Origin of the sequence: Paraburkholderia sp. RL17-381-BIF-C (assembly GCF_046026435.1) — a bacterium.
Classification (GTDB): domain Bacteria; phylum Pseudomonadota; class Gammaproteobacteria; order Burkholderiales; family Burkholderiaceae; genus Paraburkholderia.
Window position 1 is genome coordinate 1 of the sequence record NZ_JARESX010000017.1, and the last position, 56,681, is coordinate 56,681.

The 56,681-nt window shown below is 64.1% G+C and carries 52 protein-coding genes; 30 read left to right on the top strand and 22 right to left on the bottom strand.

Features of this window, described 5'->3' with window-relative positions; genetic code table 11:
- Window positions 1–306: 306 nt before the first annotated feature.
- Window positions 307–2,274, top strand: coding sequence for a propionate catabolism operon regulatory protein PrpR (gene prpR / locus P0D70_RS13105; protein WP_408184797.1), 1,968 nt, complete (start codon window positions 307–309; stop codon window positions 2,272–2,274).
- Here the strand turns inward: prpR and P0D70_RS13110 are convergent.
- The 11 genes from P0D70_RS13110 to P0D70_RS13160 all read right to left on the bottom strand — a co-directional run bounded on the left by P0D70_RS13110 (window position 2,231) and on the right by P0D70_RS13160 (window position 14,894).
- Window positions 2,231–2,689 carry a helix-turn-helix domain-containing protein gene (locus P0D70_RS13110; RefSeq protein ID WP_408184798.1) on the bottom strand — a complete coding sequence of 153 codons (459 nt, stop codon included), beginning with the start codon at window positions 2,687–2,689 and terminating at the stop codon, window positions 2,231–2,233. The genes prpR and P0D70_RS13110 overlap by 44 nt on opposite strands.
- Window positions 2,686–3,855, bottom strand: coding sequence for an NAD(P)/FAD-dependent oxidoreductase (locus P0D70_RS13115; RefSeq protein WP_408184799.1), 1,170 nt, complete (start codon window positions 3,853–3,855; stop codon window positions 2,686–2,688). The genes P0D70_RS13110 and P0D70_RS13115 overlap by 4 nt, the downstream gene beginning before the upstream one ends.
- Window positions 3,852–5,246, bottom strand: a complete 1,395-nt coding sequence (locus P0D70_RS13120) for an FAD/NAD(P)-dependent oxidoreductase (protein WP_408184800.1) — start codon at window positions 5,244–5,246, stop codon at window positions 3,852–3,854. Before P0D70_RS13120 ends, P0D70_RS13115 begins: the two co-directional genes overlap by 4 nt.
- Window positions 5,231–5,545: a (2Fe-2S)-binding protein gene (locus P0D70_RS13125; protein WP_091803062.1), complete on the bottom strand. Its 315-nt coding sequence runs from the start codon at window positions 5,543–5,545 to the stop codon at window positions 5,231–5,233. Before P0D70_RS13125 ends, P0D70_RS13120 begins: the two co-directional genes overlap by 16 nt.
- Window positions 5,542–7,386, bottom strand: a complete 1,845-nt coding sequence (locus P0D70_RS13130; RefSeq protein WP_408184801.1) for an ABC transporter ATP-binding protein — start codon at window positions 7,384–7,386, stop codon at window positions 5,542–5,544. The genes P0D70_RS13125 and P0D70_RS13130 overlap by 4 nt, the downstream gene beginning before the upstream one ends.
- On the bottom strand, window positions 7,386–8,336 hold the full coding sequence (locus tag P0D70_RS13135; RefSeq protein WP_091803068.1) for an ABC transporter permease: 951 nt from the start codon (window positions 8,334–8,336) through the stop codon (window positions 7,386–7,388). The genes P0D70_RS13130 and P0D70_RS13135 overlap by 1 nt, the downstream gene beginning before the upstream one ends.
- Window positions 8,333–9,286 (bottom strand): ABC transporter permease, encoded by a 954-nt coding sequence (locus tag P0D70_RS13140; protein ID WP_091803071.1) that lies wholly within the window; start codon window positions 9,284–9,286, stop codon window positions 8,333–8,335. The genes P0D70_RS13135 and P0D70_RS13140 overlap by 4 nt, the downstream gene beginning before the upstream one ends.
- 119 nt (window positions 9,287–9,405) lie before the next feature.
- The gene (locus P0D70_RS13145; protein WP_091803074.1) at window positions 9,406–11,022 is read right to left on the bottom strand and encodes an ABC transporter substrate-binding protein; all 1,617 of its coding nucleotides are present in this window, start codon (window positions 11,020–11,022) and stop codon (window positions 9,406–9,408) included.
- A gap of 79 nt (window positions 11,023–11,101) precedes the next feature.
- Entirely contained in the window at window positions 11,102–12,376 is a 1,275-nt protein-coding gene (locus tag P0D70_RS13150) for an NAD(P)/FAD-dependent oxidoreductase (protein WP_408184802.1), read from the bottom strand.
- 72 nt (window positions 12,377–12,448) lie between these two features.
- Window positions 12,449–13,117 (bottom strand): haloacid dehalogenase type II, encoded by a 669-nt coding sequence (locus tag P0D70_RS13155; RefSeq protein ID WP_091803081.1) that lies wholly within the window; start codon window positions 13,115–13,117, stop codon window positions 12,449–12,451.
- Between the two features lie 298 nt (window positions 13,118–13,415).
- Window positions 13,416–14,894, bottom strand: coding sequence for an aldehyde dehydrogenase family protein (locus P0D70_RS13160; protein ID WP_408184803.1), 1,479 nt, complete (start codon window positions 14,892–14,894; stop codon window positions 13,416–13,418).
- Between the two features lie 280 nt (window positions 14,895–15,174).
- Here P0D70_RS13160 and P0D70_RS13165 point away from each other — a divergent pair, with 280 nt between their 5' ends.
- The 5 genes from P0D70_RS13165 (at window position 15,175) to P0D70_RS13185 (ending at window position 19,649) form a co-directional block, all read left to right on the top strand.
- Window positions 15,175–16,047 carry a GNAT family N-acetyltransferase gene (locus P0D70_RS13165; protein WP_408184804.1) on the top strand — a complete coding sequence of 291 codons (873 nt, stop codon included), beginning with the start codon at window positions 15,175–15,177 and terminating at the stop codon, window positions 16,045–16,047.
- A gap of 5 nt (window positions 16,048–16,052) precedes the next feature.
- Window positions 16,053–16,979: a 2-hydroxyacid dehydrogenase gene (locus P0D70_RS13170; protein WP_408184805.1), complete on the top strand. Its 927-nt coding sequence runs from the start codon at window positions 16,053–16,055 to the stop codon at window positions 16,977–16,979.
- 183 nt (window positions 16,980–17,162) lie between these two features.
- The gene (locus P0D70_RS13175; protein ID WP_408184806.1) at window positions 17,163–18,560 is read left to right on the top strand and encodes an aspartate aminotransferase family protein; all 1,398 of its coding nucleotides are present in this window, start codon (window positions 17,163–17,165) and stop codon (window positions 18,558–18,560) included.
- A 51-nt stretch (window positions 18,561–18,611) separates the two neighbouring features.
- Complete coding sequence (locus P0D70_RS13180) at window positions 18,612–19,109, top strand: Lrp/AsnC family transcriptional regulator (RefSeq protein ID WP_011491802.1); 498 nt, start codon at window positions 18,612–18,614, stop codon at window positions 19,107–19,109.
- Window positions 19,110–19,250: 141 nt separating this feature from the next.
- Window positions 19,251–19,649, top strand: a complete 399-nt coding sequence (locus P0D70_RS13185) for a hypothetical protein (protein WP_408184807.1) — start codon at window positions 19,251–19,253, stop codon at window positions 19,647–19,649.
- A 36-nt stretch (window positions 19,650–19,685) separates the two neighbouring features.
- On the opposite strand, the gene P0D70_RS13190 is transcribed toward P0D70_RS13185, so the two are convergent.
- The gene (locus tag P0D70_RS13190) at window positions 19,686–20,627 is read right to left on the bottom strand and encodes a LysR substrate-binding domain-containing protein (RefSeq protein WP_408184808.1); all 942 of its coding nucleotides are present in this window, start codon (window positions 20,625–20,627) and stop codon (window positions 19,686–19,688) included.
- A 167-nt stretch (window positions 20,628–20,794) separates the two neighbouring features.
- Between P0D70_RS13190 and P0D70_RS13195 the strand changes: the two genes are divergently transcribed.
- The 6 genes from P0D70_RS13195 (at window position 20,795) to P0D70_RS13220 (ending at window position 26,848) form a co-directional block, all read left to right on the top strand.
- A complete protein-coding gene (locus P0D70_RS13195) occupies window positions 20,795–21,877 on the top strand; it encodes a tartrate dehydrogenase (RefSeq protein ID WP_408184809.1) in 1,083 nt (360 codons plus the stop codon).
- A gap of 43 nt (window positions 21,878–21,920) precedes the next feature.
- Window positions 21,921–22,910, top strand: coding sequence for a succinylglutamate desuccinylase/aspartoacylase domain-containing protein (locus P0D70_RS13200; protein WP_408184810.1), 990 nt, complete (start codon window positions 21,921–21,923; stop codon window positions 22,908–22,910).
- Window positions 22,911–22,943: 33 nt separating this feature from the next.
- Window positions 22,944–23,288: a cupin domain-containing protein gene (locus P0D70_RS13205; RefSeq protein ID WP_408184811.1), complete on the top strand. Its 345-nt coding sequence runs from the start codon at window positions 22,944–22,946 to the stop codon at window positions 23,286–23,288.
- Window positions 23,289–23,637: 349 nt separating this feature from the next.
- Window positions 23,638–24,855 carry a porin gene (locus P0D70_RS13210; protein ID WP_286162094.1) on the top strand — a complete coding sequence of 406 codons (1,218 nt, stop codon included), beginning with the start codon at window positions 23,638–23,640 and terminating at the stop codon, window positions 24,853–24,855.
- A gap of 76 nt (window positions 24,856–24,931) precedes the next feature.
- Entirely contained in the window at window positions 24,932–26,290 is a 1,359-nt protein-coding gene (locus P0D70_RS13215; RefSeq protein ID WP_408184812.1) for an MFS transporter, read from the top strand.
- Between the two features lie 231 nt (window positions 26,291–26,521).
- Window positions 26,522–26,848: a hypothetical protein gene (locus P0D70_RS13220; protein ID WP_408184813.1), complete on the top strand. Its 327-nt coding sequence runs from the start codon at window positions 26,522–26,524 to the stop codon at window positions 26,846–26,848.
- Window positions 26,849–26,870: 22 nt separating this feature from the next.
- Here P0D70_RS13220 and P0D70_RS13225 read toward each other — a convergent pair whose 3' ends face one another.
- The 6 genes from P0D70_RS13225 to P0D70_RS13250 all read right to left on the bottom strand — a co-directional run bounded on the left by P0D70_RS13225 (window position 26,871) and on the right by P0D70_RS13250 (window position 34,535).
- On the bottom strand, window positions 26,871–28,031 hold the full coding sequence (locus tag P0D70_RS13225; protein ID WP_408184814.1) for a glycoside hydrolase family 53 protein: 1,161 nt from the start codon (window positions 28,029–28,031) through the stop codon (window positions 26,871–26,873).
- Between the two features lie 126 nt (window positions 28,032–28,157).
- The gene (locus P0D70_RS13230; RefSeq protein ID WP_408184815.1) at window positions 28,158–30,122 is read right to left on the bottom strand and encodes a beta-galactosidase; all 1,965 of its coding nucleotides are present in this window, start codon (window positions 30,120–30,122) and stop codon (window positions 28,158–28,160) included.
- A 37-nt stretch (window positions 30,123–30,159) separates the two neighbouring features.
- Window positions 30,160–31,011, bottom strand: a complete 852-nt coding sequence (locus tag P0D70_RS13235) for a carbohydrate ABC transporter permease (protein ID WP_091803125.1) — start codon at window positions 31,009–31,011, stop codon at window positions 30,160–30,162.
- 20 nt (window positions 31,012–31,031) lie between these two features.
- On the bottom strand, window positions 31,032–31,937 hold the full coding sequence (locus tag P0D70_RS13240) for a carbohydrate ABC transporter permease (protein ID WP_408184816.1): 906 nt from the start codon (window positions 31,935–31,937) through the stop codon (window positions 31,032–31,034).
- 85 nt (window positions 31,938–32,022) lie between these two features.
- Window positions 32,023–33,276 (bottom strand): ABC transporter substrate-binding protein, encoded by a 1,254-nt coding sequence (locus tag P0D70_RS13245; protein WP_408184817.1) that lies wholly within the window; start codon window positions 33,274–33,276, stop codon window positions 32,023–32,025.
- A 119-nt stretch (window positions 33,277–33,395) separates the two neighbouring features.
- Window positions 33,396–34,535 carry an ABC transporter ATP-binding protein gene (locus P0D70_RS13250; RefSeq protein WP_408184818.1) on the bottom strand — a complete coding sequence of 380 codons (1,140 nt, stop codon included), beginning with the start codon at window positions 34,533–34,535 and terminating at the stop codon, window positions 33,396–33,398.
- A gap of 203 nt (window positions 34,536–34,738) precedes the next feature.
- Here P0D70_RS13250 and P0D70_RS13255 point away from each other — a divergent pair, with 203 nt between their 5' ends.
- The 3 genes from P0D70_RS13255 to P0D70_RS13265 are packed head-to-tail and all read left to right on the top strand — an operon-like array spanning window position 34,739 to window position 37,417.
- On the top strand, window positions 34,739–35,755 hold the full coding sequence (locus P0D70_RS13255; RefSeq protein ID WP_091803138.1) for a LacI family DNA-binding transcriptional regulator: 1,017 nt from the start codon (window positions 34,739–34,741) through the stop codon (window positions 35,753–35,755).
- Complete coding sequence (locus P0D70_RS13260; RefSeq protein ID WP_408184819.1) at window positions 35,752–35,970, top strand: hypothetical protein; 219 nt, start codon at window positions 35,752–35,754, stop codon at window positions 35,968–35,970. Before P0D70_RS13255 ends, P0D70_RS13260 begins: the two co-directional genes overlap by 4 nt.
- Window positions 35,945–37,417, top strand: a complete 1,473-nt coding sequence (locus P0D70_RS13265) for an NAD-dependent succinate-semialdehyde dehydrogenase (protein ID WP_091803140.1) — start codon at window positions 35,945–35,947, stop codon at window positions 37,415–37,417. The genes P0D70_RS13260 and P0D70_RS13265 overlap by 26 nt, the downstream gene beginning before the upstream one ends.
- 114 nt (window positions 37,418–37,531) lie before the next feature.
- On the opposite strand, the gene P0D70_RS13270 is transcribed toward P0D70_RS13265, so the two are convergent.
- On the bottom strand, window positions 37,532–38,257 hold the full coding sequence (locus P0D70_RS13270; RefSeq protein ID WP_408184820.1) for a haloacid dehalogenase type II: 726 nt from the start codon (window positions 38,255–38,257) through the stop codon (window positions 37,532–37,534).
- 313 nt (window positions 38,258–38,570) lie between these two features.
- On the opposite strand from P0D70_RS13270, the gene P0D70_RS13275 reads away from it, so the two are divergent.
- The 10 genes from P0D70_RS13275 (at window position 38,571) to P0D70_RS13320 (ending at window position 48,070) form a co-directional block, all read left to right on the top strand.
- Window positions 38,571–39,929 carry an MFS transporter gene (locus P0D70_RS13275; RefSeq protein ID WP_408184821.1) on the top strand — a complete coding sequence of 453 codons (1,359 nt, stop codon included), beginning with the start codon at window positions 38,571–38,573 and terminating at the stop codon, window positions 39,927–39,929.
- Between the two features lie 72 nt (window positions 39,930–40,001).
- Window positions 40,002–41,204: an acyl-CoA dehydrogenase family protein gene (locus P0D70_RS13280; RefSeq protein WP_408184873.1), complete on the top strand. Its 1,203-nt coding sequence runs from the start codon at window positions 40,002–40,004 to the stop codon at window positions 41,202–41,204.
- A 23-nt stretch (window positions 41,205–41,227) separates the two neighbouring features.
- On the top strand, window positions 41,228–41,779 hold the full coding sequence (hpaC, locus tag P0D70_RS13285) for a 4-hydroxyphenylacetate 3-monooxygenase, reductase component (protein ID WP_408184822.1): 552 nt from the start codon (window positions 41,228–41,230) through the stop codon (window positions 41,777–41,779).
- A gap of 2 nt (window positions 41,780–41,781) precedes the next feature.
- Window positions 41,782–42,489, top strand: a complete 708-nt coding sequence (locus tag P0D70_RS13290) for an EthD family reductase (RefSeq protein WP_408184823.1) — start codon at window positions 41,782–41,784, stop codon at window positions 42,487–42,489.
- A 30-nt stretch (window positions 42,490–42,519) separates the two neighbouring features.
- Window positions 42,520–43,494 (top strand): LysR family transcriptional regulator, encoded by a 975-nt coding sequence (locus P0D70_RS13295; RefSeq protein ID WP_408184824.1) that lies wholly within the window; start codon window positions 42,520–42,522, stop codon window positions 43,492–43,494.
- On the top strand, window positions 43,491–44,390 hold the full coding sequence (locus P0D70_RS13300; RefSeq protein WP_408184825.1) for a LysR family transcriptional regulator: 900 nt from the start codon (window positions 43,491–43,493) through the stop codon (window positions 44,388–44,390). The genes P0D70_RS13295 and P0D70_RS13300 overlap by 4 nt, the downstream gene beginning before the upstream one ends.
- Window positions 44,391–44,514: 124 nt before the next feature.
- Window positions 44,515–45,834: an MFS transporter gene (locus P0D70_RS13305; RefSeq protein ID WP_408184826.1), complete on the top strand. Its 1,320-nt coding sequence runs from the start codon at window positions 44,515–44,517 to the stop codon at window positions 45,832–45,834.
- A 99-nt stretch (window positions 45,835–45,933) separates the two neighbouring features.
- Window positions 45,934–46,995, top strand: a complete 1,062-nt coding sequence (locus P0D70_RS13310; protein ID WP_408184827.1) for an amidohydrolase family protein — start codon at window positions 45,934–45,936, stop codon at window positions 46,993–46,995.
- Window positions 46,992–47,660: an RraA family protein gene (locus tag P0D70_RS13315; RefSeq protein WP_408184828.1), complete on the top strand. Its 669-nt coding sequence runs from the start codon at window positions 46,992–46,994 to the stop codon at window positions 47,658–47,660. Before P0D70_RS13310 ends, P0D70_RS13315 begins: the two co-directional genes overlap by 4 nt.
- Window positions 47,661–47,671: 11 nt before the next feature.
- Window positions 47,672–48,070, top strand: coding sequence for a hypothetical protein (locus P0D70_RS13320; protein ID WP_091803177.1), 399 nt, complete (start codon window positions 47,672–47,674; stop codon window positions 48,068–48,070).
- 41 nt (window positions 48,071–48,111) lie between these two features.
- Here P0D70_RS13320 and P0D70_RS13325 read toward each other — a convergent pair whose 3' ends face one another.
- The 3 genes from P0D70_RS13325 to gcvA all read right to left on the bottom strand — a co-directional run bounded on the left by P0D70_RS13325 (window position 48,112) and on the right by gcvA (window position 50,702).
- A complete protein-coding gene (locus tag P0D70_RS13325; protein ID WP_408184829.1) occupies window positions 48,112–48,966 on the bottom strand; it encodes an AraC family transcriptional regulator in 855 nt (284 codons plus the stop codon).
- Window positions 48,967–48,992: 26 nt separating this feature from the next.
- Entirely contained in the window at window positions 48,993–49,706 is a 714-nt protein-coding gene (locus P0D70_RS13330; RefSeq protein WP_091808848.1) for an alanyl-tRNA editing protein, read from the bottom strand.
- Window positions 49,707–49,811: 105 nt separating this feature from the next.
- Complete coding sequence (gene gcvA, locus P0D70_RS13335) at window positions 49,812–50,702, bottom strand: transcriptional regulator GcvA (protein ID WP_408184830.1); 891 nt, start codon at window positions 50,700–50,702, stop codon at window positions 49,812–49,814.
- Window positions 50,703–50,833: 131 nt separating this feature from the next.
- Here gcvA and P0D70_RS13340 point away from each other — a divergent pair, with 131 nt between their 5' ends.
- The 5 genes from P0D70_RS13340 to P0D70_RS13360 all read left to right on the top strand — a co-directional run bounded on the left by P0D70_RS13340 (window position 50,834) and on the right by P0D70_RS13360 (window position 56,591).
- Window positions 50,834–51,679, top strand: a complete 846-nt coding sequence (locus tag P0D70_RS13340) for a transketolase (protein WP_408184831.1) — start codon at window positions 50,834–50,836, stop codon at window positions 51,677–51,679.
- The gene (locus P0D70_RS13345) at window positions 51,676–52,674 is read left to right on the top strand and encodes a transketolase family protein (RefSeq protein WP_408184832.1); all 999 of its coding nucleotides are present in this window, start codon (window positions 51,676–51,678) and stop codon (window positions 52,672–52,674) included. The genes P0D70_RS13340 and P0D70_RS13345 overlap by 4 nt, the downstream gene beginning before the upstream one ends.
- An 88-nt stretch (window positions 52,675–52,762) precedes the next feature.
- Window positions 52,763–53,527 carry an SDR family NAD(P)-dependent oxidoreductase gene (locus P0D70_RS13350; RefSeq protein WP_091803195.1) on the top strand — a complete coding sequence of 255 codons (765 nt, stop codon included), beginning with the start codon at window positions 52,763–52,765 and terminating at the stop codon, window positions 53,525–53,527.
- 156 nt (window positions 53,528–53,683) lie between these two features.
- The gene (locus P0D70_RS13355) at window positions 53,684–54,727 is read left to right on the top strand and encodes a TRAP transporter substrate-binding protein (RefSeq protein WP_408184833.1); all 1,044 of its coding nucleotides are present in this window, start codon (window positions 53,684–53,686) and stop codon (window positions 54,725–54,727) included.
- Between the two features lie 4 nt (window positions 54,728–54,731).
- Window positions 54,732–56,591, top strand: coding sequence for a TRAP transporter large permease (locus P0D70_RS13360; RefSeq protein WP_408184834.1), 1,860 nt, complete (start codon window positions 54,732–54,734; stop codon window positions 56,589–56,591).
- The last annotated feature ends 90 nt before the right edge of the window (window positions 56,592–56,681 follow it).

A 56,681-nucleotide genomic window follows, 5' to 3' on the forward strand; every position in this document is an offset into this window, starting at 1 on the left:
ATTGCCCGCCGTCACGCCGGACAGGGCGACGGATTTCTTCGGTTTGAACGCGCCTGTGTTCGGCGTACTGTTATCTGCTTCGCTCATGACTTCGTCTCCAGATGCATGGGGGATATGTTGGACCGCATCCCAAAACGCAAAGAACGGGCCAGCCACGCGCACGCGCGCTAAGTGTCTGATTTAAAAAAGGACTGCTGTCCGCGCCCGCCTCGATCCGATTTCAGAAATGAAACGTGGATTTCAGATTGGAAATGGATGCGCGCATAATGGGTGGACTTTCCTAGCACCGCCGCGAGCCGCCCTGCCTTGAGCACACCTCTTTTCGAACCCGCCCAGCGCCCCCGCATCTGGGCGCTCAGCATCAGCCGCCTGCGCGATCTGTTTTTCGATATCGCCGGCGAATACGTGGAGCGCGCGGACCTGCGCATCGTCTCGCACGGTTTCGAAGACGCCGTGCGCGAAGTCGAGGCCGCGGGCGCGGGTCGTCCTGATGTCGTGATTGCCGGCGGCTCGAACGGCGCGTATCTGAAGACGCGCGTGTCGGTGCCGGTCGTGCTGATCGGCCCGACCGGTTTCGACGTGATGCACGCGCTCGCGCGCGCGCGCCGCGACGGCGCGAAGGTCGCGCTCGTCACGCACGGCGACACACCCGACGAAGTGCGGCGTTTCACGGCCGCTTTCGCACTCGACATCACGTTCGCTTCCTATCAATCGGCGCAGGATGCGGAAAGCCTCGTGCTCGATCTGCGCGATCGCGGCATCGAGGTGGTGGTCGGCCCCGGACTCGTCACGGATCTCGCCGCGAATGCCGGCATGGGCGCGGTGTTTCTCTACTCGCGCGCTTCCGTGCGCGCGGCCTTCGACACCGCGCTCGAAGTCGCGCAGGCCACGCGCCGCGAAACGGTTCGACGTCAGCGGCTCGACAATCTGTTGCAGCATCTGCGCGACGGCGTCGTCGCGCTCGACGCGCAAGGCCGCGTCGAAGCAATGAACCAGCGCCTCGCGAGCGTGCTCGGCCTCGACGCGGCACACGCCGTTGGCCGCGTGCTGCTCGAACTCGCGCCAGATCTCGCGGGCAGTCTGCCGGACGCGGACGGCGACGGGTTCTGCACGGTGCGCGGCGTGAGCTATGTCGTGCATCGCGGGCCGCTGGCGAGCAGCGGCTCGGCGGCGGGCACCGTGCTGACGTTTCAGGAATCGCGCGCGGTCGAACGGCTCGACCGGACGCTGCGTTCGCGCCAGCGCGTGCAGCAGTTCAGCGCGCGTTACCGGCTCGACGATATCGTCGGCGCGTCCGAATCGATGGAACGGGTGCGTACGCTCGTCAAGCGCTATGCGCGCTCGGATGCCACCGTATTGATTCTCGGCGAAAGCGGCACGGGTAAGGAGATGGTCGCGCAGAGCATGCATCAGTTGAGCGCGCGGCGCGACTTCGCGTTCGTCGCGATCAATTGCGGCGCGTTTCCCGAGGCGCTGCTGGAAAGCGAGTTGTTCGGCTACGAAGAAGGCGCATTTACCGGCGCGCGCAAGGGCGGCAAGGCCGGGCTGATCGAAGTGGCGCACCGCGGCACGCTGTTTCTGGATGAAATCGGCGAGATGCCGCTGTCGCTGCAAAGCCGGCTGTTGCGCGTGCTCCAGGAACGCGAGGTCGTGCGGCTCGGCTCGACGGAGCCGACGCGGGTCGATATTCGCGTGGTCGCGGCGACGCATCGCGGCTTGACCGAGGGCATCGAAGCGGGCAGCTTTCGGGCCGACCTGTACTACCGCCTCAACATTCTCAGCATCGCATTGCCGCCGCTGCGCGAGCGGCCGACCGACCTGCTGCCGCTCGCCGCCCAACTGCTGCTGCAAGCCGTGGCGCGTGAACCGAGGCTCGCGGCGCGTGTGCCGGACGCGGCTGCCGCCGAACGCGTGCTCGCCCCACTCGACGAGCCGCTCAAGCGTTACGCGTGGCCCGGCAACGTGCGCGAACTGCAGAACGTGATTGAACGGATCGCCGTGGAACTCGCCGACGCGGCCCCTGAAGACACCAACGCAGACGCCACCGAATCCGCTTTCACCCGCGACATGTTGCGCACGCTCGCGCCGGAAATCGCCGAGCCTCACGCGCGCGCGAGGAAAGCCGCGCTATCGCTACGCGAACGCAGCCGTCACGTGGAAGCCGACGAAATCCGCGCCGCGCTCGCCGCGCACGAAGGCGATCGCGACGCCGTCTGCGAGGCGCTCGGCATCAGCAAGACGACGTTATGGCGGAAGCTGAACGCGGCGCAGTAGGCGTGGCGCCGGCGTTGCCCGCGCCGCCATGCCGCGCCGGCCGCACGGCGCTGATCGCCGCAGTGCCGGCGCTCGTGATCGCGTTGCTGCCGGCAGCGGCGCGCGCGATGAACATGCTGGGCGTCATGCCGCAGCATCGCTTGAAATGGCGGCCGAAATGGCTTTGGTCGAAGAAGCCGACTTCCGTCGCGACGACCGATCCCGGCACGCCTTCGAGCAACAGCGTCTGCGCGCGTTGAATCCGCAGGCCGCACAGATAGCGGTATGGAGACGATCCATATTGCTGCCGGAACACCGTGGCGAAGCGCGACACGCTGAGCGCGGAGAGCGCGGCGAGTTGGGCGAGCGTCACCGGTTCGTCGAAATGGGCTTCGATGAACGCGCGGGCCGCGTTGAGGCTGATGGACTGTTTCATGACGTCACGATAGTCGAGCGGGCCGCCGGTTGTTTCGCGAAACGCCGAATGGAAAACGGGTCGAGAGGAATCGCCGTGCTGCCCGTATCGACCAGTTCCGCGAGCGTCTCGCCGACGCCCGGACCGATCTGAAAGCCCGAGCCGCTGAAGCCGAACGCGTAGTAAAGGCCGTCGACCTGGCCGCTCCGACCGATCACCGGCTCGCTGTCGGGCAGATAGCTTTCCACGCCGCTCCAGACACGAATCACATGCAGCGGCGCCAACGCGGGCACGAGCCGGCGCATTTGCGCCAGTTGCCGCACGGTGTTGATGGGCAACACGGAGGCGCGGCGCGTCACGGCGTCGGCGGGACCAGCAGGACCGCCGCCGACGATGATGTTGCCGCGCGGAATCTGGCGGAAGTAGATGCTCTCTTCCTTGATCGACGTGAACACGCCCATCGACGATTTGAATACGTACGGCACCGGCTCGGTCACGCACATTTGCGGCCCCCGCGCGGTCAGCGGCACGGATTCGCCGAACTGTTCGGTCAGGCGGCTCGCCCACGCGCCGGCGCAGATCACCAGCTGCGCTGCCCAGTAGACGTCGCCACGCGCGCTTTCCACGCGAAACCGGCCACCATCCTTTTCCACGCGAACGATCTCCGTGTCCTCGATCACCTGTGCGCCGAGCCGCGCAGCCGCGCGACCGAACGCGGGCGCGGCGAGGCGCGGATTGGCATGGCCGTCGAGCGGCGAGATCGAGGCCGCCAGCACTTCGCGGCCGAGAAACGGAAAGCGCCTGAACATGGCGTCGCCATGCAGCACTTCGAGTTCGAGTCCGTAGGCGCGCGCGTCGATCGCATACTGATCGAAATTCTCGACATCCTTCTGGTGGTAGCACACGCGCGTGTGGCCCGAAGGCAGAAACTCGATGTCTTCGCCGAGCAGTTCCGCCGAGCGTTGCCACGTGCGCAGCGCGCGGTTGGCCATGGCCAGTTGCGGCAGCGCGCGGCCCTGCCGGCGAATGCCGCCGAAGTTCACGCCGCTTGCCTGCTGGCCGGTGAGTCCGCGTTCGAGCAGAATCACCGAGCGATTGCGCTGACGCAGGAAGAACGCCGTCGTCGTCCCCATGATGCCGCCGCCGATCACGATCACATCGGCTTCGTTGCGAGTCGTCGCGCTCATTGGCTCACCTCGCTGCTCGTTTCGTCGATCGCCTCTTCGGTCAGCGCCACGGGCAGCGGTTTGACCGGCGCCTGGCCGCGCAGCCGTCCCACTGACGACAGCGGCACGCACGCCGCCGCCGCGATGATCTCCGCGCCGGCGTGGCCACAATAACGCCCCTGGCAACGGCCCATGCCGACGCGCGAAAACGCCTTCGCGCGATTGGCTTCCTTCGCGCCGCTCGCGCGGACCACGCGGCGCAATTCGCCCGCGGTAATCGCTTCGCATCGGCAGACGATCGTCTCGTCCGGCAGCGACGCGGCGAACTTCGCCGGCCACGGGAAAGCTTCGCGCAAGCCCGCGGCAAACCGCGTGAAGCGCGCGAGTTCGGCGCGCAAGCGCTCCACGCCGTTGACCGGCATGCCGTGATCCTGCATCGCCGCGAGCGCCGCGAGACGGCCCGAGCGTTCCGCCGCGTCGGCACCGCGCACTCTCGCGCCGTCGCCCGCCAGGTAGACGCCCTTGATGCTGCTGCGGCCGTCGGCATCGATTTGCGGCAGCCACTGCTGGGCGTTGTCGTCGAACACGAAGCGGCAACCCGCGAGGTCCGCGAGTTGCGTCTCGGGCCGCAGGTGGTAGCCGAGCGCAACCGCATCGCATGCCAGTTCGAGGCGCTTGCCATTGGGTAGCGCGACCTCGACCGCGCTCACGCCGTCGCGCGGCGTGCCTTTGATTTCGAGCGGTTGCACGCCGCGATGAACCGGCACGCGCGCGTCGGCGAGCACGCGCGTCAACGCAATACCTTTTCTGAGCGCGGCGGGAATCGCCAGCAGACGCGGCAACGCGGCCACGCGCTGCATGAACGTCGAAGTGTCGAGCACCGCCGCCACCTGCGCGCCCGCCTTCACGTACTGCGCGGCCACGAGATACAGCAGCGGCCCGCTGCCCATCATCACGATGCGCGAGCCGATCGCGCAGCCCTGCGACTTCAGCGCGACCTGCGCGCCGCCGAGACTATAAGTGCCGGCGTGATGCCAGCCCTTGACGGGCATCAGCCGGTCCGTCGCGCCGCTGCAGACGATCAGCGCATCGAATACGAGCGTGCGGTAACGCGTGCCGCTCACCAGATGCACGGTGTTCGGCGAGATATTCCAGACCAGCGTTTCCGGCAGATAGTCGATCCTGCTTTTCAGCGCGTCGAAGCTCTGATGCAGCGACGCGGCACGCGCGGCCTCGGTGCCATAGAGCGTGTCATAGCTGCGCGAAAAGCCTTCCGGCTGACGCCGATAAATCTGTCCGCCGTCGCGCCGCGATTCGTCGATAACGACAGGCCGCAGCCCCGCTTCGACCAGCGCCTGCGCCGCGCGCACACCCGCCGGCCCGGCCCCGATGATCACTACACGCGGGGCCATACACCCTCCCCGGCATCCGCCAGTTTCGTGACGATCGACATGCCGGGCGTGGCCGGCGTGCTGCAAGCCCGCACGCGCTCGCCTTGCGCGGTCCACACCCAGCAGTCCTGGCAGGCGCCCATCAGGCAGAAGCCCGCGCGCCGGCCGTCGCCGAATTCGGAATCGCGCAACGTGCGCGTGCCGGTGAGCAATGCGACCATCAGCGTGTCGCCTTCGGCGGCTTCGCGCACCACGCCGTCCACGGTAATCGGAAAGGTCTTGCGGCCGGCTTCCGCGACGCGCACAAATCGTCCGCTCATGCCGGGGTCGCCTCCACGGACTGCAAACGGTTCAGTTCGGCGGCCGGATGGTGGCACAGAATCTCCGCGCCCGAGGGCAGCCGCTTCACCGAGGGCGGCGTCACGTTGCACTTGCCGTCGATACGCACCGGACAGCGCGCGCGAAACGAACACAGCTCGGCAATATCGGCGCTTTCGCCCATTGCCGGCAAAGCGGTGGCGACGATCTCGCGGCGCGCGTCGAGCCAGCCGGGTTTGAGCGCCGGCACCGAATCCACCAGCAAGCCCGTGTACGGGTGATACGGCGGCGCGGCGAGCACATCTCGCTGCCCCGCTTCCACGCGATGCCCGGCATACAGCACGATCACTTCGTCGCAGATGGCGCGGACCGTTGAAATATCGTGGCTGATGAACATGTACGACACGCCCAGTTCGCGTCGCAATTCGCCGAGCAGATCGAGGATCGCCGCGCCGACCACCGTGTCGAGCGCGGAAGTCACTTCGTCGCACAGAATCAACGCGGGATTGGCGGCGAGCGCGCGCGCCAGATTCACACGCTGCTTCTGGCCGCCCGAGAGCCCCGCCGGCGTGCGCGTGGCGATGGAGGCCGGCAGCTTCACCAGATCGAGCAGTTCCAGCATGCGCTTCTTCGCCGCCGAGCCACGCAGATGGTTATAGAACGCGAGCGGCCGGGCGAGGATGTCAGCGATCGAGTGGCTCGGGTTCAACGCCGTGTCGGCGTTCTGAAACACGATCTGGATCTGCCGGTATTGCTCCGGCGTGCGGCGCGAGAGCTGCGCCGGCAGCGACTCGCCGTTGAACAGCACCTCGCCGCGCGCCCGGTCGACCAGACCCGCCACCACGCGCGCGAGCGTCGTCTTGCCGGAGCCGGATTCGCCGATCACGCCGAGCGTGCTGCCGCGCGGAATCGACAGACTGACGTCGTCGAGCACGCGCACGGCGGGCGCGCCATACCGGTCGATGCGGCCATAACCCGCGGACAGTCCGCGAATCTCCAGCAGCGGCGGCACGTGCTTGCCCAGGGTCGGCGGCAATTCCAGCACCGCTTCCGGACGGCGCGTGGCGGCCAGCAACTGGCGCGTGTACGCATCCACGGGGGCGTCGAGCACTTGCGCGACCGCGCCGTTTTCCTTCACCGCGCCGCCGTTCAGGACGACGATGCGGTCCGCCATTTGCGCGACCACTGCCAGATCGTGCGATACGTAGACGGCCGTGGTGCCGAGTTCGCGAACCACTTTCTTGAAGGCCGCGAGCACTTCGATCTGCGTGGTGACGTCGAGCGCGGTGGTCGGCTCGTCGAACACGACGACGGCCGGGTCGGTGATCAACGCCATCGCCGCCATCAAACGTTGCAACTGCCCGCCGGACACCTGGTGCGGATAGCGCTCGCCGATCGTTTCCGGCGCGGGCAACGCGAGCGAGCGGAACAGGCCAATCGCTTTGGCGCACGCCGCCTCTTTGGTCATGAGGTGATGCAGCAGCGCCGGTTCGGTGACCTGATCCATGATCGTGCGCGCCGGATTGAAGCCGGCCGCCGCGCTTTGCGCGACATACGCGACGGTGCGCGCGCGCAACGCTCGGCGGCCTTTCGCGTCGAGCGACAACACGTCGACCTCGCCGATGCGCACCGACCCGCCGCTGATCGCACAGCCGGCTCGCGCATAGCCGAGCAGCGACAGCGCGATGGTGGTCTTGCCCGAGCCGGACTCGCCGATCAGCGCGAGCACTTCGCCCTTCTTCACCGAGAAATCGACACCCTTGACGATCTCCATCACCGGCCCCGGCGCCGCACCCGCGACGACTCTCAGGCCCCTCACTTCGATCATGTCCCGCTCAGCCATCACGCACCTCCGTGGCTACGGCCGCGACGCCGCAGGTTGTCGATCAGCAGATTCATGCCGATGGTCAGCGTCGCAATCGCGACGGCCGGCATCAGCACGGCGGGCGCGCCTTCCGACAGGCCGCCGATGTTCTCGCGCACGAGCGAACCCCAATCGGCGTTCGGCGGCTGCACGCCAAGGCCGAGGAAAGAGAGCCCGCTCAGCAGCAGCACGATGAACACGAAGCGCAGGCCGAAGTCGGCGAGCATCGGGTGAATCATGTTGGGCAGCACTTCGACCCGCGCGATATAGAAGATGCCTTCGCCGCGCGCTCTCGCCACCTGCACGTATTCGAGGCCCATCAGGTTCACCGCGAGCGAGCGCGAAATCCGGAACGCGCCGGGAATATAGGCCAGCGCGGCGACTGTGGTCAGCATCGGGATCGACGAGCCGAACGCGGCGATCACGACGAGCGCGAGCACCTTGCTCGGAATCGAAATCAGCGCGTCGAACAGACGGCTCAGGATTTCATCGACCCAGCGGCCCGACACCGCCGCGAGCAGGCCGAAGAACGTGCCGATCACGCTCGCGAGCACCGCCGCGGCGAGCGCCAGGCCGACCGTGTAGCGCGCGCCGTAGAGAATCCGGCTGAGCATGTCGCGGCCGAGATAGTCGGTGCCGAGCGGATACGCCGCGCTATAGCGGCCGAAAATTTCCGTCGAGGTCAGCGCGCCGCCTTTGTACGGTGCGACGAGCGGCCCGATGAACGCGACCAGCAGCCAGAACGCTACCATCAGCAGACCGATCAGACCGAGTACCGAGAAGCGGTGGACGAGGCGTTTGAGCACGCCCTGTTTCAGCGCAACCGCTTCCACGGGCGCGGGCTCGACGACCAGTTCGTCGCGGCGCACGTCGTACAGTTCCGTGCCCGCGTGGGGAATGTGGTGGGGATTGGTAGGTTGGCTCATCATCGACGCAGCCTCGGGTTGGATACGATTTGACACAGGTCGGCGATCAGCACGAGCGCCAGATACGCCGCGCAGAACACCATGACGCAGCCCTGCACGAGCGGCATGTCGCGGTTGGTCACGGCATCCACCATCAGGCTCGCGAGGCCCGGATAGTTGAAGATCGATTCGACGATCACCACGCCGCCGAACAGATACGACAGACTCAGCGCCACGGCGTTGGCGATCGGGCCGATGGTGTTCGGCAGCACGTGCCGCCACACCACGCGCACCGGCGAGGCGCCCTTGAGCAAGGCCATTTCCACGTACGACGAATTGAGCTGATCGAGCACCGCGGCGCGCGTCATGCGCGCCATCTGCGCGACCAGCACGCAGCACAGCGTCATCACCGGCATTGCGTAGATGCGCAGCAGCGCGCCGAACGAATGCACTTCCGACAGATACGACAGCGCCGGCAGCCAGCGCAGTTTGACGGCGAAGATCAGCACGGCGATCGTCGCGATCAGGAATTCCGGCACCGCGACGGTCGACAGTGTGAGCACGTTGAGCGTGCGGTCGAGCAGCGAGCCGCGGAACATCGCCGACGAAATGCCGATCAGGAGCGCCACGGGCACCGCGACCACTGCCGTCAGGCCGGCCAGCGCGAGCGAGTTGGGCAGCCGCGTCGCGATCAGCTGGCTGACCGGCAGATTGTTCGACAGCGAGGTGCCGAAGTTGCCGCTGACCACATGCAGAAGCCACACGCAGTAGCGTTGCAGCGCGGGCTGGTCGAGGCCGAATTGATGCCGCAAGGCGGCAACGGCTTCGGGGGTCGCCGCCTGGCCGAGCGCCTGCTGGGCCGCGTCGCCGGGAAGCAGCCCGGTGACGGCGAACACGACTGCCGACACCAGCAGCAGCGTGAGTAGCGCGAGGCCGAGGCGCGCGGCGATGAGACGTTGCGCATGTGCTTTCATCGAGAGTCGCCTCTTCAGTTGAAGCCGCGCGCCGCTCGAAACGCGGCGCGCGTGTTGCAGGGTGTGACTTTCCAGTTCGTCAGACCGGAAACCCTTCGTAACCGCCCTTCAGATCCGGCTCAGGCCTCGAGCCAGACATTTTCCGCGAACATGAAACCCATCAGGCCGGCGAGCGGAATCGAGCCGAGACCCTTGAGCTTGTCCGTGTACGCGTCGAGCGAACTCTGGAACAGCGGAATGCCGACACCACCCGTTTCATGCACCAGCACCTGCATGTCGCCGTAGATCTTCTTGCGCTTGGCGTCGTCCGGTTCGCCGCGTGCCTGAAGCAGCAGTTGGTCGAACTTCGGGCTTTTCCAGTTCGCTTCGTTCCACGGCGCGTCCGACTTGAAGAACTGCGTGAAGATCACGTCGGCGCTCGGGCGCGCATTCACATTGCCGAAACCCAGCGGATGCTTCATCCAGTGGTTCGACCAGTAGCCGTCGGCCGGCACGCGCGACACTTGCAGATTCAGACCGGCTTGCGGCGCGACCTGCTGCAGGAACATCGCCATTTCAACCGAGCCTTCGGCCGCCGGCGAAGCAAAAATCTGGATCGGCGCGCTGCCGACCTTCGCCTTCTGGAAATGGAACTTCGCCTTGTCCGGATCGAAGGTGCGCTGCGGCAAGCCGGCCAGGTAGTACTTGTTGGTCGGATCGATCGGCTGGTCGTTGCCGATCGTGCCGTAACCCTGGAAGATCGCGCGGCGCATCTGCTCGCGGTCTTGCAAATACATCATGCCACGCCGGAAATCGTCGTTGCCGGTAATGCCGCCTTCGTCGCGCACAACCAGGTCGGTGTACAGGCCGGTTTTCGTCTCCAGCACGGAGAAACCACCCGCGCCCTTGATCTGGGTGGTCGAACGCGGGCTCACCGCGTTGATCAGTTGCACGTCGCCCGAGAGCAGCGCGTTTACGCGCGCCGATTCGTCGCCAATGCCGATCAGTTCGATCTCGTCCAGGTGCGGCATGCCCGGCTTCCAGTACTTCTCGTTTCTCACGCCGACCGTGCGCACGCCCGGCGAGAATTCCTTGACCTTGAACGGGCCGGTGCCGATCGCCGTCTTGAAGTCCTTGGTGCCGTCCTTGATGATCTGGAAATGCGAGGTGGCGAGGATCACCGGAAGATCGGCGTTCGGGCCTTCCAGCGTGATCGTCACTTCGTTCGGGCCGGTGGCCTTCACTTCCTTGATCTGATCGGCCAGCGTCTTCGCTTTCGAGGCGGTGGCCGGATCCTTGTGGCGCATGATCGAATACACCACGTCGGCCGGCGCGAGCGCTTTGCCGTCGTGGAACTGCACACCATTGCGCAGCTTGACGACCCACACGGTGGCGTCTTTCGTATCGAGCGAGGTCGCCAGCGACATCTTCGCGCCGAGATGCGCATCGAGTTCGGTCAGACAGTTGTAGAACATGAAGCCGCGGACGTAGTCGGTGCCGAGCGCACCCTTCGCGGGGTCGAGCGTGTCGGCCGCGGAAGCGGATTGCGTCGCCACACGGATCTTGCCGCCCTGCTTCGGCTTGGCCTGCGCGAGCGCCGCGCCGCTGGCGGTCAACAAGCCGGCGCCGGTGACCGACATCATGCCGGCGGCGGCCATTGCGCGCAGCACGCCGCGCCGCGACGCGCCTTTGGCAGTCAATCGCTCCAACTCGCTTCCGAGTCCAAGAGCGCCATGTTGCGAGTTTTCCTTATTCATCGAACTTCTCCGCGAGGTGAGCAACGAGGTTAAGCAGGCGTGGCTGCGTGGTTTTGACTGCCAATCGAACAACAAACGATCAATAAAAAATGTCTTTGATGCGGTAGTACGTCCCCACGAGCGGCAGGAACCAGGGCTTGCCGGTGTGGCCGGGAATCGCGGGCCATTCGGACTCGCGCCACGGATTCTGGTCTTCGTGGCCGTCCATCACATCGGCCATGACCTGGCCCATGTGCGTGGACATCTGCGTGCCGTGGCCGCTGTAGCCCATCGAAAAATAAATGCCGTCGTGCTGGCCGGCATGCGGCAAACGATCGGCGCTCATGTCCACCAGACCGCCCCAGCAATAGTCGATGCGCGCCTGCGCGAGCATCGGGAACATCGCGGCGAGGCCTTCTTGCAGGATGCGACCGCTCTTCGCATCGGACGGCCTCTCGGACGCCGTGAAACGCGCGCGGCCGCCGAACAGAAGTCGCGAATCCGGCGTCACGCGAAAGTAGTTGTGCATCAAACGCGTGGTGGTGTACGCACGCCGGTTCGGAAACACTTGCGCCAGCAACGCCGGCGCCACAGGCTCCGTCACCACGATGAACGAACCGACCGGCGCGAGACGCCTGCGGTACCAGCCGAACGGACCGTGCCGCGACGGGCCGGTGGCGATCAGCACCTGCTTCGCGCGCACTTCGCCGCGCGCCGAGGTGATACGAAAGCCGCCGCCGTCTTTCGCGATGGCGGTGACCGCCGCGTTCTCGTACAGCTTCGCGCCGCGGCGCACCGCCGCCTCGGCGAGACCCACCGTGAACTTGCCCATGTGCATCTGGCCGCCGTGCCGTTGCAGCAGTCCGCCGTAAAAGCTGTCGGATTGAATTTCGCTGCGAATACGGCTGCGGTCGATCAGTTCGATATCCGTATCCACTTCGCGGCGAATGGCTTCGGCCGTCTTTTCCAGATGCGCAAGATGATGCGGCTTGGACGCCAGCTTCAGCTTGCCGGTCGCGATGTAATTGCAGTCGATGTTTTCCTCGCGGATCAGACGCTCGACCGTGTCGACCGCGTCCGAAAACGCGCGGTAGCAGGCGCTCGCGCGCTCCACACCGAGTTGCGCGACCAGCGCGACGAAGTCCTGCGCGACTCCGGTATTGACCTGGCCGCCGTTGCGCCCGGACGCGCCGCCGCCAATGCGACCCGCGTCGAGCACGGTCACCGTGGCGCCGCGCTTGCCCAACGCCTGCGCCGCCGACAGTCCGGTGAAGCCGCCGCCGATCACGACCACATCGGTCTGGCCGTCGACCGGACCCTCGCACGCCGACAGCAGTGGCGGCGCGGTGTCGAGCCAATAGGAATCGAGCTTCATCCGTGAGGTCCTTGAGATGGGCAATGAGCGAGGCGGTGGGCAGTGTCTGGCGGGCGCAAATGCAACCGGCGCTTACAGGCCGAGTTCCGAAGCCAGATGCGGAATGTCGTTGACCTCGTAGTACTGGTAGTACGGCGTCGACGGTTCGTGGCCGCGGTTGACGAAGACCTTGTGCTTGATGCCCAGGTCGTGCGCGGTCATCAGGTCGTAGCGCAGGCTCGACGACACGTGCAGCACGTCTTCCGGATTGCAGTTGAGCTGGTCGAACATGTATTCGAAACCTTGCATGCGCGGCTTGTACGACTGCGCCTGCTCGGCCGTGAAGACCTTGTAGAACGGCGCGCCGAGCTTGTCGACGTTGCTCTGGATCTGGTTGTTCGAAGCGTTCGAGAGAATCACCAGCTTGTACTTCTTCGCCAGACGGGCGACGCCTTCCGGCACGTCCGGATGCGGACCCCAGGTCGGCACGGCGTCATAGATGCTTTGCGCGCCCGCTTCGTTGAATTCGACGTTCATGCGCTTGCACGCGCGGCGCAGCGCGTTGACCACCACGTCGCGATAGGGTTTCCATGCGCCGAGCACTTCGTCGCGACGGTAGCCCGAGTAAAACGCGACGAGCTTTTCCAGGTCTTCGCCGTTCAGCAAATGACCGTACTGCTCGCGCGTCATGTCGGCCATGTGGAATTTGGTCAGCGTGCCGTAGCAGTCGAAGGTGATGTATTTCGGTTCGAATTCGATCATGGTGCAGTCCTATCGTGATGGTGAACTCGTGGTCGGAGTTCATTGGCGAAAACAGCAACTATCTTGCAGGGGATCTGAGCAAGTGCTTCGCACCCGCTCAGATCGACAAAAGCTAATTCCTGTAAAAGATTTAATCAGCGCAAAAACATAGATGTTCCTGATTAGGGCGCTGCCGGTGACACAAACCATGCGTTTTCGGGCCGCTGACAGCACAGAATGCGGCGATCAGGCTAAACCCTTGCCCCTACTGGGTTTGCGACCGGTGCGCGAAGCGGCCGGCGGGTGCTCAAAGGCGTCTTCAGGCCCGCAGGTCGATCAGTACGCTTTTGAAACGCAGGTTCGCCTCGTAGGCTTGGCGGCCCAGGTCCTTGCCGATGCCGGAGCGCTTGTAGCCGCCCGTGGGAATCATGAAGTCCGAGGTGCGGCCATAGCGGTTCACCCACACCGTGCCTGCTTCGAGCCCGCGCACGAAACGCAGCGCCCGGCCGAGGTCGGCGGTATGCACGCCGGCCGCGAGGCCGTACTCGGGATGCTGCGCGAGCGCGAGCGCTTCTTCTTCGGTATCGAAGGTTTGCAGCGTCAGCACCGGCCCGAAGACTTCTTCGCGCACCGCTTCGGAGTGCGCCGTGACGTCCGTGAGCAAGGTCGGGGCGTAGAACGCGCCATCAGCGCCGCCGTCGGCTCTCACGCCGCCGTAGCGCAGCGTCGCACCGGCTTCCAGCGTGCGTCCGACAATGCCTTCTATGCGCGCCGCCTGCGGCGCCGAAATGATCGGCGAGAGCGTCGTGCCCGCGGCCCATGTCGCGCCGGGCTTCAACTCGGCGAAGATCTTGCCGATGCGTTCGGCAAGCGGCTCAGCGAGGCTGCGCTCGACCAGCAGGCGCGAGCCCGCCACGCACACTTGCCCCGCGTTGCCCGTGATCGCGCCGGCAATACGGCGCGCCACATCGTCCAGACGCGGCGCGTCGGCGAATACGATTTGCGGGCTTTTGCCACCCAGTTCGAGCGTGACCGGCTTGGTGCCGCTGGTAGCGCACGCGGCCATGATCGACGCGCCGGTCCGCGTGGAACCCGTGAAAGTGACCTTGCTGATCTTCGGATGGCGCACCAGTTCGTCGCCGGTCACCCGGCCATCGCCCTGGATCACGTTGAAAATGCCGGCCGGCACGCCCGCCTGCACCGCCAGTTCGGCGAGCCGCAAGACCGAGAACGGCGTCATCTCCGAGGGCTTGAGCACCACCGCATTGCCGGCCGCCAGCGCCGGGGCGATCTTCCACGACGCCATGACCAGCGGGAAATTCCATGGCGCGATCGCGCCGATCACGCCGTAGGGTTCGGCGATCGTCATGCCGAGATGATCGTGATCGGTGGCCGCCACGTCGCCACCCAACTTGTCGGCGAACTCGGCGTAAAAGCGGATGCCCTCGGCGGTGAACGGCACGTCCCAGCCGATCGCCTGCGCAATCGGGCGCGTCGAGCCGAGCGCTTCCAGACGGCCGAGCGTCGGCGCGTCGGCTTCGACCAGCTCGGCGAAACGGCGCAGGATCTTCGCGCGTTCGCGCGGCGCCATGCGCGCCCAGCCACTGTGTTTGAAAGCCTGCCATGCGTTCTCGACGGCGCGGTCCACCATCGCGGCGTCGGCGAGCGGCACCGAGGCATACACCACGCCGTCCGATGGACGCGCCACCTCGATGCGATGCTCGCCCGCCTCGACATATTCACCGCCGATGTAGTGTCCGCTGCGAATCGCGACGTCGTCTGGATTGAAGCTGTCCATGAGAGAGGTGTCCTGTGTGACTGGCTGGTGGTCTCGCGCGGCGCGGTCCCTAGACCGTTGCCGCCATGACAAAATCGTAGAGCCGGCGGCGTGGCATATGTCGCCGACAAAAATCGCCGCGCAGCAGAACTCACCTGTAATGCGTGCCCGGACCTGGCGTTTTGCATCGAATTGCGCTGCGGTCCTTTCCGGGGGCCGCGATAAAAAGATCGTCCTAGTCACACCGCGCACCGGATGACACAGTGACGGCGTAAGCCTTCAGTCAATCAGGGAGCTCGGCGTGTCCGATTCGATTACCTATAGACGCTTCACCCTCGAGGACATCGCCGCTGCGCACGCGTTGACCGTCGAAGTCAAATGGCCGCATCGCGCGGACGACTGGCGATTCGTGGCGCAACTGGGCGTGGGCTTCGTCGCGGAAGACCCGAGCGGTGTGATCGGCACCGCCCTGTGCTGGAAATACGGAGCCGAGCATGGTTCGCTCGGCATGGTGATCGTGTCGCCGGCGCACCAGGGGCGCGGCATCGGCAGAAAGCTGATGGATCTGGTGCTGGAAGAACTGGGCGGGCGCGTCACCTTCCTGCACGCCACCCCCGCGGGCCAGCCACTGTATGAAAAGCTCGGCTTTCGCGCGACCGGCACGCTCGATCAGCATCAGGGCGCGGCGTTCCAGCCGCCGCTCGTGTCCTTGCCGCCTGGCGAACGGTTGCGTCCGCTCGGTTCGAGCGATACCGCGCGGCTGGTCGAACTGGCGTCGCGGGCCAGCGGCCTGGACCGCGGCGAAGTGTTGCCCGCACTGCTGGGCGCCGCCGACGGCATCGCGCTCGACCGCGACGGCGAACTGATCGGCTTCGCACTGTTTCGCCGCTTCGGGCGCGGCTTTGCGATCGGTCCGGTGGTCGCGCCCGCCTCGGAGGAATCGAGCCGTGCGAAGGCGCTCATCAGCCACTGGCTGGCGCTGAACGAAGGCGTGTTCGTGCGTATCGACACGCCGGGCGAAAGCGGTCTGACCGAATGGCTGGAACAGCTGGGGCTGCCGCGCGTGGACACGGTCGTCAAAATGATCCGCCCCGCCACGCCGGGCCAGGCCGCGAGCGGCGGACAGGATGCGCATTACCTGCAATACGGCATCATCAACCAGGCAATCTGCTGACCATCATGGCCTTCCTCTATAAAGCCGACCCGGCGCGCGGCGCCCAGTGGGCGAAACTCTTCGCGCAGAAAGCGCCGGACTTGCCGTTTCATATCTGGCCCGAACTCGGCGATCCGGCCGCGATCCGCTATCTCGCCGCCTGGCAGCCACCTGAAGACCCGACGCGCACCTTCCCTAACCTGGAAGTCGTGTTCTCGGTCGGCGCGGGTATCGATCAGTTCGATCTGTCCGGCGTGCCGGAGCATGTGCCCGTGGTGCGCATGATCGAACCGGGCATCGTGGAAGGCATGGTCGAATATGTCACACAGGCTGTGCTGACCATTCATCGCGATCTGTTCGACTACAACCTTCAGCAACAGCAGCAGGTCTGGCGCGAGCTGCCGCTCAAGCCCGCCAGTCAGCGCCGCGTCGGTGTGCTCGGGCTTGGCGTGCTCGGCACGGCCGTGCTGGAACGGCTGCGTCTGTTCGGTTTCGACTGTGCGGGATGGAGCCGTTCGGCTCGCGAGATCGAGGGCGTCCACTGTTATGCCGGTGAAGGCGCACTGGATGCGTTTCTCGCTCGCACCGACATCCTCATCTGCCTGCTGCCGCTCACGCCCGCCACGCGCGGGCTGCTCAATGCGGAATTGTTCGCGAAGCTGCCGCGCGGCGCCTCGCTGATTCAAACGGGGCGTGGTCCGCATCTGAATCAGCAGGATTTGCTCGCGGCGCTCGAAAGCGGTCAGTTGCACAACGCCATTCTCGACGTCACCGATCCCGAGCCGCTGCCCGCCAGTCATGTGTTGTGGACGCATCCACGCGTGCGTATCACGCCGCATATCGCGAGTGCGACGCGGCCCGACACCGCCGTCGACGTAGTGCTGGAGAACCTGCGCCGCCATCGCGCGGGCTTGCCTATGGTTGGCCAGATCGACCGCGCGCAAGGCTATTGAGGGCAGAACCGGACGAAACGCCCGCGCGACACGGCTTTTCAGCGTTCACAGCATAAAATGCTGAGGTCACGCATCAAAACGCGTCGTGCGCGCTTTTCAGGCAATTGTTTAGGTGAGCAGGCGATCGCCGCTGATCAGTAGTATGGGACGGTCAACAGCCCCTTCCCGCGACGAGAAACCATCATGCCGATTCAATCGCTCATCGAAGCCGACCGCAAGCATCTGATTCACCCGGTCATCAACTACCGCGCGCACGAAGCACGCGGCGTCACCGTCCTCGAGTCCGCCAGCGGCGCGTTTCTGCGCGACGCGGCCGGCAACGAACTGCTCGACGCGTTTTCCGGACTCTGGTGCGTGAACGTCGGCTACGGCCAGCAAAGCATTGTCGACGCCGCTACCGCGCAGATGCAAAAACTGCCCTACGCAACCGGCTATTTCCATTTCGGCTCGGAGCCGGCCATCGAACTCGCGCAAAAGCTGGTCGAGGTGTCGCCCGCTTCGCTGCAGCACGTCTACTTCACGCTCGGCGGTTCGGACGCGGTGGATTCGGCACTGCGCTTCATCACGCATTACTTCAACGCCACGGGGCGCGCGTCGAAGAAACACATCATCGCGCTGCAACGCGGCTACCACGGCTCGTCGACGACCGGCGCCGGCCTCACCGCCCTGCCCGCGTTCCACCGCAACTTCGATCTGCCGCTGCCGAACCAGCATCATCTGCCGTCGCCGTACGCGTACCGCAGCGATTTTGCCGACGACGCCGCGCTGATCGCCGCCTCGGTCGCCGCGCTCGAAGCGAAGGTGGCCGAACTCGGCGCCGACAACGTCGCCGCATTCTTCTGCGAGCCGATTCAGGGCTCGGGCGGCGTGATCGTGCCGCCGGTCGGCTGGCTCACGGCCATGCGTGAAAGCTGCCGTAAGCTGGGCATCCTGTTCGTCGCCGATGAAGTCATCACCGGCTTCGGCCGCACCGGTCCGCTGTTCGCCTGCCAGGGCGAAAACGTCGAGCCGGATCTGATGACGGTGGCCAAAGGCCTGACCGCGGGCTATGCGCCGATGGGCGCCGTGCTGATGTCGGACGAAATCTATCAGGGCATCGCCAACGGCGACGCCGAGGCGGTGGTCGGCCATGGCCATACGTATTCGGCGCATCCGGTGAGCGCGGCGATCGGCCTGGAAGTGCTGCGCCTCTATCACGAAGGCGGGCTGTTAGCGAACGGCGTGGCGCGCGCACCGCGTTTCGCGCGCGGCCTCGACGCGCTGCTTGCGCATCCGCTGGTGGGCGATTCGCGCCACCGTGGCCTGCTCGGCGCGCTCGAACTCGTCGCCGACAAGGACAGCAAGGCGGGCTTCGACCCGGCGCTCAAACTGTCTGAACGGATCGCTGCCGCCGCGTATGAAAACCGCCTGATTTTCCGGGCCTTCGGCGACAACATTCTCGGCTTCGCACCGGCGCTCTCGTACACCGAGGCCGAGTTTGATCTGATGTTCGAACGACTTGAAAAGACCCTCGACGACGTTCTCGCACAAGCCGATGTGCGCGCCGCGTTCAAGGTCAAAACCCATGCCAACGCATGCTAGAGTAGAGGGCCATCCCAGCCCCACACCGATCGCCGGAGCGATAACGTTACGATGAGCAGCGACTGCAAGCTAGACCGGATTGACCTGCGCATACTTTCCCAGTTGCAGAAGAAAGGCCGCATAACCAACGTCGAGCTTGCCGACGCGGTCGGCCTTTCGCCCAGTCCTTGCCTGATCCGGGTCAAGCGTCTGGAGAAAGCCGGCTACATCATCGGCTACGGTGCGCAGATCCAGCTCGAAAAGCTCGGCGACGTGCAGATCGTGTTTACCGAAGTCACGCTCGCCGATCACCGGCGGGAAGACTTCATCAAGTTCGTGAATGCGATCCGCGACGTCGACGAGATCGTCGAGTGTCATCTTGCCAGCGGCGGCTACGACTACCTGCTGAAGTTCGTCACGCGCAGCGTGAGCCATTACCAGAGCATCGTGGAAGGGCTGCTGGAACGCGACATCGGGATCGAGAAGTACTTCAGCTACGTGATCATCAAGTCGCCGTTCGTGAAGAGCCACTACCCGCTCGAAACGCTGTTCTCGCAGAATCATCACTAGGCCGTCTCTGGAACCTTGCATGATTGGGATATGCGGCCCTGCGAAGCTGAGTCGAGGACTGCTGAACCGACGTCAGCGCGAATCCGCGCCATTCAGACAGGGGGCGCGATGATTCGACGCCTACTATTCGCAGCTATCGCCATGACGTTTGGTGCAGGCACCTCCGCCGCACAGACGAAGTCCCCTTCGGTCGGCGATTTCGTGGGCAAGTGGGTCGTCACCGACGTGGTGGACTATTCGGATATATCTGGCGGTATCCCCGAGGCAAAGCGGATTCTCGGCAAGACCATGACGATTACGCCGAAGTCGATTGCGTTCGACAAGGAAAGCTGCGTACCGCGTCCAGGCTTTACAGTTATCGACGTGGATACAGAGACAAAGTTGAACAGGCAATTCGGACTCACCGTCAACGAAACCGGCTTACCCGCGCGAACGACGTTGCTCCATAGCGAAAACTGCTTCGCAGTCTTCGGAATGAGCGACTACAAAATCGTGTTCGGATGGGACGGGATCATCGTGCGCGCAATACGCGAAAAGTAAGCGTAAAGATCCGATCGATTAGCAACGCGCGTCAGGTCACCCCATCTCCCCCCCGGCCGCCCCGTCGGCCGGCGGACTCCACTGCGCGAATTCCTCACTCAGAAAGTCGACGCAGACCCGCACCTTCGCCGACTGCGCGAGCCGTGCCGGATACACCGCCCACAGATTCGCCGGTTGCGTGACCTCGGGCAGCACCTGCTGCAACTGACCGCTTTCGAGCAGCGGCCGCACGTCCCACATGGAACGCAGCACGATGCCGCGCCCGGCCAGTGCCCACTCCACCGCCACTTCGCCGTGATTGGTCGACAATGGTCCCGTGACCTTGATCGAGACCGTCTCGCCACGCAACGTCAAACGCCAGAGCCCGAACGGATGGTCGCGCTCCTTGATCGCCAGACACGCATGCGAGGACAGCTCGGCAAGCTGGCGCGGCGCGCCATGCCGCGCAAGGTAGCCGGGCGACGCACATAGCACGCGATGATTCGACGCGAGCCGCCGCGCGATCAGATGCGGCGCGATCTCGTCGCCAATGCGCACATCCAGATCGAAGCCTTCGCCGCCCACATCGACGAGACGGTCGAACAGATCGAGCCGCACGCTCAATTGCGGATAGCGCTCGGAAAAGCGCGCGAGCGCGGGCGCGACGAAACGGCGGCCAAAGCCGAAGCTGCTGGAAATGCGCAGCTTGCCGCCGGGTATGCGGCGCGTGGTGGAGACGTCTTCCACCAATTGATCGACGTCGTCGAGAATCTTTTCGGCCCACGTGTAGACGCGCTCGCCCGCCTCGGTGATCGCCACCCGGCGCGTGGAACGGTGCAATAAACGCGTACCGAGCGTAGTCTCGAGCACGTTGATGCGTTTGCTGACGTACGCCGCGGACACCGACAGGGCCTCCGCCGCCGCGCTGAAACTGGACTTGCGCGCCACTTCGCAAAACACGCGCAAGTCGCCGAGATCGGGAGATGGGACGGCGCTCATAGGTCGATGGGTGGCAACGGAGTTTGTACACGAATCGTGCACAGTGGCTTAACTAAAGCGACTATTTTAGTCTCAAACAGCAGGAATAAAATAGCCGTTACCGAATCGTCCAGCTGCCCCAAACAGTCCCAAGCAGCCCCAAACAGTCCCAAGCGGAGGAGCACAACATGTCGAAGAAATATCGGATCGCAGTCATTCCCGGCGACGGCATCGGCGTCGAAGTCATGCCGGAAGCCATTCGCGTGCTGGAGGCGGTGAAAACGCGCTTCGGCATCGAGCTGGAGTATCAGCACATTGAATGGGCGAGCTGCGAGTACTACGCGAAGCACGGCAAGATGATGCCGGACGACTGGAAAGCGCAACTGCAATCGGCGGACGCGATTCTGTTCGGCGCGGTCGGCTGGCCCGACACGGTGCCCGACCATATTTCCTTGTGGGGCTCGCTCTTGAAGTTCCGCCGCGAATTCGACCAGTACATCAACCTGCGCCCCGCGCGCCTCTTTGCCGGCGTGCCTTCGCCGCTCGCGGGCCGCAAGGCGGGCGACATCGATTTCTGGATCGTGCGCGAGAACACCGAGGGCGAATATTCGTCGGTGGGCGGCGTGATGTTCGAAGGCACGGAGCGCGAATTCGTGCTGCAAGAGTCCGTTTTCACGCGGCACGGCAGCGAACGCGTGCTGAAGTTCGCGTTCGATCTCGCGCAACGTCGCAAGCGCAAGAAGATCACGGTGGCCACCAAAAGCAACGGCATCGCGATCAGCATGCCGTGGTGGGACAAAGTCGCGGCCGGCATTGCCGCGCAGTATCCGGACGTGACGTGGGACAAGCAGCATATCGACATTCTCTGCGCGCGCTTCGTGCTAAACCCGGATCGCTTCGACGTGGTGGTCGCCACCAATCTGTTCGGCGACATTCTGTCCGATCTCGGCCCCGCCTGCACCGGCACGATCGGTCTCGCGCCGTCGGGCAATCTGAATCCGGACCGCAAGTTTCCGTCGCTGTTCGAACCGGTGCACGGCTCGGCGCCGGACATCGCGGGCAAGAACATCGCCAATCCGATCGCGATGATCTGGTCGGCCGCGATGATGCTCGACTTCCTCGGCAACCACGCCGGCAAGGAGCGCGAGGCGCACGACGCGATTCTCGCCGCAATCGAGGCGACGCTGGTTGAAGGTCCGCATACCGGCGACCTCGGCGGCAAGGCGAACACCACCGAGGTCGGCCGGGCGATCGCGGCAAAGCTCGCCTGAGCTCGCCGGTCAACCCGCACACTCTCTGCAAGGACACACTCGCATGAGCACGGAAGCCTACCCTATCGAAGTCGAATTCCCCGATATTTCGGGCCACGAACAATCGGCATCCGGTATCGCCTATGTCCACACGTTCGACTCGGGTGCACCGGGTCCGCACGTGATGATCAACGCGCTCACACACGGCAACGAAGTGTGCGGCGCGATCGTCGTGGACGAATTATTGCGGTGCGCGCTGCGGCCACGCCGTGGACGCCTCACACTGGCGTTCGCGAACGTCGACGCATATCGGAGTTTCGATTCGGCGCAGCCGGACGCGGCCCGCTTCGTCGATCAGGATTTCAACCGCGTATGGACTGCCGCGGTGCTCGACGATACTTCGCGCACGTCCAGCGAACTGGAGCGTGCGCGCGCGATGCGGCCCGTGATCGACAGCGTCGATCTTCTACTCGATCTGCACTCCATGCACGAGAAGAGCAAGCCGCTGATCGTGGCGGGACCGCTGCAAAAAGGTATCGACCTCGCCGTGCGACTCGGCACGCCCGCCACCGTGATCTGCGACGAAGGCCATCCGGAAGGCCGCCGCATGCGCGATTACGAAGGCTTCGGCGACCCCGCCAGCCCAAAGAACGCGCTGCTGATCGAATGCGGACAGCATTGGGAACGCAATGCGGTTGCGGTCACGCGCGACACCACCGCGCGCTTTCTGCTGCTGGCCGGCGTGGTCGATGAAGCGGATCTGCCGGCTGGCTGGCTTGCGCCATTGCCGGGCGTGCAGCATATCGTCCGCGTGACGCAGCCGGTGGTGGCCACCAGCATGGATTTCCGTTTCGCGGCGGCGTATACGGGTCTCGAGATCTTTCCCGAGGCCGGTGCCGTGATCGGCTGGTCGAACGGCGAGGCCATCACCACGCCCTACGACGACTGCATGCTCGTCATGCCATCGCTGCGGCAACTGCGGCCGGGCGTGACCGTGGTGCGGCTGGGCAAGATCGAGCAGACCGTGACGAACACCCCAACCCATGGCCAATGAAACGGCCCATCCACACTCAAAGGCAACGTAGCGATGAAGGTACAGCAGCTCAAGCAAAGCGTGAATCTGCAGAATCTGGAGGACTGGGGCACGGCCGGGCTGCCCGGCACGACGCCGATCCAGGTGTCGGGCGTGCAACGCGTCATCAAGGGCAGCGAGGCCATCGACACCGGCATTTTCGAATGCACCGCCGGCACTTATCGCCGCTCGGTCAAGCAGGCCGAAGTGATGCACTTCATTGCCGGACGGGGACGCTTCACGCCCGATAACGAGGAAACCATCCACTTCGAGAGTGGCGACACGCTCTTCTTCGAAGCCAACACCGAAGGGCTGTGGGAAGTCGAGGAAACCATGCGCAAGGTTTACGTCATCTTCTGACCACCGTTTCACGCTGTTCACCGAGCGCCGCGCTGCACCATGCCGGCCCTGCGAGGGCCGCGCTCCCCCTTCTGCCAACACCCCGTCTCACCCCGGCGCGCCAAAGCGCGCCGCGGCCTGCCTCGTTCTTCGCGCTGTCCAGCGTCTTTTTCCAGTCGATGTGCATCTGCAACAGAGTGGGGTAATCCCGCGTTGACCCCTCGTCGTCATCTTACTTACAGTTCAGCCTTGTTCGCACAAAGAATCGCTGTTCTACATACGAACAGAACGGCGGAGAAAAATCAAAGGACGGCCGGGTCGCCAACCACGCTCAAGTCAGTCGAAGCAGGTCGAATTGGAGAATACCTTTATGAATCGCAATATCACTATGACCCGGATCGCATGCGCGATCGCCGCTCTCGCCAGCGCACCGGTTTTCGCGCAAAGCAGCGTCACGCTGTACGGTATCGTCGATGCCGGTATCGGCTATCAAAGCAGCGCAAGCTCGCTTGGCTCGAACGCCGGCGGCAAGTCCAAAGTGAACATGATCAACGGCGTATGGGCCGGCAGCCGCTTCGGTTTGAAGGGCGGCGAAGATCTCGGCGGCGGCACCAAGGCCATCTTCCAGTTGGAATCCGGCTTCAACTCGAGCACCGGCGCCCAGCAATACACGAATGCGATGTTCGGCCGCCAGGCATGGGTCGGCGTGACGAACCCGACCTACGGTACGCTGCAGGCCGGCCGCCAGTACACGGCTTACTACTCGCTGCTGTCGCCGTATAGCCCGACCACGTGGCTCACCGGCTACTACGGCGCGCACCCGGGCGACGTCGACGCGCTCGACACGATTTACCGCGCGAACAACTCGCTCGTCTATACGTCGCCGAAACTGTACGGCTTCACGTTCAGCGGTTCGTACGCCCTCGGCGGCGTGCCGGGCAGCCTGAACCGCGGCTCGACCTGGAGCGGCGCGGTGCAGTACATCAACGGCCCGGTTGGCGTCGCGGTGGGCTTCATGCGCATCAACAACTCGACGCTGGGCGGCGGTGCCTACGGCGCGGATTCCACCGTGTCGAACAACGGCGCGCAGCCGGGCGTATCGGCCGTGACCAACGGCTATCAAACAGCACAGGCGCAGCAGCGTTTTGCCGTGACCGGCGGCTATAACTTCGGCAATGGCTGGGACGTGTCCGCGGCTTACTCGAATGTGCAGTACATTCCGGGTATCAACTCGAGCTTCCGCGACACGGCGATCTTCAATACGGGCGGTGTCGTGCTGCACTGGAAGCCAACTGTTTCGTGGGACTTCGCGACCGGCTACAGCTACACTCGCGCTACCAAGGCGAACGGCATCACGAGTTCGGCGCAGTACCAGCAGGTCAACCTGTCCGAGTACTATTCGTTGTCGAAGCGCACCGGCCTTTATGCATTGCAGGCGTTCCAGCGCACCAATGGCAATACGCTGGGCACGGCCGGCTCGGGTCACATCATCAGCGCGACGGCAACCATCGGCGACGGCTTCCAGAGCGCGCCGTCGTCGTCGCGTAGCCAGTTCGCCGCAGGCGTGGGCATCGTGCATCGCTTCTAAAATCGGCGCACGATCTTAAAAAGAGGAAGGCTCGTTACGGCGGGCCTTTCCGTATTCCGCAGTCAGGAGACACATCATGAGCCGCAGCAACGCTGTGAACGTTCAGACCTTCCTCAACGAACATCCCTTTTCGCCGTTCCAGTGGCTCGTCTTCTTCATGTGCTTCATCATCGTCCTGCTGGACGGTTTTGACACGGCCGCGATCGGCTTCATTGCGCCTTCCCTGATCGCCGAATGGGGCATCACCAAGCCGGCGCTTGCGCCGGTGCTGAGTGCCGCGCTATTCGGCCTCGCCTGCGGCGCACTCGGCTCGGGACCGCTGTCCGACCGGCTCGGGCGACGCTCCATGCTGCTCGGCTCGGTGCTGCTGTTCGGCGTGGCGTGTCTCGCCTCGGCCTTCTCGAACAGCATCGGACAATTGACGACGCTGCGCTTCATCACCGGCGTGGGTCTGGGCGCGGCCATGCCGAACGCCGTCACGATGATGGGCGAATACTGCCCGGATCGCCGCCGCGCGACCGTGATCAATCTGATGTTCTGCGGCTTTCCGCTCGGCGCCGCGTTCGGCGGATTTCTCGCGGCGTGGATGATTCCGCATTTCGGCTGGCGCAGCGTGTTGCTGCTCGGCGGCATCACCCCGCTGCTGCTTCTGATCCTGCTGGCGCTCAAGATGCCGGAGTCGGTGCGCTACATGGTGGCCAATAGCCAGCCGGTCGAACGGATTCGCGCGGCGCTCTCGCGCATTTCGAGCGAAGCGGCGCAAGCGGGCACCTTCATCATGACCGAAACCGCGCCGCAAACCGGCGGCAAGGGCGTGGCGGTGGTGCTGTCGCGCTCGTACATCATCGGCTCGGTGATGCTGTGGATCACCTATTTCATGGGCCTCGTCATCTTCTACGCGTCGATCAACTGGATGCCGATCCTGCTGAAGGACGCCGGCCTCACGCCGCAACGCGCGACGCTGATTTCCGCGCTGTTCCCGCTCGGCGGCGTGGGCGCCGTGCTGTGCGGCGTGCTGATGGACCGCTTCAACGCGAACCGGATCATCGCGGCCTGCTATGCATTGACGGCCGTGAGCGTGTATTTCATCGGCCAGGCGGTGGGCAACGTGGGCGCGCTGGTGTTCGTCGTGTTCGTGGCCGGCGTGTTGATGAATACCGCGCAGTCGTCGATGCCGGCGCTCGCCGCCGCGTTCTACCCGACCGAAGGCCGTGGCACGGGCGTGGCGTGGATGCTCGGCATCGGGCGCTTCGGCGGCATTGCGGGCTCGTTTCTCGTGGCCGAACTGACGCGCCGCCACTTCACGTTCGCGGGCATCTTCGCCATGGTCGCGGTGGCGGGTCTGATTTCGTGCGTGGCGTTGCTGATCAAACAGGCGGCACGGCCGCATGTGTCGAACGTGAGCGCCTCGAAGACGGAGTCGTTCGGGCATTGAAGAGACGAAGCGTGCGCATCTCGAGGACGCCATCCGGCAACGGATGCGCCGCATGACCCGATGGCTGTTTGAAGCCGCCCTGCGAGGCGGCTTTTTCTATTGCGGCGTCGCGTGAAAAAACGCGGCGCGCCACTTCCCGATAAACTACGTGCCTGTTGGCAAGTTCGGTTGCCGCGGTGGCGCATGCCATCGCTCGGGCAACGTTGCTCACCTCACCACAGGGTTCAAGGAATGAAACGCGTAGTCGTTGCCGCGCTGTTCGCGGCGTGCCTCGCGCAACCGGCCGCTCAGGCCGTCGCGCAAACCGTCAGCGATCAGTGCTTTGCGATCGGCGATATCGCCGGCCAGGTCGCGTCGTGGCGCGCGCATAAAAAGACCAAGGCGCAAGCGCTCGACCAGGCGGCCAAATACTACAAGGACGCGGCTGACCGGCAAGCGGTCAGCGCCATCATCGAGAAGATCTACAGCCCGGACGCGCCGCGCATGACGCCGGACCAGGCCAGCATGGCGTTTACGTCGGACTGCGCGAACCGTCAGGCGCAGGCGCCCGCGAAGTAGCGCCCGCGCGCTCAACTAGCCACTAACGTTGGCGAAAGGCATCGAGCGACGTCAGCGCGTTGCCGTGGAAATCGAACAGCGTGTTGTTGTCCCACTGATCGCCGGCGCCGAGCTTCCATCCGACATTCGGCGTCGGAATCCATTCCGGCTCCCACCAGAACACGCCTTTGCCGTGGCCATCCGGTATCGCCTCGACAATGTCCGTCAACGCGCCGAGAAACTGCGCCTGGCCCGCCGGCGTCTGCGGATAGCTCGCCGTCCCGACGTTGGTCATCGCGTTCGGTTCGGAATCGCCGTCGCTGGCGGTCCATGGATAGGCCGTCTCGACCACCATCACGTCCTTGTCGTAGCGCGTTGCGAGATCGTTCGCGTTGTTCTGCAGATCGCTCAGCGAGCCTTGCCACTGCGGGTAGTAGGACAGGCCGATCACATCGAACGTAACGCCGCGCTGGGTCGCGCTGTCGAACCACCAGCGGCTCGTCGCGTTGTTACCGCCGCTGTCGATATGCAACATGACCTTGATGCGATCGTCAACGGATTTGACCGCGTCGTGCCCCGCTTTCAGCAATTGGGCGAGGTTGTCCCACTGATCGTACTTGCCGAGCGGCCACAGCATGCCGCCGGTGATCTCGTTGCCCACTTGCACCCACTCCGGGTGCACGCCGTCGCGCTTGAGCATCTTCAGCACATTCGACGTGTACTCCGACAGCAACGCGCAGGTCTGCGCGATATCCTTGCCGGCCCACGCGTGCGGCGGATACTGCTTGCCCGGATCGGCCCACCAGTCGCTGTAGTGGAAATCGATCAGCACGCGCATGCCGAGCGCGGCCGCGCGGCGCGCAAGCAGGCGCACATGGTCCGCATTGTTGTACCCGGCGGCGGGGCTCTGATCGGCCGGAAAGAAGTTCGGGTTGCCCGGATCGTTCCAGACCTTGATACGAATCGAATCGACGCCATGCCTTCTCAGCAGCAACAGACAGTCGTGCGGCACGCCGTGCTCATAGAACTTCGCGCCGTTCGCCTCCAGTTTGAGCAGCGTCGATACGTCGGCGCCTTTCGCAAAGCGACTGCCACGCCCCGAAGCCTGCAACTCCGCCGCGAGTGCCTGCGCGCCGAGCGTTGCGCCGACACCGGCTGCGGCCGCCGTCGACGCGAGCCAGCCGAGCATTTCTCTTCTGTTCATCTGTCATCCTCCATCTATTGATGGGCGGCTCTTCCGAAGGCCGCCTGGTCCCAGGTTGAAGCGCTTGAGTGTCACCCTCCGACTACACACACTGTTGGATCCGATTCCGTCGAACAGCCAATCAGATCATTCGCTCTTCCATGCGCACACGTCGCCTGTTTTCAGCAGTGCACTGCCGAGCACGAACGTCGCAGCAACCGGCGCCGGCGCATGCACGGGCTGCGCACCGAAGTTGAACGCGAAGGTCAGATCGCCGCGCCGCCGGATGCGCAAGCCTTCCGCCAGCCGTTGCGTTTCGATGCCGGCATCGCGCGCGGCCTGCTCCAATACCGTGCGATGCAACGCATGCGACAACCAGCCGGCCACGTAGCGAACCTTTCCGTGCGAGAGCACTGCGGGCCACATGTCGTCGAATTGCGCCTCGACCTGCGTATCGAGGTTGGCCCGCACGTGCTCGCGCCAATGCATCGCCACACCGTGCGTGCCACCAATCGACACCGCGGGTGCCAGCGTGGGCCGCAGCGTCTCGACTTCGAGCACCTGCATCGGCAGCACGCGTTGCAACGCGCCGGGCGGCAGCGTGGAGGGGATCGCGAAGCTGTCGGTTTTCGAGCCGCTGCGCGGGCCGAACACCCATTGCGCCTCGCTTCGCTCGATCTGATGCACGAGCGCCTCGTCGACCACGGCGATGCTCGGCACGACCACCATCGCATAAGCCGACAGATCCGCGCGGCTCGACACGATATCCACGTCGAGCCCGAGTTCGCGCAACGACTCGTAGTAGTCGAACGCCAGCGTCTGATAGTCGAAGGTCTTGCCATGACGCTGAATCTCGAACATCCATTGCGTCTCGTAGTCGAATACGACTGCAACAGCCGCACGCGCCGGTGCATCGAGTTCGGACAGTGCGGCGCTCGCGGCGATTTCCCGCGCCGCCTGCTGCACCTCGAGGCCACCCGGCGACAGTTCGTTGTTCGGCAGATTGAGCCCGGAATGCATCTGCTCCTGCGCATACGGACACTGACGCCAGCGGAAATACGACACCAGTTCCGCGCCGTGCGCGAACGCCTCGTAAGCCCACAGCCTGACCATGCCTTTCGCCGGCACCGGGTTCCACGGCGCCCAGTTGACCGGACCGGCCTGCTGCTCCATCACCCAGAAACGCCCGCTGCCGATTGCCCGATAGCGATCGTGGTCGAACGCGGACACGTCGGGGTGCGCGGTGCGTGCATAGAGCGCTTTCTGTTCGTCGGGCAGCGAGATCGATTCAGTGCGCGCGATCGGGTAGCTGTCCCATGCGGCGACATCGATCGCATTGTCTTTGGCGAAACGGTAGTGATCGAAGGTCGTGAAAAAACCCATGAAGTTGTGCAGCAGATCCGCAGCCGGCGCATGCTCGCGCAACACGTCGATCTGCTCGCGATGAAAACCCGCCACCTCGTCCGACATGAAGCGGCGGAAGTCGAGCAGATGAATCGGATTGGCGTCGGTGGGCGTAAGGTTCGGCAAGCCGATCGCCTCGAACGACGGATACTCCATGCTCCAGAATACGTTGCCCCATGCGTCGTTGAGCGCTTCGACGGTTTCGTAGCGCCGCCGCAGCCACGTCTGAAAGCGCGCGAGCGCGGCAGGCGAATAGCTGGGCACGGTTTCGTGACAGCCGAGTTCGTTATCGGTCTGCCACGCGACGATCGAGGCATGCCGCCCGTAGCGCTGAGCCATTGCCGTGACGATCCGCAAGCACTCGCGCCGATAGGTTTCGCTGGATATATCGTAGTGCCGGCGTGAACCGAAATTCCAGCGCGTGCCATCGGCGCGCACCGGCAGCACGTCGGGATACGCGTCGATCAGCCACTTCGGCGGCGAAGCGGTCGGCGTGCCGAGCACCAGTTTCAATCCCGCGGCCGCCAGTGTGTCGACGGCTTCGTCGAGCCATTCCCACACGAATTCGCCGGCGCGCGGCTCCATCCGGCTCCACGCGAATTCAGCGATCCGCACATGGGCGATGCCGAGTTCGGCCATACGTTTCGCGTCGTCGGCCCACATCGTGCGCGGCCATTGTTCCGGGTAATAACAGACACCAAGTTGCATGAGAGATTCTCGTTGTTAGATAACGTCGGACCGGCGCTCAGCCCTTGCTTGCACCGAAGGTCAAACCGGCTACGAAGTGCTTCTGCATCAGGAAGAACATCAGCACGGAAGGCAACGCGGCCAGCACCGAGCCCGCGGCGACCAGGTTCCACGCGGTCGTCCATTGGCCCTTGAGCGCAGCGACGCCCACCGTGATCGGCGCGGCGTCGTCGCCTTGCGTGAGACATAGCGCCCAGAAATAGTCGTTCCACACGAACGTGAACACCAGAATGCCGAGTGCGGCGAGCGCGGGCCGGATCAGCGGCAACACGATGCGCAGATAGATGGTCCATTCGCTCGCGCCTTCCACGCGCGCGGCCTCGATCATTTCGAATGGCAACTGTTTGATGAAATTTCGCAGAAACAGCGTGCAGAAGCCGGTCTGAAATGACACGTGGAAAATCACCAGCGCCCACACGCTATTGAACAGTCCGACCTTCAGCGCCATGTCGCGCACCGGGATCATCAGGATCTGGATCGGCACGAAATTGCCGGCGACGAATGCGAATAGCACAGCCGTATTGCCCGGAAACCGGTAGGTCGCCAACGCAAAGCCCGCCATCGACGCCAGCACGATCGCGCCGAGCACCGAAGGCACCGTGATCAGCACGCTGTTGGCAAAGTAATGCAGCATCGGCGTTTGCGTGAGCGCCGTGCCGTAGTTTTCTAGCAGCGCAAAGTGCTTCGGCCAGCCCCAATAGTCGCCTTGCGACAGCTCGTCGGATGAACGGATCGACGTGACGAGCACGGCCAGCATCGGCAGAAGCCATATCAACAGCGCAATGGGCAACGACACTTTGTAGAGCGTGCGATTGAGCGGTTTCCAGCGTTCGACGGGAAGCGGATACATGACGCGCAACTCCTTGGAGATCAGCGTTCTTCGCGCAGCATGCGGCGCAAATGGAACACGATGTAGACGAGCATGATGGCGAACAGCACGACGGCAATCGCCGCGGAATAGCCTTCGCGGTAGTACTTGATAGCCTGGTCGTACATGTAATAGGCGAGCACGGTGGAACTGTCGAACGGACCGCCGCCGCTCATCACCGCGATCAGGTCGAAGCTGCGCAATGCGCCGATCACCGTCAGCACCACGGCCATGAACGTGGCGGGCCGCAGTTGCGGCAGGATCACGTGCCATAGCAGCTTCACGCCTTTGGCGCCTTCCATGCGCGCCGCCTCGACCACTTCCGGATTGATACCCGTCAGGCCCGTCAGGTAGAGGACCATGCAGAACGGTGTTTGCGGCCATAACGCGGCGAACACGATGCCGAACGTCACCGTATGCGGATCGCCGAGCACGGGAATGCCGTGTCCGACGATCAGGCGCAGCAAGCCGAAGCCCGGATCGTAGAACCAGCTGAACACGAGACCGACCACCACGCCCGAGAGCACGAACGGCGCGAAGAACAGCGACTTCACGACGCGCATGCCACGGATATGCTGGTTCAGATACAACGCGAACAGCAGCCCGAGCGGCGGCGCCAGCAGAAACAGCGCGAGCCAGATAAGGTTGTTCTTGAGCGCTGTATAAAACGTGTCGGCATGAAACAGCTCGATATAGTTGTCGAAGCCGGCGAAGGTCTTCGGCGTCATGCCGTCCCAGTGATAAAAACTGAGCGAAATGCTGCTGATGATCGGATACACCACGCACAGGCAAAACAACGCACAACCCGGCAACAGGAAGAAGAACGCGGCGCGATGCTGATGACGGCGCGTGGTCGAGACGTGACGGTGCGAAGCCGCGGGTAAGCGGCGCGCTGCGGAATGAGACATGGATCGGGCCTCGTCGGAAAGCGAAGGCGATTCGAAGACGAGCGCCGGCCGTTGCTAGGCCGCCGGCGCTCCGTGACTGACTTCTTTACTTCTGATAGATGCGCTTACGGGTCGCTTCGAGGCGCACGAGCACGGCGTCGAGTTGCGACGGATCGCTGTAGAACTGCTGCATCGCTTTCATGCCTTCGTCGGCCATTTCCTTCTGCATGTCGCGATCGTAGAACTGCGCGATACCGCCCTTGGTGTTGGCGAGCGTCTGGAAGCCAACCTTCGAAATCGGATCGTCAGGCTCGGTCGCCAGACTGTTCGACGGCAGCGTTCCCCAGCCCTTCGCGAGATCGGCGTTGATCTGCGGCTGTTCCATGAAGGCGAGCAGCCTGCGCGCGTCGACCTTGTTTTTCGCCTTTGCGGGAATCAGCAGCACGTTGACCGGACCGTCCTCGGCCATCGGCACGTTCGCGTCGATCACGGGGAAGCGGAAGAAGCCGGTTTGCGGCTTGAGGTTCGCCGGAATGCTCGCGGAGAAGAACGTGCCCATCAGCATCATCGACGCCTTGCCGTTCACGAGAAACGGCGCGATCGAATCGAGGTCATAAGAGAGCGCATTGTCGATGAAGTAGTGATCGTCGATCAGCGTTTTCCACGCGGCGTAGACCTTTTTCACGCGTGCGTCGGTGTACGGAATTTCGCCGGCCATCAATTGCTGATGGAATGCGTTGCCGTTGATGCGCAGATCCAGATAGTCGAACCAGGCGGCAAGCGTCCAGCTGTCGCGAGCGGCCACCGCGATCGGCGCGACGCCGCTGGCCTTCAGCTTCTTGCAGGCATCGAGAAATTCATCCCACGTTTTCGGCTCGCTCTTGATGCCGGCCTTCTCGAACAGATCCTTGCGATAGAAGAAACCGTAGGCGTCGTAGCCGAGCGGCGCCGCGTACTGCTTGCCCTTATACGTCGACGCATCCTTCACCGACGCGTACTGCTGCGACCAGCCATTTTTGCTCCAGTCCGCCGACAGGTCTTCGAGCAGGCCGCGTTGCGCGTAATACGCCATGCGCTCGCCGTCGTGCCATGAAACGACGTCGGGCGGATCGGTGGCAAGCCAGCCGCTCATCTGCACCTTGTACGCTTCTTCGGTGATGTAGGTCACCTTCAGATCGACATCGGGATTGGCCTTCTTGAACTTGTCGAACGCGTCCTGCCATGTCGAGCGCTGATTACCGCGCGCCGATACGTTGACGTTGAGCGTGGCGGCGTCGACTGCGGCACAGCAGAGCGAACCGGCGACCAGTGCGGCTGCGATCGACACGTGTGCAAGACGGCGAAGGCGAAAAGCAATCATCTTGTGTCTCCTTGATACCTTGTTGGCCGGCAGCGCGGCTGCCGGCAATGTAACCCGCTCTGTGGCGGAATTCGGCTTTGATGAATCTGTTGATGCTTCAAACGCGCACGAACCAAAACTCAAGCGGCGGCGCGTTCGGGCTCGAACGCGCTTCGCCGCAGTGCAATCCCATCCGCGTCGAACAGATGACAGGCAGAAGGCGGAACGTGAATGGCAATACGCTCGCCCGACCCGATCGGCGTATCGCCCGCGGCCTTGGCGATGAGCGTGCCCGCCGCATGATCCGCATGGATATAGCTGTGCTCGCCGAGCCGTTCCGACAGCACCGTCGTGCACTGCACGGACTGCCCGGCGCCGTCGAGGCGCAGATGTTCCGGCCGCACGCCGAGCGTGACCGGCTGGCCGCGCTGCAAACGTTGACCGTCGACCTGTGCGGTCAAACGCTCGCCGCTTTGCGTCAGCGTGACCGTCACGTTGCCCGGCTCGATCGAATCGACCACGGCGTCAATAAAATTCATGCGCGGCGAACCGATGAAACCCGCCACGAAGCGCGACTTTGGATGGTGATACAACTCGAGCGGCGCGCCGCTTTGCGCAATGCTGCCGAAGCGCTCGGCGTCCGCGCCTGCATGCAGCAGCACGATCCGGTCGGCGAGCGTCATCGCTTCGACCTGGTCGTGGGTCACGTACACCACGCTCGCGTTGGCAAAGCGCTGATGCAAACGCGCGATTTCGACGCGCGTCTGGCCACGCAGCGCGGCGTCGAGATTCGACAGCGGCTCGTCGAACAGGAACACGCCGGGCTCCCGCACGATCGCGCGGCCGATCGCGACGCGCTGTCGCTGCCCGCCCGAAAGCGCTTTCGGATAGCGCTCCAGAAAGCTGTCCAGTTGCAGAATGCGCGCGGCTTCGCGCACCTTGCTGTCGATCACGTTCTTGGGTTGTTTCGCGAGCTTCAGACCGAATGCCATGTTGTCGAACACGGTCATGTGCGGAAACAGCGCGTAGCTCTGGAACACCATGGCGACGCCGCGCGCCGCTGCGGGTACGTCGTTCACCAGACGGCCGCCGATATGCAGTTCGCCTTCGCTCAGGTCTTCGAGCCCCGCGATCATTCTCAGCAGAGTCGACTTGCCGCAACCCGAAGGTCCCAGAAAGACGCAGAACTCGTGCTGCGCTATCTCCAGATTCACGCGCCGGATCACCGGCGGATGGTCACCGTACGACTTCTGCACGTTCGTCAAACGAATTGCCGCCATGCTGCCTCCGTGGATTTAACCGCTTAAATTTCTAGGAAAAATAAGTGACCAACCCTTGCACGGCAGGCATTTAATCGCTTAAATTCGAGTTCGAGGGAAAAAGTCATGGCGGGTGTCTCCTGGATGTTTTCCAGCAAGTTATCAACGTCGCCCACAGCTTGCAACATTTGAATCGCATTCCCTGAATATGGGATAAAGAAGTTATGGTCACTCTGTCCGAAGTTGCGAAGCGCGCTCACGTCACCGCCGCGACTGTCTCCAACGTGCTGCGCAACCGCGAGAAGGTGCGCCCCGAAACGGCTGAACGCGTGCTCAAGGCGATCGCCGATCTCGGCTACCGGCCCAACCTGAATGCACGCGCACTGGCCGAGGGCCGCTCGTCGACGCTCGCGTTGATGCTGTCGAATATCTCGAACCCGTTCTACCCCGAGTTCGTGCTGGCCGCCGAGCGTGCCGCGCGCAAAGCCGGCCACTTCCTGATGGTTTGCAATACTGACGATGACGCCGAGATCGGCCGCGCGTATCTGAACCAGATCGCGGGCACGCTGGCCGACGGCGTGCTAGTCATGAACACGGACATCACGATCAACGATCTGTGTGCGTCGGCTACGCACAGCGCGCCGATTTTGCTGGCCATGTGGGAACACCCGGAATCGCCTCCCGCGCTGCCTTGCATCGCCGTGGATTTTCATCTCGCGGGCGAGCTGGCCGCGCGGCATCTGCTCGAACTCGGCCACCGCGAAATCGGCCTTCTGATCGGCGACGGTTGCGGCGGCTTGCAGGATGCGCGCTCCAACGGGTTTCGCGCCGCGATGCGCGCCGCCGGTATCGAGACCGACGCGGCGGCGGTGCTGCAAATCCGCGACTCGATCGACGCGGGCTACGCCGCCTGCATGCAACTGATGGCAAACCGGCCGCATCTCACCGCGATTTTCGCGACCAACGACCTGCTCGCGATCGGTGCGGCACAGGCGCTGCTGACGCTGGGCCGAGCGGTGCCAAACGACGTTTCGGTGATCGGCATTACGGACATTCAACTGGCGCACCAGGTGCATCCCGCTTTGACGACGGTCGCGATTCAGACCGCGGCGATCGCGGAGTTGTCGGTCGAGAGTCTGATCCGGCTGATCCAGACGCCGGACCAGCAGCCGTCGATGCTGCTCGCCCCGCCGCCCACGCTGATCGTGCGCGCGTCGACCGGGCCGCGACGGCCGAAATGAATTTGCAAGCCATTCAGCAGAAAATGCTGTCACAGCACGAAAAAAAAGGCGTACAAACCGCCAACGCCCCGATTGGCAAATTGATCGATTGCGGCACAGGCGTAGCATCGATCCATCAATCGGCCCACGGTACGCGGCCGCGCCGCCGCGAGCCTCGCCGAATCAAGGGCAACCTGAAGGAGCAACCCGATGTCTCTCGCATTGACGCGCAGTGAACTGATTCGCCCGCAGAACCTGATCGACGGAAAATGGGCCGGTGCCGCCGACGGCGCCCGCTTTGCCGTCACCAACCCGGCCACCGGCGAAACGATCGTCGAAGTCGCGAACAGCGGCGCCGCGGACGCGCGCGCCGCCACCGACGCCGCAGCCCGCGCGTTCCCCGCCTGGCGCGATAAGCTGCCGCGCGAGCGCGCCGAGATTCTGCGCCGCTGGCACGCGCTGATCGTCGCCAATACCGACGACCTCGCGAAGCTGATGTCGATGGAACAGGGCAAGCCGCTCGCGGAAAGCCGCGGCGAAGTGGCTTACGGCGCGTCGTACGTGGCGTGGTTCGCCGACGAAGCGACCCGCATCTACGGCGATCTGATTCCGCAGCAGCAGCGCGGCAAGCGCATGAGCGCGGTGAAGGAACCGGTCGGCGTGGTCGCGGCCATCACGCCGTGGAATTTCCCGCTGGCCATGATCGCCCGCAAGATCGCGCCCGCGCTCGCGGCCGGTTGCACCGTGGTCGCCAAACCCGCCGAAGACACGCCGCTCACCGCGCTCGCTCTCGCCGCGCTCGCGCAGGAAGCCGGTCTGCCGGACGGTGTGTTGAACATGCTGTCGGCCTCGCGTGAACAGGGCATTGCCGCGGTTGCCGATTGGCTCGCCGACGCGCGCGTGCGCAAGATCACGTTCACCGGCTCCACGCCGGTCGGCAAGCATCTCGCGCGTGAATCCGCGGGCACGCTCAAGAAGCTCTCGCTGGAATTGGGCGGCAACGCGCCCTTTATCGTATTCGACGACGCCGATCTCGACGCCGCCGTCACCGGTCTGATGGCGGCGAAATTCCGCAATGGCGGCCAGACCTGCGTGTGTCCGAACCGCGTGTATGTGCAGGCCGGCGTCTATGCGCGCTTTGCCGAGCTGCTCGCGCGACGCGTCGCCGCCTTGAAGGTTGCGCCCGCAACGGACCCGGACGCGCAGATCGGCCCGATGATCAACGAGCGCGCAATCGAGAAGATCGCCCGTCACGTGGAAGACGCCGTCAAACACGGAGCGAAAGTGCTGACCGGCGGCAAGCGCCTGACGGAACTCGGCCCGAACTACTACGCGCCGACCGTGCTGACGGACGCGCGCGACGACATGCTGGTCTGCTGCGAAGAAACCTTCGGCCCGGTTGCCCCGCTCTTCAGTTTCGACGACGAAGCCGAAGCGATCCGCCTCGCCAACGACACGCCGTTCGGCCTCGCCGCCTACTTCTACACGCAGGACGTGCGGCGTATCAACCGCGTGGCCGCACAGCTCGAAGCGGGGGTGATCGGCATCAATGAAGGCGCAGTGTCGAGCGAAGCGGCGCCGTTTGGTGGCGTGAAGGAATCGGGCTATGGCCGCGAAGGGTCGAAGTACGGGCTCGACGATTACATGTCGATCAAGTACCTGTGCCAAGGCGGGCTTGATTGACGAGCCGCTATCCCGCTGGCAACTGAACGCCTGACCTGCACACTCTGCCGCCTCGGCGCAGCGCCTTACATTCCAAAGAGGCGCTGTACCGAAGCGGCAGTTTTCATTCAATCGCTATTTGGCCAGCAAAGCCCGCTGATGCGCTTTCACCAGATCACCCATGCTGTTGAAGCGGAAGTCGATCTCCGGCTGTGAGCCCGGATCCATCGTCGCACCGAAGCCCTGCTTTGCGTGCCGGCGATAAATCCAGCAGGACGAGAGACCGAATTCGTTCGCCGGTTTGTGGTCGTGGAACAGGCTTTCGGCCGTGTGCAAAATCTTTTCCTTCCTGATGCCTCGCTCGCCCAGCTTTTCCAGCATGTACTCGAAATTGCGCGGCGACGGCTTGTATGACCCAATATCCTCGGCCGTGAAAATCGCGTCGAATTCGACCTGTAGTTTCGCGTTGCTATAAGCAAAGCTTTCGTTATCGACGTTCGACAGAATCACCAGCTTGTAATGCTGCTTCAGGTATTGCAACGACGCAGCGGAATCGTCGAACGCGGGCCAGTTTTGGATCGACTTGCCGTACGCCACGCAGTCGGCGAGCGTGTACGGCACCTGCCACTCTTCCGCAAGACGCTTGTAGACGATCGGCAGTAGCTCCTGATAACGCCGCCCCGGCGTGTATCTCTGCTGCGACGATTCGTGCCGCGCGTGTGCTTCGAGCACCTGGTCGCGCGTGAGTGGCGGTTCCACACGCGCGAGAAGCGTCCGCAAGCCTTCGAAAATGCCGGTTTCCCAGTCGATCAACGTTCCATAGCAGTCGAACGTCAGCGTATCGAAATCGGTCAATTGCATGCCGGTTCTCTCCTTGTTTCGCCGAATGTGAACACAGTGTAGAGCGATGGCCGCGCTTCTCCAAATCTCAGTTCCCCGAACAAACCGCCAACCCGCTCTCGTTGGAACCCACACGCGCAAGTGCCTACAACGGCCGCGCGTGCAATAGCGTAACCGTCATGCACACGATTCATGACGGGCATTTTTGGCCCGAATTTGACCGCGCTTTTTCACGGTCCTATCGTTCGACATGCCTGCCGGATTCGTCTCGCCGCTCCTGCCGATCAAAAAGGCGTGAGCGCGCGACCCTTCACCTCGTGACCCTCCCACTGCCATGAATTCTGACGCGACAGCTGTTCTGACACCCCTGCCCGCCATCCGGCCCACCAGCAAGGTTCGTCGCGCGGTGACGACCGCCGTGCTCGGTCAGGTTCTCGAATGGTACGACTTCTTCCTCTATGGCACCGCCGCCGCGCTCGTATTCGGCAAGCTGTTCTTTCCCGTTGGCAGCGATCCGCTGACCGGCACGATCGCTGCGTTCGGCGGCTTTACGGTGGGCTTCATCGCGCGGCCCATCGGCGGCGTGCTGTGCGGCCATATCGGCGACCGCTACGGCCGCAAGACGGTCATGATGCTGACGCTGCTCGTCATGGGCACGGCCACCGTGTGCATGGGTCTTCTGCCGACCTATCAGCAGATCGGCCTCGCGGCGCCCGTCATGCTGGTGCTGTTGCGCATTTTGCAAGGCCTCGCCGCAGGCGGCGAATGGAGCGGCAGCATTCTGCTGATTCACGAAAGCGCGCCCGCCTCCCGGCGCGGCGCGCTCGCGGCCTGGAGCCCGTGCGGCGCAGCGTTCGGCTTCGTGCTGTCCACCGCCGCGTTTCTGCTCGTGCAAACGCTCACGCCCGCCGACTTTCACAGCTGGGGCTGGCGCGTGCCGTTCCTCTGCAGCGCCGTGCTGGTTGCGCTCGGCCTGTGGATGCGCCGCTCCGTCGACGAAAGCGCGGAGTTCGCCGAGGTCAAGGCCACGCGCCGCGATGCCCGCATGCCGGTCGTCGAAGTGCTGCGCCAATGCCCGCGCCAGGTGTTGACCGTGTTCGGCCTGCGCTTCGGCGAAGGCGCGGCGTCGTACATCTTCTTCGCGTTCTCGATTGCGTATGGCCAGTTCATCGGCCTGAAATCGAGCTGGGTGTTAGGCGGCTTGACCGTGTCGATGTTGCTGATGATCCCCATGTCGCTGTTGATGGGGCGTCTCACGGACCGGATCGGCCGCAAGCCGGTCTATCTCGCCGGCGCCGTGGCGATGGTGCTGGTCGCCTATCCGTATTTCTCGCTGCTCGGCTCAGGCGTGCTGTGGAAAGTCATCACCGCGCTCGTACTCGCCAACAGCATCACGCTCGGCATTCTGGAAGGCGCACAGCCCGCGTTCATCAGCGAGTTGTTGCCGGTTCATCTGCGGTTTTCGGGGCTCGGTATCGGCCGCGAGATTTCGTCGGTACTCGGCGGCGGACTCTCGCCGATGGTCGCGACCGCGCTGCTCGCGCATTACCGCAGCGCCGCACCAGTGGCGATCTATCTCGTCGTGCTCGGATTGATCACGGTAGCCGCCACCTGCTTCGCACCGGAGACCTTTCCCAAAGCGCTGCGGCTCGAGGCGAAGGCCAAAGAGCATTCAGAGCGCGAAAGCGCTTGACGTCCCCGCCGACGCCAATTCGTCCGAACTCATTTACTCCATTTTCAAGCCGTCATCATGCAAAGCCTTCCGATGAGCAATGTTTCGACCTACGCTTACGAACCCAGGGCGCTCGATCATGCCGATCCGTATCCTGAGTACGCCGGCCCGATCACACTCGACGCGCTGATCAGCGAAATCGAGCGCCGCCGCGACGAGTTCGATCAACTCTCCCATGTCCCGCGCGACATGATCGCGAAGATGAAGCGCGCGGGCATCTTCCGCGCCAGCACGCCGCAACGCTTCGGCGGCGACGCGCTGCCACCGGCGCAATTTCTGCGGATGCTCGAACGCATTGCGATCGCCGACGGCTCCGCTGCCTGGGTGGCCGCGTTCGGCTCGGCGAATACGTATCTCGCCGCGTTACCGATCGAAACACAGGAGCAGATTTACGCCACCGGCCCCGACCAGGTTTTCTCGGGCGGCCTCTATCCGCCGCAACCCGCTGCCCAGGCGCCGGGTGGCTTCGTGGTGAGCGGGCAGTGGCGCTTCGCGAGCGGCTGCAAGGGCGCCGACTGGATCGGCGTCGGCATCGGCGGCACGCCCGCCAACTCCGGCGCGGCGGCCGCGGGCAAGCCGTTCACCGCGGTGTTTCCCGCGCATGAGGTCGAGATCGTCGAGAACTGGAACGTGGTCGGTATGCAGGGAACCGGCAGCCACGATCTGCGGCTCCAGGATAAATTCGTTGAGACGCCATGGACCTTCGTGCGCGGCGGCGCGGCGCTGATCGACGAACCGCTGTACCGCTACCCCGCCGTCGCCTATCAGGCGCAGGTGCACGCTGCCGTCAACATCGGTCTCGCGCGGGCGGCGCTCGATCTGTTGACAGGCATGTCCGGCTCGACCAAAACCACCACCGGCGCGCCGCGCCTCGCCGACCGCGGCTATTACCGCTCGGGCCTCGCGAAAGCGGAGGCCAACTGGCGCAGCGCCCGCGCGTTCTTCTACGAATCCGCCGAGGCCGCATGGCGGACGATCATCAACGGCGATGCCGTCTCGCAGGAGCAGGCGAATCTGTTGCGCCTGAGCGCGACGCACGCCGCGCAGATCGGCGCCGAAGTGGTCATGCAGGCGTATCAGATGGCGGGCGTCGCGGCGATCTATCGCGAGAACCGCCTGCAGCGTCTCGTGCGGGATTCGATCGTCGTGACACAACATGCGTTTCTGGGTGAAGGCACCTATGACGCCTCCGGCGCGCTGTTCGCGGGCGTGCCGCCAGTCACGCCTTTTCCGTAACACGGCGCGCCCGGCCTCCTGCCATGCAAAAGGAAATGAACGTGACGATCGAAGACACCAGAAAGCGTTTCCGCGACGCGATGGCGTGCCTGCCGGCCGCCGTCAACATCATCACCACGGATGGACCCGGCGGCCGCTGTGGCATCACTGCCAGCGCGGTGTGCTCGGTGACGGACGCGCCGCCGACCATGCTCGTCTGTATCAATCAAGCCAGCTACGTGCATGACGTACTGCATCGCAACCGCAGCGTGTGCATCAATGTGCTTGCCGCGGAGTGCCAGGAACTCGCGCGTGATTTTGCCGGCATGACGGCGTGCTCGATGGACGAGCGCTTCGGCCGTCACGCTTGGACCGTGGGCGAGTCGCCGGCACCGGTGCTGCAGGATGCGATTGCCAGTCTCGAAGGCGAGATCGTGGACATCAAGACGGTCGGCTCGCACTCGGTCATGTTCGCGCAGATCCGCCACGTTGCGCTGCGCTCGGACGGCGACGGGCTGATTTATTTCGGCCGGCAGTTTCATCGCTTGAGCAGGCCGCCAGCAACCGCGCCGCTTACCGCGCAAGCAACGAGGTGAACGTGGAAGTCTGCTTCTTTCTGATTGGCCACGGTGCGCCTGAGCGAGAAGCGCGGCCCCCCGAGCTGTCACGGCTCGAAGCGGCCTCGCGCGACACGGAGGGATTGCGCCGTCTCGCGATTCACGTGCCCGAGGAATCGGACGACTGCGATCCTTTGTCGACGACCGACACTTCCGCCCGCCCCCGCTGCGTGCTGCAATGGTATTTCGACGATCTCGAACCGCTTGAACACGCGCTGCAACCGTGGGGTGCGTTGCACGACGTGGTCGAAGGCGCTTCGACCACGGGTCTCGTCTTCACGCAGCAGGCCATGGCGGTCAGGCAGTTCGCCACGCCGAATCCGGGTGACCCCAGCGCTCGCGCCGAGCGCTGCACATACCTCGTCAGCTATGAAGGCGAAGCGCAGGACTTCAACGCGTGGCTCGCGCATTACCTCGCGCATCATCCGCCACTCATGGCGCAATTGCCCGGCATTCGCGAACTCGAAATCTACACGCGTCTGGATTACGGTTCGGGCCTCGAAGTGGCACGCGCCACGTCCATGCAACGCAACAAGGTGGTTTTCGACGATGCCGCGTCGCTGGCCGCGGCCCTCGCGTCGCCGGTTCGGGCCAGCATGAAGCAGGACTTCAACGCCTTCCCGCCGTACAGCGGCGCGACGCTGCATTTCCCTATGCGCAGCATTTACGGTAATCTGAAACCCAAATAAATACCCCTCCCTCGCCGCGATCCGAACGTCATGAGCAAGTCGCAACCCGGCATTACGGACTTGAACCTGCTGCGCGTGTTTCTGGCCATCTCCGATCTGCGCAGCCTGACCGCCGCCGGGGAACGTCTCGGACTCACGCAGCCTGCCGTCAGCCACGCGTTGCGCCGGCTGCGCGTGCTGTTCGACGACCGGCTCTTCGTTCGCACGCCCACCGGCATGATTCCAACCGACGCCGCCTTGCGCCTGCACGCGCCGCTCACGCAGGCGTTCGGGATCATCAACGACGCGGTCCAGCAAATCGCCAAGTTCGATCCGGCCACGGCGCAGCGCGTTTTTCGCGTGTCGATGTCGGATATGTCGGAGTTCTATTTCCTGCCGCCGCTTCTGTCGATGCTCGATCGCAACGCGCGCGGCATTCGCCTGGAAATTGCGAATGTCTCCGTCGACTCGGTGAGCTCGGCCATGCGCAGCGGCAAGATCGATCTCGCGCTCGGCTATGTGCCCGGCCTCGACCCCGGTTGCATAAGCAGAACGCTCTTCGTCGACGAACATGTGTGCGTGGTGCGCGCCGGTCACCCGCTGCGCAAACAGAAGCCGACCAAGGAAGATCTCGCGAGCCTGCGTTATGTGTATGCCAGCACCAATGCGACCGGTCACCGCATGGTCGAACAATGGCTGGAAGAATTGAATCTGCGCCGCGATATCGTGCTGCGCCTGCCGCATTTCGTGGTGGCGCCGGAGATCGTCCAGCATACCGACCTCGCCGTGATTTTCCCGCGGAGTATCGCGCAGCGTTTCAACCGCAATAAAGCCTTTCGCATCCTGCCTTTGCCGTTCGCGCTGCCGCCCATTGAAATTCAGGTTCACTCGCACTCGCAATTTTCGGCGGATCCGGGCATTGCCTGGCTGCTCGATGAAATCTACGGCATGTTCCATCGACCGGCGAGCAGCGCGCAAACGCCAGCCCTCGCACCGCGACGGGCGCGGAGAAAAGAATCGATATGAACGTCAGAGCCCTGCAGTGCTTCGTGATTCTCGTGGAGGAGCTCAACTTCAGCCGCGCCGCCGAACGCCTGCATATCGCGCAGCCCGCACTGAGCCAGCAGATCCGTTCGCTCGAAGAACGACTCGGCACGCAACTGGTCGATCGCGCGAGGCGTCCGCTGAGCCTGACCGAGGCGGGCCAGTATCTGTGCAGCGAGGCGCGACAAATACTCGGCACGCTGGAACAGATGACCCTCGTCGCGCAGGAAATCGGCGTAGGCCGGCGTGGCTGGCTGAGCATCGGCTTCACCCGCTCGTCGATGTACAGCGTTCTGCCGCCCGCGCTGAAAGCATTTCACGAGGCGTTTCCGCAGGTCGAACTCAAACTCTTCGAGATGCTCACCGAAGAACAGACCGATGCGCTGCGCGACATGCGTATTCACATCGGCATTGGCCGGCAGCCGCTGACGATTGAAGGTTGCACGTCGTATCCGCTGCTGCGCGAGCGCGTCATGGCCGCGCTCGAACCGGGGCATCCGCTTGCCGCGCACAAGAAAGTGCGCATTGCCGAACTCGCCGATACTCCGTTGATTCTGTATCCGAAGCATCAGAACGCCCAATTCAAACGCTCCGTGCAATCGCTCTATCGCGATGCGGGCATCACCCCGGTCGTCGCGCACGAGGCTTATGAAATCCAGACCGCGATTGCACTGGTGGCCGCGGGTCTGGGCGTGACCTTTATCGGCGAATCGGTGGCGCGGCACGGGCGCACTGATGTGGTTTTCCGCCACCTCACCGGACCCGGCTCGTCGTATCGCTCCACACTCGCAGCCACTTTCCGCACCGACGACCCTTCGCCTCATCTGCGAGCGTTTCTGGGTTGCCTTCCCGCGCCGCTCCCGGGCCCAGCACTATAAGCAATCAGTTATAGAAGCATAAGCAAGCGGTCTTGGACTCCCACCGCGCGCGTTCTTATCATTGGCTCACATATGATTAGAACGCAGCCACGGCTACGGCCGTCGCCGCAAGGTAGGAGACAGGATGGACGCGATCAACGAAGCCGTAACCATGCGAAAAGTCTACGGGCGCCTGATGCCCCTGCTCTTCGCGATGATGTTCTTCAACTATCTCGACCGGATCAATATCGGTTTCGCCGCGCTGGACATGAACAGGCAGCTCGGGTTCAGTCCGGCCGTGTTCGGGTTCGCGGGCAGCATCTTCTTCGTCGGGTACATGTTGCTGGAAGTGCCGAGCAACCTGTTGCTGCATCGCGTGGGCGCACGCCGCTGGATCGCGCGCATTCTCCTGACCTGGGGCGCGGTCGCCGCCGCCACGGCGTTCGTGTTCAACGATTCGAGCTTCTACGTGCTGCGCTTTCTGCTCGGCGTCATGGAAGCGGGTTTTCTGCCGGGCGTCGCCGTCTACCTGACGAAATGGTTTCCCGTGCGCTACCGCGCGCGTGCGGTGGGCGGCTATATCATCGCCGGTTCATTTTCCGCGGTGCTGGGCGGTCCCATTTCCACCGCGTTGATGACCTATGCGAACGGCATTCTCGGCTTGCAGGGCTGGCAATGGATGTTCATTCTCGAAGGCGTGCCGGCCATGCTGCTGGGCCTGCTGACGCTGCGCATCATGACCGAACGCCCCGCCGACGCCGACTGGCTGTCCGTCGACGAAAAGCGCTGGCTCGAATCGACGCTCGCCGCCGAGCGCGAAGCCGTGGGCGGTAACGCGCATTTCCCGCTGCTGCGCGTGGCGGGCGACATCCGCGTATGGAGTCTTGCTTGCCTGTTCGGTTGCGCGCTGGTTGGCATTTACGGCCTGTTTCTGTGGTTGCCGCAGATCGTCAAGAGCCTCGGCCACCTGACCAATCTCGAAGTCGGTTTTTTATCGGCCGCGCCACCTTTGCTCGGCGTGCTGGGCACGTTCCTCGTCAGCCGCAGTTCCGATCGCACCGGCGACCGCAAGAAGCACCTCGCATTCGTGTACGGCATGAGCGCGCTGGCCATTGCCGGCAGCGCCTACGCACCGAACCCCGTGATCGCTTATGGGCTGCTGTGCGTGACCGGTTTGTTCATCTATGCGGGCAACCCGCTGTTCTGGAGCCTCGCATCGTCGTTCAGGACCGGCGCGGCGGGCGCCGCGACGATCGCGCTGATCAACACCATCGCGCAATTCGGCGGCCTGGTCGGGCCGTGGAGCATCGGCCTCGTGCGCAGCGCAACCGGCAATTTCAAGCTGGCCTTGCTGACGATCGCGGCCTTTCTGGTTGTTGCGACGATCATCGCGCTGGTCATGCGGGTCACACCGGCGGAAGACAAAGCAACTTCCCTCGCCGCCGACCCCGCCCCGCGCGCCTGAAAGGCGGCACGGCCGGACGGAGCGATTGAACAGACAGCGGATCGAATCTGCGCGCACTGCGCATGCACGCGCAGCGACAACTCACAGGATTGGCACACCATGATCATCGATTGTCACGGTCATTACACGACCGCACCGAGCCAGCACGAAACCTGGCGCGCGCAGCAGATCGCCGCGCTCAAGGACGGCGGCACGCCGCCGCCACGGCCATCGATCACCGACGACGAGATTCGCGCGAGCATCGAAACCGGCCAGCTGCGGATCCAGCGCGAGCGCGGAACGGACCTCACGATCTTCTCGCCCCGCGCCGCCGGCATGGGCCATCACCTCGCCACCGCCCAGGCCAACGCGCTCTGGTCAAGCGAATGCAACGACCTTGTGCATCGCGTGTGCGAACTGTTTCCGCGCAACTTCGTCGGCGTGTGCCAATTGCCGCAGGCGCCGGGCGTGCCGCCCGCCAACTGCATCGCTGAATTGCGGCGCTGTGTCGAAGAGCTCGGCTTTATCGGCTGCAATCTGAATCCGGATCCGTCCGGCGGCCATTGGTCCGGTCTGCCGCTCACGGACCGCTCCTGGTATCCGCTCTACGAGGCGATGGTGGAACTCGACGTGCCGGCGATGATCCACGTCTCGTCGTCGTGCAATCCAAACTTCCATGCAACGGGCGCGCATTACATCAACGGCGACACGTCGGCGTTCATGCAATTGCTGCAGGGCGATCTGTTCGCCGACTTTCCCTCGCTGCGCTTCATCATCCCGCACGGCGGCGGCGCCGTGCCGTATCACTGGGGCCGCTATCGCGGACTCGCGCAGGACATGAAGCGTCCGCTGCTCAGCGAATACCTGCTGAACAACGTGTTCTTCGACACCTGCGTCTATCACCAGCCCGGCACCGAACTGCTCGCCAAGGTCATTCCGGTCGGCAACATCCTGTTCGCGTCGGAAACCATCGGCGCGGTACAGGGTATCGATCCGGAAACCGGCCACTATTACGACGACACCCGCCGCTATATCGACGCCATCGACTGGCTCAGCGACGCGGACCGCCAGCGTATATACGAAGACAACGCGCGCGCCGTGTATGCGCGGCTCTCGCGTCAACTCGATCGTCAACTCGATCGACAGCTCGCTACACCAGCAACTCAAGGGGCAACGGTATGAATCCAATCGGATGGCGCGAATACGAGTCCGCGCCGCAGGCGAGGCCGGCCACGCTAGACGCATTGCGTGAACTGGCCGTGTCGCTGCTGAGCGACAACATGGCGCGCGCGAGCGGCATGGTGGGCTTGCGGCCCTATCACCAACCGAGACCCATGGCAGGCACCGCCGTCACGGTCCACACCCGGCCAGGGGACAATCTCGCGATTCATCGCGCGTTCGACTTTTGCCGGCCCGGCGACGTGCTCGTGATCGACGGCGCGGGCGATCTCACGCAGGCGCTGATGGGCGAGATCATGGCCAGCTTCGCGGAAAGTCTCGGCGTTCAGGGTCTCGTGATCGACGGCGCGATCCGTGACGTCGGCGCGCTGCGTCAGCGCGATTTTCCGGTGTACGCGCGGGGCGTCACGCATCGTGGCCCGTACAAGAACGGACCGGGCGAAATCAACGTACCGGTCACGGTCGGTGGCATGGTCGTGCACCCTGGGGATATCATGGTCGGCGACGAAGATGGCTTGCTCGCCATCGCGCCCGCCGACGTGGAAGCGGTGATCGAAGGCGCGCGTCGCCAGCATGCGAAAGAAACAGCGGCGCTGAAGTCGATTGCCGACGGCAGATTCGACCGCTCGTGGGTCGTTCCGCACCGGGAACGAATGATGAACAACTGATTGTGGGCCACATGGCGCAATATCTGAACACGGCAACACTCCTCGAACTCGCGCGCAATGCGCAAACGCGCGCTACCGCGCCCTGCTCGTGCACGAAAACCCCGCTCGACGGCTGGCAATCGCAACCTTTGTCGCTCGATGAAACGCAGTTCGAGGAAATCGGCACGCTGTTGCCGGAGGACGATCCGGAGCCGACGTTCAGTGAGTATCTGCCGGGCAAAACCAGTTATTGGGCGGCGGACGCGCCTATCGCGCCGAAATACTTCCCGTATAACCGGTGCGCCGTGTGGCAATGCTCGTTGTGCGGGAGGCTTTATCTGCGTTACGTGGAAGGCGGCGGGTACTTCGTCGATCGCAGGATTCGTGCGGTGCGGGCGGCGCTGATCGAGGATGTGCCTCTGCCCGCGTGATGGTGGCGGCGAAACGCGAGGCGCGAGCCGCGAGCCGCGGCTCAATGCCCCGGCTTCAACGCCGCATACGCGCCAGGCGTGATGCCATAGGCGCGCTTGAACAACCGGTTCAAATGGCTCTGATCGTAAAAGCCCACCGCTGCCGCGGCCGTCGCCGCATTGTGGCCGGCAGCGAGCATCCGCTTCGCCGCCAGCAACCTCACCTGGGTCGCGTAGGCGTGCGGCGGCAAGCCAAATTCCTTGCAGAAAGCGCGTGTGAGGTAAAAACGGCTCAGCCCGACCAGTTCCGCCAGTTCGTCGACTGAGATATCACGCTCGTAATTGGCGGCGACATACTCGCGCACCTGCTCCATCTTGCGCGCTTCGCGCCGGGGCTCGACCGGCTCCTCACCGGAGCGCCCATAGCGTCCGACCAGTATGCCCATCGCGGCCCACCAGTTCGCCTGACGCTCCATCAGCGAGACAGCGCCCTGTTCATCCATGCTCGCGTGCGCCTTGACCAGCAAACCCGCGAGGTGCGGATCCTGATAAAGTCCCGGCGGAATCAGCAGCGGCTTGTCGGCGCGCGCATCGGGTGAGAACACCGCGCTCAGCGCGCCAAGCCCTTCCATGTCGAGATAGATCGCGCGATAAATCCATTCGCGGCCCTCCCAAACCTCACCGCTATGATATTCGCCCGGCCCGAACACCAGCACGCTGCCGGGTCCGGCAATCTCGCTGCCCGCGCGCGTATGGCATTGGCCCGCGCCGGCTTCCGTCATGACGATGACCAGTTCGTCGTGCAGATGGCGGTCGAACTTGTGATTGCCATAACGTGCGCTCGCAAGACACGCGCCGTCGAGCGCGCCGTCTCGCCAGCAGACCACTTCCGGCTCGCTCTTATCCGATGTCTCCATAGCACACGCTCCCTTCTGAACACCCATCAAACCAGCTCGATTCTGACACGACGATTGCGACGGCCTTTGTTTTCGATCTTCGCGATGCGAATGGGCCGCGACTGCGCGGTGTTGGTCAGATGCGTGCCGCCGCACGCCTGCCGGTCCAGATCGCCGATCTCGACGATACGCACGTTACCGTCCGGCGTCGGCGGCGGCGCCACCGAGAGGCTGCGGATCAGGCCTTGCGTTGCCTTGGCTTCGTCGGCGCTGACATAGTAGACGCGCACGTCCATCGCATTGCGGATCACTTCGTTGGCGGGCTCTTCCAGCAGACGCAGGGCGTCGTTATCCGCGTCGGGCAGATCGAAGTCCATGCGCGCGGTGCCGTCCGCGTTGATCTGCGCGCCGGTCACGAGCGCGCCGGCAAAGCGCTGATACACCAGTGCATTGAGAATATGCGTAGCGGTATGCAGTTGCGCGACGGTGGCGCGACGCGCCGCGTCGATGGCCACGTGCACGTTGCCGGCCAGCTCCAGCGGCTCGTCGAGCAGATGCCACAGCATATCGCCTTCCGCCGCGACGCCTGTGATGCGCACCGCGCCGTGCGCGTGCGTGAGCATGGCCGCGTCTGAGACCTGCCCGCCGCCGCCCGGATGCAGAGCGGATCGGCCCAGCACGACAGCGCCGGGCCGCGCCGCGATCACGGTCGTTTCGAAGTCCAGCAGGTCCGGCTGCTCATGGCAAAGATAGTGCGCCACCTTGATGTCCTCGCATGCATTGACTGAATATGGCAAGCATACCCAGTCCCGTGCGAGGCCGTCTTGGTTAAAAATGCCCTGGGAGGCGGCCATGCAAGGAGCGCCTTACCTCTCCAATTCGGCAAACAGCCAATCCTGAAAGCTGCGTAGCTTCGGCAAATCCGCACGCGACTTCAGCAGATTCAGCGTATAGCCGCTTACGCTGAGGCCGTCCGCGCCGAACGGCGCGACGAGGCGCCCGGTCTCCAGTTCGCGCTGTGCGAGCAGCAGGCTCTCCAGACACACGCCCAAGCCATCCACCGCGGCGCTCAACGCCATGAACGAGCGGTCGAAGCGCGGCCCGCGTCCAATATCGATCCGTGTCTTTCGATGCAAACGCATCCAGTCCCGCCAGCCGACCAGACAGCCTTCGCTATGGATCAGCGAGTGGTGCTGAAAGTCCTCGATGCTGCGCAGCGGATAGTCGCCGCTCATGAGCGCCGGCGCGCATAGCGGCACGATCGTCTCCGGCGGCAATTCCAGTACCAACGTGCCGGCCGGTTGCAGCTTGCGCGGACCATAGCGGATGTCGATATCGACCGCTTCCGAAATCAGATCCGCCGCTTCGGACGACGCATTCAAACGCACGTCGATATCCGGATGCGCCGCGCTGAAACGCGCGATGCGCGGCATCAGCCACTGGGTCGCAAAACTCGGCGTGCAATGAATCGTGAGGATGTCGCTCTTCGCCACGCGGCCGATCTCGCGCGTCGCCGCGTCGATACGCGCGAACGCCGAGGTGATCTCCTCTGCGTATTGCCGCCCCGAGTCCGTCAACAGCACCGTGCGATGCAGCCGATGAAACAGACGAATGCTCAATTGCTCTTCGAGCAGCTTGATTTGATGGCTGATCGCCGAAGGCGTCACGAACAGTTCTTCTGCTGCGAGCGCGAACGACGAAAGCCGCGCGGCCGCTTCGAACGCTTGTATCGACTTGAGTGTGACGCGATTGTGCATGGCAGCATCCACGTGAATTCAATTCATCCATCGGCCATCTTAATTCGTTTGAGCGCTGGTGGGCGGACGGTTACGCTTGTTATCACTGGCTGCGGCATCGATACAGCCCACGCAAACAAGGAGACGAGACAATGAACCTCAGAGAAGCCGCGCCCTTTCCCGAGCTCGCGGAGCACGCCTACCAGATCCGCCGCAACGCGCTGCGCATGGGCGAAGTACAAGGGCAAGGCTATATCGGCCAGGCGCTCGATATCGCCGACGTGCTGGCCGTCGCCTACTTCCGCGCCATGCGTTATCGCGCCGACGATCCCGACTGGGAAGGCCGCGACCGCTTCCTGCTCTCCAACGGCCACTACGCGATCGCCCTGTACGCGGCGCTGATCGAAGCCGGCATCATCGCCGACGAAGAACTGAAGACCTACGGCAGCGACGACAGCCGCCTGCCCATGTCCGGCATGGCGAGTTACACACCCGGCATGGAGATGTCCGGCGGCTCGCTCGGCCAGGGCTTGACGATTGCGGTGGGCCGCTGCCTGGGTCTGAAGCGCAAGGGTTCGGACGCCACCGTCTACACGCTGTTCTCGGACGGCGAACTCGACGAAGGCGCGGTATGGGAAGGGCTGATGTCCGCCGCGCACTGGAAACTCGACAACCTGATCGCCATGGTCGACGTCAACAACCAGCAGGCCGACGGACCGTCTTCAGCGGTCATGGCGTTCGAGCCGCTGGTCGAGAAACTGCAGGCATTCGGCTGGTTCGTGCAACGCGTGGACGGCAACGACCTCGCGGCGGTGGTCGCCGCGTTCGATGCGGCGCGCGCACATCCTGAAGCGCAACCGCGCATCATCGTCTGCGATACGCGTATGGGGTACGGCGTGCCGTTTCTCGAAGCACGCGAGAAGAACCACTTTATCCGCGTCGACGCGCACGAGTGGCAACTCGCGCTGCAGGCGCTCGAAGCCGGGAGAACCGTATGAGCGCCGCCGCACCGAAACCGCGCCTGAAAACCTCGGCGATGATCGCCTCGATCGCCGGTGAAGGCCAGATCACCCGCTCCGCACCATTCGGCCACGCGCTGGTGGAGCTCGCGCGCAACCGCCCCGAAGTGGTCGGCATGACCGCCGACCTCGGCAAATACACCGACCTCCATCTGTTCGCGAAGGAATACCCCGAGCGTTTCTATCAGATGGGCATGGCCGAGCAACTGCTGATGGGCGCGGCCGCCGGCATGGCGCACGAAGGCGCGCAGCCGTTCGTCACTACGTATGCGGTGTTCGCCGCGCGCCGCGCTTACGACTTCATCCACCAGGCGATCGCCGAGGACAACCTCGACGTCAAGATGGTGTGCGCGCTGCCCGGCCTCACGACCGGCTACGGTCCGAGCCACCAGGCGGCCGAAGACCTCGCTCTCTTTCGCGCGATGCCGAACCTCACGGTGATCGACCCGTGCGACGCGCTCGAAATCGAACAGATGGTGCCGGCGATCGCCGACCATCGCGGCCCGGTGTACGCACGGCTGTTGCGCGGCAACGTGCCGGTCGTGCTCGACGAATACGATTACCAGTTCCAACTCGGCAAAGCGAAGCTGCTGCGCGACGGCGCCGAAGTGCTGATCATCTCGTCCGGGATCATGACGATGCGCGCACTCGAAACGGCCAAGGCGCTCGCCGCCGATCGCATCGACGTGGGCGTGCTGCACGTGCCGACCATCAAGCCGCTCGACGCGGTCACGCTGCTGCGCGAAGCGCGCCGGCCGGGGCGCCTCGTGATCGTGGCGGAGAACCATACGGTGATCGGCGGACTCGGCGAGGCGGTGGCCACCGTGCTGCTGACCAACGGCGTCACGCCGCCCTTCCGCCAGATCGGCCTGCCCGACGCCTTTCTCGATGCCGGCGCGCTGCCGACGCTACACGATCGCTACGGTATTTCGACCGAGGCGATGTGCGACACGATCAAGGGCTGGCTGCGCTAGGCGTCGATTTGATCGGCACAAGCAAGCGTATTAACCGATAGCAAAGAAAGCAGCAAACCATAAGCATCACATTCAGGAGATCCGCATCATGTCAGAGTCACGTCTTCTCGACGGCAAGGTCGCCGTCATTTCCGGCGGCGCGTCGCCGCGCGGCATCGGCATGGCGACCGCCCGCAAATTCGCCGCTCATGGCGCGCGTATCGCCATTTTCGATCTGGACGAAAAGGCCGCAATCGAAGCCGCCGCTTCGATCGGGCCGGAGCATCGCGGCTATGCGTGCAACGTCACCGATCGCGGCGCATGCCAGGCCGCCGTCGAGCGCACCGTCGCCGATTTCGGTTCGATCGATATCCTGATCAATAACGCCGGTATCACCCAGGCGGCCAAGCTGCTCGACATCGACCCGGAGAGCTGGGATCGCATTCTCGACGTCAACCTGCGCGGCGTGCTGTATCTGTCGCAAGCGGTCGTGCCACAAATGAAGAAACAGAAGAGCGGCTCGATTGGCTGCATGTCGTCGGTGTCGGCGCAGCGCGGCGGCGGCATTCTCGGCGGCCCGCATTACTCGGCGGCCAAAGCCGGAGTACTCGGTCTCGCGAAAGCGATGGCGCGCGAACTCGGCAACGACGGCATCCGCGTGAACTGCGTGACCCCGGGCCTGATCCAGACCGACATCAACGCCGGCAAGATCAGCGACGACAAGCGCGTCGAGATTCTCGCGGGCATTCCGTTGAATCGCCTCGGCGTACCCGACGACGTGGCCGGCGCATTCCTGTTCCTCGCGTCGGACCTGTCGTCGTATATCACCGGCGCGGTGATCGACGTGAACGGCGGGATGCTCATTCACGGCTGATCCGTCCCGGCAGGACGGGCCGTCTGGCGGGAAGCCGGCGGCGGCGATGGAGACCTTGCAGTAGACAGCAAACGGGCGCGGCGCGCGACACGTGCAGCCGCCGCGCTCGAGATTCCAGCATAACCATAACGACACGCCATATTGGAGGAAGACACCATGACTACCCGTTCGAACGCCCCGCAGGGCATCAGCCGCCGCACCTTTCTGAAAGCCGGCGCCACCTTGTCCGCAACCGTGCCTTTGTGGAGCGTCTCGCGACGCGCCATGGCCGCGCCCGAGTTTTCGTACAAGCTCGCCACCGGCCAGGATCCGACTCATCCGGTGAATATCCGCGCCCAGGAGGCGATCAATCACATTCGTGAAGCGACCAACGGCCGCCTCGATATCAAGCTGTTTCCGCAGAACCAGCTCGGCTCCGACACCGACCTGCTTTCTCAAGTGCGCAATGGCGGCGTGGAGTTCTTCAACCAGGCGTCGTCGATTCTCGCGACCCTCACGCCGGCTGCGGGCATCGTCAACACCGGTTTCGCGTTCAAGGACTACGACGCGGTGTGGAAAGCGATGGACGGCGATCTCGGCAATTACATTCGCGCGCAGATCGCCAAGTCCGGCATCGTGTCGGTCAGCAAGGTGTGGGACAACGGCTTCCGGCAGATCAGTTCGTCCACCCGTGCGCTGCGTGCGCCCGCCGATCTGAAGGGCTTCAAGATCCGCGTGCCGCAGGCGCCGATGCTGACGTCGCTCTTCAAGGCGCTCGATGCGGGCCCGGCGCCGATCAACTTCAACGAACTGTATTCGGCCTTGCAAACCGGCGTGGTGGAAGGCCAGGAGAATCCACTGCCGATCATCGCCACCGCCAAGCTCTATGAAGTGCAGAAGTACATCAGCCTCACGTCGCATGTGTGGGACGGTTACTGGATTCTCGGCAACCGCGCCGCGTGGGAACGGCTGCCGGCGGATATCCGCACTATCGTCACGCGCGAATTCGAAAAGGCCGCGATGCTGCAACGCGCGGACATCGCCAAGCTGAGCAGTTCGCTGCGCGACGATCTGAAAACCAAGGGCATTACTTTCATCGACGTGGATCGCGAGTCATTCCGCGGCGCGCTGGCCAAGACGAGCTTCTACCACGACTGGAAGAGCAAATACGGCGACGAAGCCTGGAGCCTGCTGGAGAAGTCCGTCGGAAAACTGGGGTGATGCGATGATCTCGATCTCTTATTCGCACGAGCGGCAGCACCGTTTCGCCTGTGCGCTCGATTCCGCGCTCGGGCATCTGGTGGAGATACCCGCTGCCCTGCTGGTGCTCGCGGAAATCGCCGTGCTGCTCGCGGGGGTGACGAGCCGCTATCTGCTGCACTCGCCGCTCGTGTGGTCCGACGAACTCGCCTCGATGCTGTTCCTCTGGCTCGCCATGCTCGGCGCCGTGATCGCCTTGCGGCGCGGCGAGCATATGCGGATGACGGCGCTGGTCGGCATGGCGCCGCCGGGCGTGCGCGCATTTCTCGACGTGGTGGCGATCGCCGCGCCGATCGCGTTTCTCGCGATGGTGATCGGCCCGGCGATCAGCTTCGCGCAGGACGAGTCGTTCATCACCACACCCGCGCTCGAACTGTCGAACTCGTGGCGCGCCGCCGCGTTGCCGATCGGCTCGGCGCTGATGCTGCTGGTCGCGGTGGTGCGGCTCGCGCGGCTCGGCAACTGGCGTCTCGTGCTGGGCGCGCTCGCGACGGTCGGCGCGCTGGTCGGCATCTTCATCGCGCTCGGGCCGGTGTTGCGCGACCTCGGCAATGTGAACCTGCTGATCTTCTTCGTCGGCCTCGTGGCGCTCGGCGTGCTGAGCGGCGTGCCGATCGCGTTTTCGTTCGGACTCGCCACCTTCGGCTATCTCGCGCTGACCACCAACACGCCGATGCCGGTCGTCGTGGGCCGGATGGACGAAGGCATGTCGCATCTGATCCTGCTCTCCGTGCCGCTCTTCGTGTTCCTCGGCCAGTTGATCGAAATGACCGGCATGGCCGCGGCGATGATCGCGTTTCTCGCGAGCCTGCTGGGTCACGTGCGCGGCGGTCTCTCTTACGTGCTGGTCGGCGCCATGTATCTGGTGTCCGGCATCTCGGGATCGAAAGCCGCCGATATGGCGGCGGTCGCGCCGGTGCTGTTTCCGGAGATGAAAGCGCGCGGCGCGAAACCGGGCGATCTGGTGGCGCTGCTCGCCGCGACCGGTGCGCAGACCGAGACGATTCCACCGAGCCTCGTGCTGATCACGCTCGGCTCGGTGACCGGCGTGTCGATCTCGGCGCTCTTCACGGGCGGCATGCTGCCGGGCATCGTGCTGGCGATTACGTTGTGCATCGTCGTGCAGTGGCGTTATCGGCGCGAGGACATGTCGAACGTCAAACGTGCAACGCGCGGCGAGATTCTGCGCAAACTGGTGATCGCGTTTCCGGCGCTCGCGCTGCCGTTCGTGATTCGCGCGGCGGTGGTCGAAGGCATCGCGACGGCGACCGAAGTTTCCACCATCGGCATTGCTTATGCGGTGCTGGCCGGCTTGCTGATCTATCGCCGTTTCGAGTGGCAGCGGCTCAAGCCCATGCTAATCGATACCGCCACGCTGTCCGGCGCGATCCTGCTGATCATCGGCTCGGCCACCGCCATGGCGTGGGCGTTGACGCAATCCGGCTTCTCGGGCCAACTCGCGCAGACCCTGGGCGCATTGCCGGGCGGCGCGGCGATGTTCATGGCGGCCTCGATCTGCGTGTTCGTGATTCTCGGCAGCGTGCTCGAAGGCATTCCGGCCATCGTGCTGTTCGGCCCGCTGATGTTCCCGATCGCGCGCGCCATGCATATCCACGACGTGCATTACGCAATGGTCGTGATTCTCTCGATGGGCGTGGGCCTGTTCGCGCCGCCGTTCGGCGTGGGCTACTACTCTGCTTGCGCGGTGAGCCGCATCCATCCCGACGAAGGTATGAAACCGATTCTCGGTTACATCGCCGCGTTGATGGTCGGCCTGATCATCGTGGCCGCCGTGCCGTGGATTTCGACGGGGTTCCTGCATTGAGCCGTTGATCCCCTGAAGCGCGAGGCATGCGCCGCGCTGCCTCGCGCGATGTTCTTCAGCACGCTTTTTTCGCCTGCTTCTTCGGGCCGC

What these genes read in the sequence shown, in the direction of transcription:
- P0D70_RS13110 (WP_408184798.1), bottom strand. Translation starts at nt 2,689, where the DNA reads ATGAAACAGTCCATCAGCCTCAACGCGGCCCGCGCGTTCATCGAAGCC.
- P0D70_RS13115 (WP_408184799.1), bottom strand. Translation starts at nt 3,855, where the DNA reads ATGAGCGCGACGACTCGCAACGAAGCCGATGTGATCGTGATCGGCGGC.
- P0D70_RS13120 (WP_408184800.1), bottom strand. Translation starts at nt 5,246, where the DNA reads ATGGCCCCGCGTGTAGTGATCATCGGGGCCGGGCCGGCGGGTGTGCGC.
- P0D70_RS13125 (WP_091803062.1), bottom strand. Translation starts at nt 5,545, where the DNA reads ATGAGCGGACGATTTGTGCGCGTCGCGGAAGCCGGCCGCAAGACCTTT.
- P0D70_RS13130 (WP_408184801.1), bottom strand. Translation starts at nt 7,386, where the DNA reads ATGGCTGAGCGGGACATGATCGAAGTGAGGGGCCTGAGAGTCGTCGCG.
- P0D70_RS13135 (WP_091803068.1), bottom strand. Translation starts at nt 8,336, where the DNA reads ATGATGAGCCAACCTACCAATCCCCACCACATTCCCCACGCGGGCACG.
- P0D70_RS13140 (WP_091803071.1), bottom strand. Translation starts at nt 9,286, where the DNA reads ATGAAAGCACATGCGCAACGTCTCATCGCCGCGCGCCTCGGCCTCGCG.
- P0D70_RS13145 (WP_091803074.1), bottom strand. Translation starts at nt 11,022, where the DNA reads ATGAATAAGGAAAACTCGCAACATGGCGCTCTTGGACTCGGAAGCGAG.
- P0D70_RS13150 (WP_408184802.1), bottom strand. Translation starts at nt 12,376, where the DNA reads ATGAAGCTCGATTCCTATTGGCTCGACACCGCGCCGCCACTGCTGTCG.
- P0D70_RS13155 (WP_091803081.1), bottom strand. Translation starts at nt 13,117, where the DNA reads ATGATCGAATTCGAACCGAAATACATCACCTTCGACTGCTACGGCACG.
- P0D70_RS13160 (WP_408184803.1), bottom strand. Translation starts at nt 14,894, where the DNA reads ATGGACAGCTTCAATCCAGACGACGTCGCGATTCGCAGCGGACACTAC.
- P0D70_RS13170 (WP_408184805.1), top strand. Translation starts at nt 16,053, where the DNA reads ATGGCCTTCCTCTATAAAGCCGACCCGGCGCGCGGCGCCCAGTGGGCG.
- P0D70_RS13175 (WP_408184806.1), top strand. Translation starts at nt 17,163, where the DNA reads ATGCCGATTCAATCGCTCATCGAAGCCGACCGCAAGCATCTGATTCAC.
- P0D70_RS13180 (WP_011491802.1), top strand. Translation starts at nt 18,612, where the DNA reads ATGAGCAGCGACTGCAAGCTAGACCGGATTGACCTGCGCATACTTTCC.
- P0D70_RS13185 (WP_408184807.1), top strand. Translation starts at nt 19,251, where the DNA reads ATGACGTTTGGTGCAGGCACCTCCGCCGCACAGACGAAGTCCCCTTCG.
- P0D70_RS13190 (WP_408184808.1), bottom strand. Translation starts at nt 20,627, where the DNA reads ATGAGCGCCGTCCCATCTCCCGATCTCGGCGACTTGCGCGTGTTTTGC.
- P0D70_RS13195 (WP_408184809.1), top strand. Translation starts at nt 20,795, where the DNA reads ATGTCGAAGAAATATCGGATCGCAGTCATTCCCGGCGACGGCATCGGC.
- P0D70_RS13200 (WP_408184810.1), top strand. Translation starts at nt 21,921, where the DNA reads ATGAGCACGGAAGCCTACCCTATCGAAGTCGAATTCCCCGATATTTCG.
- P0D70_RS13205 (WP_408184811.1), top strand. Translation starts at nt 22,944, where the DNA reads ATGAAGGTACAGCAGCTCAAGCAAAGCGTGAATCTGCAGAATCTGGAG.
- P0D70_RS13210 (WP_286162094.1), top strand. Translation starts at nt 23,638, where the DNA reads ATGAATCGCAATATCACTATGACCCGGATCGCATGCGCGATCGCCGCT.
- P0D70_RS13215 (WP_408184812.1), top strand. Translation starts at nt 24,932, where the DNA reads ATGAGCCGCAGCAACGCTGTGAACGTTCAGACCTTCCTCAACGAACAT.
- P0D70_RS13220 (WP_408184813.1), top strand. Translation starts at nt 26,522, where the DNA reads ATGAAACGCGTAGTCGTTGCCGCGCTGTTCGCGGCGTGCCTCGCGCAA.
- P0D70_RS13225 (WP_408184814.1), bottom strand. Translation starts at nt 28,031, where the DNA reads ATGAACAGAAGAGAAATGCTCGGCTGGCTCGCGTCGACGGCGGCCGCA.
- P0D70_RS13230 (WP_408184815.1), bottom strand. Translation starts at nt 30,122, where the DNA reads ATGCAACTTGGTGTCTGTTATTACCCGGAACAATGGCCGCGCACGATG.
- P0D70_RS13235 (WP_091803125.1), bottom strand. Translation starts at nt 31,011, where the DNA reads ATGTATCCGCTTCCCGTCGAACGCTGGAAACCGCTCAATCGCACGCTC.
- P0D70_RS13240 (WP_408184816.1), bottom strand. Translation starts at nt 31,937, where the DNA reads ATGTCTCATTCCGCAGCGCGCCGCTTACCCGCGGCTTCGCACCGTCAC.
- P0D70_RS13245 (WP_408184817.1), bottom strand. Translation starts at nt 33,276, where the DNA reads ATGATTGCTTTTCGCCTTCGCCGTCTTGCACACGTGTCGATCGCAGCC.
- P0D70_RS13250 (WP_408184818.1), bottom strand. Translation starts at nt 34,535, where the DNA reads ATGGCGGCAATTCGTTTGACGAACGTGCAGAAGTCGTACGGTGACCAT.
- P0D70_RS13255 (WP_091803138.1), top strand. Translation starts at nt 34,739, where the DNA reads ATGGTCACTCTGTCCGAAGTTGCGAAGCGCGCTCACGTCACCGCCGCG.
- P0D70_RS13260 (WP_408184819.1), top strand. Translation starts at nt 35,752, where the DNA reads ATGAATTTGCAAGCCATTCAGCAGAAAATGCTGTCACAGCACGAAAAA.
- P0D70_RS13265 (WP_091803140.1), top strand. Translation starts at nt 35,945, where the DNA reads ATGTCTCTCGCATTGACGCGCAGTGAACTGATTCGCCCGCAGAACCTG.
- P0D70_RS13270 (WP_408184820.1), bottom strand. Translation starts at nt 38,257, where the DNA reads ATGCAATTGACCGATTTCGATACGCTGACGTTCGACTGCTATGGAACG.
- P0D70_RS13275 (WP_408184821.1), top strand. Translation starts at nt 38,571, where the DNA reads ATGAATTCTGACGCGACAGCTGTTCTGACACCCCTGCCCGCCATCCGG.
- P0D70_RS13280 (WP_408184873.1), top strand. Translation starts at nt 40,002, where the DNA reads ATGAGCAATGTTTCGACCTACGCTTACGAACCCAGGGCGCTCGATCAT.
- hpaC (WP_408184822.1), top strand. Translation starts at nt 41,228, where the DNA reads ATGCAAAAGGAAATGAACGTGACGATCGAAGACACCAGAAAGCGTTTC.
- P0D70_RS13295 (WP_408184824.1), top strand. Translation starts at nt 42,520, where the DNA reads ATGAGCAAGTCGCAACCCGGCATTACGGACTTGAACCTGCTGCGCGTG.
- P0D70_RS13300 (WP_408184825.1), top strand. Translation starts at nt 43,491, where the DNA reads ATGAACGTCAGAGCCCTGCAGTGCTTCGTGATTCTCGTGGAGGAGCTC.
- P0D70_RS13305 (WP_408184826.1), top strand. Translation starts at nt 44,515, where the DNA reads ATGGACGCGATCAACGAAGCCGTAACCATGCGAAAAGTCTACGGGCGC.
- P0D70_RS13310 (WP_408184827.1), top strand. Translation starts at nt 45,934, where the DNA reads ATGATCATCGATTGTCACGGTCATTACACGACCGCACCGAGCCAGCAC.
- P0D70_RS13315 (WP_408184828.1), top strand. Translation starts at nt 46,992, where the DNA reads ATGAATCCAATCGGATGGCGCGAATACGAGTCCGCGCCGCAGGCGAGG.
- P0D70_RS13320 (WP_091803177.1), top strand. Translation starts at nt 47,672, where the DNA reads ATGGCGCAATATCTGAACACGGCAACACTCCTCGAACTCGCGCGCAAT.
- P0D70_RS13325 (WP_408184829.1), bottom strand. Translation starts at nt 48,966, where the DNA reads ATGGAGACATCGGATAAGAGCGAGCCGGAAGTGGTCTGCTGGCGAGAC.
- gcvA (WP_408184830.1), bottom strand. Translation starts at nt 50,702, where the DNA reads ATGCACAATCGCGTCACACTCAAGTCGATACAAGCGTTCGAAGCGGCC.
- P0D70_RS13340 (WP_408184831.1), top strand. Translation starts at nt 50,834, where the DNA reads ATGAACCTCAGAGAAGCCGCGCCCTTTCCCGAGCTCGCGGAGCACGCC.
- P0D70_RS13345 (WP_408184832.1), top strand. Translation starts at nt 51,676, where the DNA reads ATGAGCGCCGCCGCACCGAAACCGCGCCTGAAAACCTCGGCGATGATC.
- P0D70_RS13350 (WP_091803195.1), top strand. Translation starts at nt 52,763, where the DNA reads ATGTCAGAGTCACGTCTTCTCGACGGCAAGGTCGCCGTCATTTCCGGC.
- P0D70_RS13355 (WP_408184833.1), top strand. Translation starts at nt 53,684, where the DNA reads ATGACTACCCGTTCGAACGCCCCGCAGGGCATCAGCCGCCGCACCTTT.
- P0D70_RS13360 (WP_408184834.1), top strand. Translation starts at nt 54,732, where the DNA reads ATGATCTCGATCTCTTATTCGCACGAGCGGCAGCACCGTTTCGCCTGT.